Origin of the sequence: Gordonia aichiensis NBRC 108223 (assembly GCF_000332975.1) — a bacterium.
Taxonomy (GTDB): domain Bacteria; phylum Actinomycetota; class Actinomycetes; order Mycobacteriales; family Mycobacteriaceae; genus Gordonia; species Gordonia aichiensis.
Map to the genome: position 1 here is coordinate 1 of NZ_BANR01000013.1, position 57,671 is coordinate 57,671.

The following is a 57,671-nucleotide window of genomic DNA, read 5'->3' on the forward strand; positions in this document are numbered from 1 at the left end:
CCCCGGACCCCCGCGCAGAAACCCACGGAAGAAACCCTTCCCCCACTTCCCGACCCTTCCCCGCGACACATCCCGAGGAAAGGCACACAACCCACGGAAGAAACCCTTCCCCCACTTCCCGCGCTCCCGGGCCGCCTCCCCCGCGCCGCGGCCGCAGTCCTACCCGCTAATCGAGCCTGTCGAGATCACTCGGCCAGGACGCCTCGGCGCACAAGCTCGTCGACGACGCGGCCGGCGAGTTCGGCGATGTCGGCACCGGTGGTGTCGAAACGCAGATCCGGGTTCTCGGGTTTCTCGTAGGGGGCGTCGACTCCGGTGAGTCCCTTGAGTTCTCCGCGCCGCGCGCGTTCGTAGAGCCCCTTGGGGTCGCGTCGTTCACACTCCCCGACCGGCGTCGACACATGCACCTCGATGAAGTCGAGGTCGGCGGCGGCGTGCAGTTCGCGTGCGATCTCACGGTCGGACCGTAGCGGCGAGACCATCGACGCGATGGCGATCACCCCGGCGTCGGCGAACAGCCGCGCGAGATGCCCCACCCGCCTGATGTTTTCGGCACGGTCGCCGGGAGAAAAGCCGAGATCGTCGGAGATCCCGTGTCGGATGTTGTCGCCGTCGACGAGGTAGGCGACGCGGGCGCGGTTGACGAGTTCACGTTCGAGCGCCACTGCGACGGTCGACTTGCCGGAAGCAGGTAGGCCGGTGAGCCACACTGTCGCTCCGCGCTGCCCGGTCTTGGTCCACCTCTCGGTTCGACTCAGCGCGCTCGGGTGCCATTTGATGTCGTTGCGTGTCGCCTTGCCCGGAATCACCTCGCGTGGTTCGAGAATCGTTCCGGCGCCCACCGTGTCGTTGGAGGCCTCGTCGATCAGGATGAACGCACCGGTGTCGCGATTGGCCGCGTAAGGATCGGCTACGACCACCGACGATGTCCGCAGCGTCAGCGTCCCGATGTCGTTGAGCGCCAACTCCGATGGCCCCACCTGTTCGAGGAGGGTTTCGGGATCGAGCTTGCGCTCGAGAGCCTGGACCGTGGCACGTACCGTCGATGCCCCCTGCTTGAGCGCCACGCGGTCGCCGGCATGCAGCGGAGTCTCCGACAACCAGCACACCGTCGCGAGCAGTTCACGCGCCGCCACGGGCAGGTGCGCGTCGTCGAGTCCGCTCACGATCACGTCGCCTCGGCCGACGTCGATGTCGTCGGCGAGTTGAACCGACACCGACAGCGGCGCAACAGCAGTGGGCCGGTCAGGGTCGAGGGTGTCGAGCGCGGTCACAGTGGTGCGTGAGCCCGAAGGCAGCACGACGACCGGGTCTCCGACGTCGAGCGTTCCCGCGGCCACCCGCCCGGTATAGCTGCGTCTGCCGTCGGGCCCCGGCCGAGACACCCACTGGATGGGTACACGCAGCTCGCGCGCAACGGGATTGGGTGCGTGAAGCTCGATGGCCTCCAGATACTCGAGCAACGTGGGACCGGTGTACCACGGAGTGTTCGGCGACCGATCGACGACGTTGTCGCCGAGCTTGGCCGCGACCGGGATCGCGGTGATCTCCGCGGCGCCGACATTCGTCGCGAGCTCGTCGAGCTCTGCGGTCAGTTCGGCGAACCGCTCGGCCGAGAAGTCGACGAGGTCGATCTTGTTCACCGCTGCGACGATGTGCGGGACACCCACCAGCGTGGCGATACGCGCATGCCGACGAGTCTGCCGCAGCAGGCCTTTTCGGGCATCGACGAGTAGCACCGCGACGTGAGCATTCGACGCCCCGGTGAACGTGTTGCGGGTGTATCGCTCGTGCCCCGGGGTGTCGGCGAGCACGTAGCTGCGAGTCGGACTCGAGAAGAACCGATAGGCCACATCGATGGTGATGCCCTGCTCCCGCTCGGCCCGCAGGCCGTCGGAGAGTGCCGCCAGATCGATGTCGCCGTCGTCGGATGTGACTCCAGCAAGGTGGTCGGTGGGCAGCGAACCGGTGTCATGCAGGATACGACCGATCAGCGTCGACTTGCCGTCGTCGACGCTGCCCGCGGTCGCAAGGCGCAAGATCTGCCGCCGGGGCGTCACATCCGCTGCGGCCGAGGCCAACTTCGCGTGCGTCGACTCCTCGGAGGGTTCACGGGTCACGGTGTCGGTCATCAGAAGTAACCCTCTCGTTTGCGATCCTCCATGGCGGCGGACGATGTCCGGTCGTCGGCGCGCGTCTCCCCCCGTTCGGACACCGTTGCGGCACTGATCTCGTCGATGATCTCGGGGATGGTGCTCGCCTGCGACCGCACAGCCCCGGTGATCGTCAAATCACCGACGGTGCGGTAGCGGACCCACTCGGTACTCACGTCATCGGGGGAATCGGGCTGCGAGTAGGGCGACACCGTGAGCAGTATTCCGTCGCGGTTGAACACCTCACGCTGAGCGGCGAAGTAGATCGAAGGCAGCTCGAGACTCTCGAGTTCTATGTAGCGCCAGATGTCGGTCTCGGTCCAATTCGACAGCGGGAACACACGAACCGACTCGCCCCGCCGAATCCGGCCGTTGTAGAGCGACCACGGTTCGGGGCGTTGAGCACGTGGGTCCCACTGACCGAACTCGTCGCGGAAGCTGAATACTCGTTCCTTGGCGCGCGCCCGATCCTCGTCGCGTCGGGCACCGCCGAACGCGGCGTCGAATCGTCCCTCCTCGAGCGCATCGAGGAGCACACGTGTCTGCAGTCGATTTCGCGAACCCGACGGATCGGTAGATTCCGCGATGCGTCCCGCGGCGATGGCGTCGGGAACCGACGCCACGATGAGCTTGATCCCGTCGGGATTGTCGACGCTCGGAGCGACGCGACGATCGCGGAACTCGATCACCTCGTCGAAGTTGTGACCCGTATCGACGTGCAGCACCGGAAACGGGAGTGGGTGCGGACGAAATGCTTTCTCCGCCAGGCGCAGTAGTACGATCGAGTCTTTACCTCCGGAAAACAACAGCACCGGGCGTTCGAGTTCTGCGGCCACTTCGCGGATGATGTGCACGGCCTCGGACTCGAGCACCCGCAGCGCCGACACGTGGTCGATGTCGGCGCTGGTCTCGACATGTGTGGTCATTGGGGATATCCGTTCTGAACCGCGTCGTCGCGGTACCGCTCGACCCACTCCTTGGAACGGGCATTGGACTGTGGTTTCAGCGGAGGAGGTGGAGCAAGCGCAGGATCTTGACCCAACGCGGCGAGTACCCGTGACGTGGTGCCCGACGGATCCTTCGTGAGCTCCCCGAACTCGATGTCGAGTGGCTCGATTCCCTCGCTCACAAACCACTCGCGCCAGGATCGTTCCTGCTGCAACAGGATTCCCGCCAAATGCGCGATACCCTCCGCACGGTAGACCGCGGTGTCGGTGTCTTCTGCCCCGCCGTCGTGCCGCCACACACGCGTCTGTACCGCCCGCCACATCGAGACGGCCTGCGGCACAACGTCGTCGCGATAGACGTGCACGTAGAGCGGATCGGCTCCGAGGAGCACGCGGATGGCGGTGCGCAACGAACCGGAGCCGACGCGGGCTCGGGTGATCAGCAGCGGCACCTGGTTCCACATCAGCTTTCCGCCCCAGACCCCGTTCGCCGAGCGTCCCTCGGCGAGGACGTCCGCTCGCCACTGCGCGAAGCTCCGGGTGTCGACCACGCCGTCGTCGACCTCGGCGAGCAGGCCGAGGATCTCCGGGTCGTCGGTTTCGGCGAACCACTCTCGGGGCTGCGGCGAATGGCACGACGACGGGAACTCCTGGAAGAACTCCTCTGGGGTTCCCGCGACACCTGTTGCGGCGAGCGATTCGACGAGCAGCGTGCTCCCGCTGCGCTGACTGGCGCACACGAGATAGTTGTCGACTGGCGGCACCCGCTCAGTGTAACCAGGCAAAAACCGGCCGCAACCTGGGATTTTAGACGCCAGGAGACGGAAACCCTTTACAAAATCCCGGGCATGTGCGTCATCACCGCGCGCTCTGGGTTCCGGTGGCGTCGCGGGCGTCGCCGTCGAGCTCCCCGCGCCGCAACTCACCAGTGAGATCACGCTCCCGACCCAGCGGGCGCCGCGACGGAAGTGCCTGTTCATCCGCGGGTGTTCCGTCCGCTTGCTCGAAGTACCGGGTCATGAACTCATCGGCGATGGCGGTTCCCGTGGTCTCGTCGGGCAGGGCGTCGGCGGTGTCGGCACGCCATTGGGTCAGCCGCGCGGCGAGTTCGGCCCGTACCTGCGCATAACTCGGGTCGTCGGCAAGGTTGGTGCGCTCGAAGGGATCGTGCCCGAGATCGTAGAGTTCGACGGCCGGGCGGTCCGCGGTGATGACCGACGTGTCGAGTGAGCGCGCGGACGGACTGTCGGCGATGTCGAGCGGCAGCAGCAGAGCCGGACGATGGGCGTAGTTCTCGATGTAGCTGTACCGCTTCGTCCGAATCGCGCGGATCGGGTCGTAGGCGTCGTGATAGGTCTTCTCGGTGAAGACCGCACCGCGAATCGGGCCGTGCTCGTGGCGGGTGATCTCGGGCGCGTGCGACACGCCGTCGACCTCGGGCGGCGGGACGATACCGAGCAGATCGAGAACCGTGGGAGTGAGGTCGACGCCGGAGAAGAGGTCGTCGTAGATTCGGGGCTCGATCCCACGGCGGCTCGGCGGCCGGACGATCAGCGCAACGCCGGTGCCCTCCGCGTACAGCGTCGACTTCGCGCGGGGGAAGGCCAGTCCGTGGTCGGTGATGAACACGATCCAGGTGGTGTCGTCGAGACTTAGGTCGGAGACGGTGTCGAGCAGGCGACCCACTGCCGCGTCGGCCTTGGCGATGCTGCCGTGCAGCCCGGCGAGATCGTCCCGGACGTCGTCGGTGTCGGGAAGGAAGCCGGGCACCTCGATACCCGCGGTGTCCGGATGCTTGTACTCGTCGACGGGGTAGGGCCGGTGCGTCTCAAAGAAGCCTGCCGTCAGTAGGAAAGGTTGTGGCGCTTGTTCATTCGACGAGGTCTCGACATACCTGCGCAACCATCGCTGTGACTCCGCGACCACGTGGTCGCAGCGCGAGTCGGAGACGTCGACGGTGTCGAAGCCGAGCCGTTGCGGATCGGAACTCTCGTGCTGCATCCCGAAGAGCACCGTGCGGTAGCCGGCATCGCCGAGCAGCGACGGAAGCGTTCGTACACCATCGCGGTACTCGAATCCGTGATGAGCGAGACCGATGAGTCCGTTGTGGTGCGGATACTGGCCGGTGAACAGCGAGCCGCGCGCAGGCGAGCACAGTGGTGCCGTGGCGTGGGCGTCGGTGAACAGGATCCCCTCGGAGGCCAGTGCATCCATGTTCGGACTCTCGACACCGTCGGCCCCATAGCATGCGAGATGACGTCCGAGGTCGTGCCAGTGCACGAAGATGACGTTCTCCCGCGTCGGGTTCGAAGCGCCGCCGAGGCCGCCTGAGTTGTCGAAAGGCATCCATCCATGATGCACCCGACGTTTCCGCACGTGGTGAGGGGTCTGACCTCCTGGCGTCACCGCCGGGGCACGCCGCACCGGTGATCCGGGATGAAATCAGTGTGAGTGGAACCTGGGCGCCCTCAGTCACCGAGCACGGATGCCCATGCCGCGGGCGTGTCGAGTACGACGCCGTCGGCTTTGGCCTGCGCTTCGGCGGCGCGGACCTCCGCCATCAGGGCGAGGGTCCTGGCACGAGCAGCAGCTTCGACGCTGTCGTCGTTCGCCTCGACCGTGACGGTGAGCACGTTCGGGTCGATGGTCTCGGTCGGATAGTGCGCGGCCGTCAGCCGTTCGAGGACCTTCTGGGTCAGCGCGAGGGCGGGTGCAGTCGTCGCGATGCCGTCGAGCACCGAACCTCGCTGCTTCTCCGCGGCCTTGCGCTCCTCCCACTCGCGGATCTGCGTCTCGAGGTCGGCGTGCTCGCCGGACAGGACGCCAGGGGTACGCCCGCGCACCTTTTCGGTGAAGCTGCGGGCGACGTCGTCGATATCGAACGGGGCCACCGGATCGTCGGCCGCGATGCGCGCGTGGAATAACACCTGCAATAGCAGATCGCCCAGCTCCTCACGGAGATTCTCCTGATCGTCGCCGTCGATGGCATCGAGCAGTTCGTAGACCTCCTCCAGGAGGTACCGGCGCAGGGAGGCGTGTGTCTGCGTGGATTCCCACGGTCCGTTGCGACGCAGCGTATCCATCAATGCGACAGCGTCGAGCAACTCACTTCCGGATGCCGTGGACGCCTGAATAACCCTGTCACCCTGAGTGATCCGGGCGCGCACCAGTGAATGGGCGGGGTCGGTCGTGAGCAGGGTGAGCGCCGGATCTGAGTCCACGACGGCCGGCTCGAACGCGTCGAGTTCCCACAGGACCGATGCGGGTACGTCCTCGGTCACGAGCACCGTGCCCGCCAGCACCGGTCGCGCCGCGAGCGGGATCACGTCGGGTCTGCGGGGATCGATCACGACCACAGTCATCGTGGCTCCCGCTCTGTGGTCACACCGTAGAGCTTTTCGGCGTTGGTGCCGACGATCCCGAGTCCGCGCGTGCGCTCGGTGTAGTCGGGCATTGCGGACTTCCCGGGCAGGAACCCGTTGTTCTCGACGACGGGAAAAGCGTGATCGATGATGTGGAAATGCGCGTCGAACACCATGGCCGCACTCATTCCCCGACTCGCTCGACCGGCTTGATCGTACGCAGGAAGGTTGCGAGGTACTCGATGAGCTCGTCGTCGCGCAGCCGCGCTGATCCGACGCCGCCTGTCCTCGGAATCGGTAGCGTGACAACCGATGTCGTCGCGCGAAACGACGCCGACGAGTACAGGCGTTTGAGTCGGACCTGCTCGCTGTCGAGCAGCGGAAGCGGGGCGATCTTCACGCTCGTGCCGCTCGCACCGACCTCGGTGACTCCGCGCTCACGCGCGAGCAGGCGCAGCTTGGCGATGGACGCGAGCCGCCTCGTCTCTTCCGGGGGTTCACCATAGCGGTCGGTGAGTTCGGACATCACACCGTCGACCTCGTCGTCGGAGGTCGACGACGCCAGTTTGCGATATGCCTCGAGTCGCAGACGATCCGAATCGACGTACTCGACCGGAATGTGCGCGTCGACGGGTAGATCGATACGCACCTCGGTGGACTCCGACGACGAGACAGGCTGACCGTCGGCCGCGGCGCGGTAGGCCTCGACCGCCTCCCCGACGAGCCGCACATAGAGGTCGAATCCGACGCCGGCGACGTGTCCGGACTGTTCGGCGCCGAGAACGTTACCGGCGCCACGCAATTCGAGATCTTTGAGCGCCACGGCCATCCCCGCGCCGAGTTCGTTGTTCTGCGCGATGGTGGCCAGCCGGTCGTACGCCGTTTCGGTGAGCGGCTTCTCGGGACTGTAGAGCAGGTAGGCGTAACCGCGCTCCCGACTGCGGCCGACGCGACCACGCAACTGATGCAGCTGTGACAGGCCGAGATTCTCGGCGCGGTCGACGATCAGGGTATTCGCGTTGGAGATGTCGAGACCGGTCTCGATGATGGTGGTACACACCAGCACGTCGAAATCGCGATTCCAGAACCCCGCGACCGTGCGCTCGAGTTGGTCTTCGTTCATCTGTCCGTGTGCCACAGCGACTCTCGCCTCAGGCACCATGGCGGCGATGTCGCGGGCCGTCTTGTCGATCGTCGACACCCGGTTGTGGACGTAGAAGACCTGCCCGTCACGCAACAGTTCTCGACGGATCGCCGCGGCCACCTGTTTGGGCGAGTAGGCCCCCACGTAGGTGAGTACGGGATGACGCTCCTCGGGCGGAGTGAGGATCGTCGACATCTCTCGGATACCTGCCATCGACATTTCCAGCGTTCGCGGGATCGGCGTCGCCGACATCGTCAACACGTCGACATGCGTGCGCAGCGACTTGATGTGCTCCTTGTGTTCGACGCCGAACCGCTGCTCCTCGTCGACGATCACCAGGCCGAGGTCTTTCCAGGTCACACCGGTCTGCAACAGGCGGTGGGTCCCGATCACGATGTCGACTTCGCCCTGCGCCATCTCTTTGATGATCTCGCGGGACTCCTTGGCATCGGTGAAACGCGAGAGCCCGCGGATGCGCACCGGGAAACCGGCCATGCGCTCGGTGAAGGTCTGCAGATGTTGTTGCGCGAGAATGGTTGTCGGCACCAGGACCGCGACCTGCTTACCGTCCTGCACGGCTTTGAACGCCGCGCGCACCGCGATCTCGGTCTTGCCGTAGCCGACGTCGCCGACGATCACGCGGTCCATCGGGGCCGGCTTCTCCATGTCGTCCTTGACCTCACCGATGACCGTCATCTGGTCGACTGTCTCGGTGAAATCGAACGCGTCCTCCATCTCACGCTGCCACGGGGTATCGGGACTGAAGGCGTAGCCGGGCGCTGCGTGACGCGCCGCGTAGAGCTGAACCAGTTCACCGGCGATCTCGCGAACCGCTTTGCGCGCCTTGCGTTTCGTGTTCTGCCAATCGGAGCCGCCGAGCTTCGACAACGACGGCTGCTCGCCGCCGACGTAGCGCGACAACTGGTCGAGCGAGTCCATCGGTACGTAGAGACGGTCGCCGGGTTGGCCCCGCTTGGAGGCCGCATACTCGAGCACCAGATACTCACGGCGCGCGCCCGAGACGGTGCGTTCGATCATCTCGACGAACTTGCCGATGCCGTGCTGATCGTGGACGACGAGATCACCGGCCGTCAGTGCCAGCGGATCGACCTGGTTACGACGCTTGGCAGGTAACCGCTTGCCATCGCGCACTGTGGCGACGCGGTTGCCGGTGAGATCGGTTTCGGTGACGATCACGAGTCCCGCACTGGGACTGACGATCCCGTGGCGCAGCGTGCCGTTGAACACCGAGACGGTCCCCGGCTCGGGTCGCGCTCCCTCCTCGGCGAGCACATGCGGCACCTCGGCATCCGAGAGGCGCTCGCACACGCGCTGCGCGGTTCCCTTGCCCGCGACCACGATCGCTGCGGTATTGCCGCCGGTGACGTGTGCGCGCAACCCGGCAAACACGATCCGGATCTCCTCGTCGTCTCCGTGTGGCATCGGACCGGGAGTGATGTCGAGTTCGAATTCTTCACCGAAGCCCGCCGAGAGCGGACTCATCGTCCACCACGAGCGCCCCGCCGCCACCGTCGCCTTCTCGACGTCGTCGAGGGGCCGATAGGCGCTGGCCTGCAGGTCGATTCCCGTCGGACCCGACATCTCGCGGGTGTCGACGGGCGCCGTGGCTCCCATCGCGGCGGCGTTCCACGACGCCTCGAGGAACTCGGCTCCGGTCTGGGCGAGATCGGCTGCGCGCGTGCGTACTTTCTCGGGATCGAGCACGAGCACGCGGGTCCCGGCGGGAAGCACCTCGGTCAGCAACTGCATCTCGCCGTCGACGAGTGCGGGTGTCAGCGCCTCCATGCCGGCCACCGGAATGCCCTCTGCGAGTGAGGTGAGCATGTCGACCAGCGAGGGGTCGTCGGCGTTCTCGACGGCAAGTTCGGCCGCGCGTTCGCGAACGGGAGGGGTCAGCAGCAACTCGCGACAGGGGTGGACCATGACCACCGACGCGTCGACCTCGGGCTGGCTTCGCTGATCTGCCACCGAGAACGCCCGCATCTCGGTGATCTCGTCACCCCAGAACTCGACGCGCACCGGAAAATCGGCGGTGGTGGGGAAAACGTCGAGGATGCCGCCGCGGACGGCGAATTCGCCACGCCGACCGACCATGTCGACACGCTCATAGGCCATCTCGACGAGATCGGTGAGCAGGGCGTCGAAGTCGAGTTCGACGCCCTCGCGCAACGTGATCGTCCGTATCTCGCCGAGCCCCGGCGCCATCGGCTGCACCAGTGACCGGACTGTGGTCACCACCACGCGCAGCGGCGAGTCGCCCGGGTGCGCCAGACGATGCAGGACTTCGAGCCGCTGCCCGACGACCTCGGCACTCGGCGAGAGCCGCTCGTGCGGGAGCGTCTCCCACGACGGGAACTGTGCGACAGCAGATTCATCATCGAGGAGTTCGCGGAGTTCGGCACTCAGATCGTCGGCCTCGCGTCCGTTCGCGGAGACGACGAGCACCGGCGTGGCAGCGACCTCGGACAGACAGCTGACCACGAAAGGTCGGGCGGCGTCGGGAGCAGTGATCGCGAGCTGCGGATCGTCGCGATGGTTGCGCAGTGCCGCGATGCTCGTGTCCGCGCAGGCGAGGGATGCGAGTCCGTGAAGGGCGGGAGTTGACGACACTTCGGCAATTCTAGGGCACAGCTCAGACGCCGGTCCCGGGCCGACTGGACAGCGGAGGAGCTGATCGACCCGCTCCGTCGACCCGGTTCGTCCGCGGCGGGGCACCGCGTACCGAAGGTCGCGCCGACCAACCGCGGCCATCGGTCCCGAAACTTAACCGGACCACAGTCCGTTTGATACGATGATCGCATGTCAGCCCCCGATTCCACCCGCCAGCCGACGCTGTTCCTCAGCCACGGCGCACCACCGCTCGTCGACAGTGAACGCTGGGTCTCCCAGCTCACCGAGCTGTCCACCACACTCGACCGTCCGGCCGCGATCCTCATCGTGTCGGCGCACTGGGAGGCTGCACCCCTGACCATCGGGTCCACCGATCCGAACACTCCCCTGACCTACGACTTCTGGGGATTTCCCGAACGCTTCTACCGCACCACCTATTGGTCACCCGGCGCCCCCGACCTGGCGCACCGAGTCGCGGCGATGATGCCCGACGGAACGGCGATCGCCCGCGATGCACACCGCCGTCTCGATCACGGCGCCTACGTGCCGTTGACGGTCATGTATCCCGAGGCAGACATTCCGGTGCTCCAGATTTCGCTCCCCACCCTCGATCCCGCACAGTTGCTAAACCTCGGGCGTCGCCTCGCCCCGCTTCGCGACGAGGGCGTGCTCATCATCGGATCAGGGTTCACCACTCACGGGCTCCCCTATCTGACGGACCCCTCCCCCGATGCCACGCCCCCGAGCTGGTCCGAGGAGTTCGACGCGTGGGCACACGAACGCTTCGCCGCGGGTGACGTCGAGTCATTGATCGATTTCCGACGGACGGCCCCTGGAATGCCGTACGCGCACCCCACGGTCGAGCACTTCGCGCCACTGTTCGTCGCGCTCGGTGCCAGTGACGATCCTGAGCAACGAGCCGATCAGGTCATCGACGGCTTCTGGATGGGCCTGGCCAAGCGGTCGCTGGTGCTGACCTGAGCCCATCGCGTCAATTACAGCTGCAGCAGTCACCGCAATCACAACTGTCACAGCAGTCACCACAATCACAACATTCGTCGCAGTCACAACAGTCATCGCACTCGCATAGGGCGGGCTTCCACGTGTCCGAGCAGTGATTCCAGTGGTTGGCGAAACACGCGGGCCCGCAACAGGTGTTGCCCATGAACGGCAGAACACGCTCGTGGAACGGCCGATTCGGTCGAAAAGGCGGCGGAAAGGGCCAGTTCTCCGGGTAGTCCGACGGCGGTGACGGTTGCTGATCCGGTAGCGCTTGCTGAGCTGGGAGCGAGGACGAGCCGACACCCGACGACCGATGTTGCGCACAGGCGACACGGTGTGGCATACGGCGGCGCACCGCATGCCGCACCCCGTCGAGGAGCACGACGCGCAGCAGCCGGTCGTCGACCAATCTGAGAGCGCCGTAGCGCCGCGCGATCGCTCGAGCCAACAGTCGACATTCGGCGCGCGCGTCATCGACCGTGGTATCCGACGCGTCGAGCGGATTGAACGTCCCGCGCTCGCGGTCGTCGGCGAGGTCGTCGATCGCATCGATGAGGTGCGCGAGCCGCCCAAAATCGGCCCCCATCGCCGCGAGATGCTCGCGATTGCCGGGCACGCAAGCGATGTCGGCCGTCGCCGCGAACACACGCGACGCGGCCTCCGACGATGCGCGCGTCAGCTCGTCGAGGTCTCGCGACCGCGATTCGACCGTGGCCTGACCCGACAATTGCGCGAGCATGGAATCGACGTCGAGCAGCCGCGCGACGTCAGCATCGTCGACGGCGCGGGTGCGCAATGCCCCGGAGACCCCGCCCGCCACCATGCGTCGTGTCCGAGACACCGGAGCCAACCCGCATCGCTGTTCCTCGACGACGTCGGCCGCCTTGCCTGCCGCAAGGGTCAGCGAGACCCCGGTGGCCAGCCGCACTCCGGGCTCGTCGACGGCGACAACCTCGGCAGTCCGCATTCCCCGCAATGGGCAGCGACCTGCGCGCGTCGACGACGGCGGGGTGTCGCGCTGGGCGGCGACGAGAATCGAGAGCATCACCGCATCGGTGTTGGTGGTCAGCCGACTGGCGTGACCGTGATTGTCGCGCAACGACAGACACAGCCCGCACAGGTGCGCCCGCCACTGCGCGAGGAGTTCGTCGGGCATCGTGTGACGGCAAGGTGTGAGTAGTCCGAACACCCGCCGATTTCAACACAATCGACCGCTCACACCACAGCAGGGTCATTCGTGTGCGCGATGGTCTCCGAACGGACGGATCGGAGCGGGGTCGGCTGCTACTCCGGCTCGGCGGGAGTATCTCGCGCCGACTCGGGACGCGACGCCGCGTCGGCCACCGTGCGCTCCTTGGGTTCGACATAGTGCGGACCCACCAGTTCCGGATCCGGGTCGAGGCGGGTGAGTCCGTTCCAGCACAGATTGACCAGATGCGCCGCGACAACCTCTTTCGACGGTTCGCGGACGTCGAGCCACCACTGCGCCGTCACCGACACCATGCCGACGAGCGCCTGCGCGTACAGCGGAGCGAGCTTCGGATCGAACCCGCGCCCTTCGAAATCGCCTGCAAGGATGTGCTCGACCTGACTGATCGCGTCGTTGAGGAGGCTGCCATACGTCGCGTTCTCGCTTGACGACGCACTGTCTCCGCGCACAAGAATGCGGAATCCGTCGGTGCGTTCCTCCATGTAGGTCAGCAGCGCCAACGCCACCTGCTGGATGCGGTACAGCGAGCGGTTCTGGGACAACGACGCCGTGACCATCGCGAGCAGCGTTTCCATCTCACGGTCGACGACGACCGCATACAGGCCTTCCTTGCCGCCGAAGTGCTCGTAGACGATCGGCTTCGACACCCCTGCGCGTTGCGCGATCTCCTCGATGGACGTCCCCTCGAAGCCCCGCTCGGCGAACAGTCCGCGCGCGACCTCGATCAGTTGCAGCCGCCGCTGGGCGCCGGTCATTCGTGCGCGTGGCGCGCGCTTGACCTCACCTGTGCTCGAATTCGCCGGACGGCTGACAGCCATGAGGCCAGCCTACGAGACGGGGCCGCCATCTTCGACACCCACGGCTTGATCACGATGCTCAACCGCTGCGGGCGCCGCGACTTTCGCTCACCGTGACCGAAACGTGACTCGACGCGATCGTCGCACGTGACACGACACGTCCGGGGGCGCGCACCCGGCTCGACGAGGTGTGACGCGACGATGTGAATTCGCGGAATCCCACCGGAAACGCGGTTGCTTTGTAGGCTGAGTTCTCTGCCGAACGCTCGCCACAACGAGGGGATAGCTGTGGGTAGTTTGTGGAGCTACATCCACGCGCACGCCGAAAACCTGACGTTCCTGACCTATCAGCACGCGTCCCTCTCGTTCCAGACGGTCCTCGTCGGTACGGTGCTGGCCGTCGTCGTCGCGGTGCTGGTGTACCGACGTCCACTGGGCTCGGCCCTGACGCTGACGTCGAGCCGCGTGGCACTGACGATCCCCTCGCTCGCGCTGCTCGCGCTGCTGATCGTCCCGTTCGGACTCGGGGTCGTACCGTCGTTCATCATGCTGGCCTTCTTCGCCGCGCTTCCGGTGATCGGCAACGCGATTGTCGGTCTCCGGTCGGTTCCGGCGAGCGTGATCGAATCCGCGCGGGGAATCGGGCTCCCTCGCTGGCGAATACTGCTCACCGTCGAACTGCCGATCGCGTGGCCGGTGATCCTGACCGGAATCCGGGTCTCGACGCAAATGATCGTCGGAGTCGCGGCAATCGTCGCCTACGTTCTCGGTCCGGGACTCGGTTCGTTGATCTTCAACGGCCTCTCCCGGCTCGGAGGCGCCAACGCGCTCGAAATGGCTCTCACCGGAACGATTCTCATCGTCTTGATCGCGTTGGTCTTCGACGCCCTGCTCGTCATCCTCGGCCGCTTCACCATCTCCAAAGGATTGTCATGACCGACGTAGCCAACACGCCGGCCCCAGGGGCCGACAGCGCATCCGGCCCCACGGTGACGGGTGCCCCCATCCGACTCGACGATGTCGTCAAACGTTTTCGGGGCCAGGACAAGCCCGCAGTGGACCATCTCGACCTCGATATCGAAGCCGGGCACATCGTCGCCTTCGTCGGACCGTCCGGATGTGGCAAGACGACGACGCTCAAGATGATCAACAGGCTCATCGAGCCCACCGAGGGCCGGATCTTCATCGACGAACGCGACGTCACCAAGGAGAACCCAGACAAACTGCGTCAATCCATCGGATACGTCATCCAATCCGGCGGCCTGTTCCCGCACTGGACTGTCGAGAAGAACATCGGCGCCATCCCGCGGGTCCTCGGCTGGGACAAGAAGCGGATCGCTGAGCGTACGGAGTATCTCCTCGACCTCGTCGGTCTCGACCCCGCCCAATTCGCCAAGCGGTTACCCAAGGACATGTCCGGCGGCCAGCAGCAGCGCGTCGGCGTTGCGCGTGCACTCGCGGCCGATCCCCCGGTCCTGCTGATGGACGAGCCGTTCGGCGCAGTCGACCCGATCACGCGAGTCCGATTGCAGGACAGCCTCATCGCGATCCAGCACGAACTCGGAAAGACGATCGTGGTGGTGACCCACGATTTCGAGGAGGCCACGAAGCTCGGCGACAAGGTACTGATCTTGTCGCAGGGGGCGCATATCGAGCAGTACGCCGCGCCCGAGGAGATACTCGCCAATCCCGCTACGCCGTTCGTCGAGGAATTCATCGGTTCGGGCGCAACACTCGCTCAGCTCACGCTGTCGCGGGTGCGCGACGTCGAACAGGATTCCGTGGTGACAGCGAGAGTCGGAGAGGGCTCGGGCGAGGCAATCGCGCGGGCACGTGAGGCAGGCGAGAGCTGGGTCGTGGTGGTCGACAAGCAGGATCGGCCGCGCGCGTGGCCGTCGATCGAGGAAATCGCGTCCAAGCCGGAGATCTCCGACTACCTCGACCCACGCCTGCCCGTCGTCGCCGAGTCGTCGACGCTCAACGACGCGCTGGATTCGATGCTCGCGGCCAGCCAGGGCGGCACGCTGGTGACCGATCGCCACGGCGCCGTCGTCGGCATGCTGACGATCGCGTCAGTCATGGACATCATTCGCGGTCAGCTCGCCGAGTCACGACCCGAAGAAGACGACGCGTCCTACGAAAGTCACACGGAGGGAACCGGTCCGATCGAGACACCGGTGGTCGCGGCTGACGACCCCGAGCAGAACGCGGGCGCATGAAACGACGATTCCGCAACCTCCCGATCGACGTGTGGTTCGAGCCACTCGTCATCATCGTGCTCGCGGTCGGCTACTTCAGTTGGTATGCGACAACGACTCTCACCGAAACCGAGCAGGCGTCGCTGGGCTGGTCGACGCTGCGGACCACGATCATCGACCATATCGAACTGACACTCGTGGCCACGGTCATCGTCATCGTCATCGCGATCCCGTTGGGAATCCTGCTGACCAGGCCGTCGATGAAGTGGCTGAGTCCGATCGCGGTGAATATCGCGAACGTCGGCCAAGCGGCACCGGCCGTCGGTCTGCTCGTCTTGTTCACGTTCTGGCTCGGAACCGGATTCCGCACCGCTGTCATCGGTTTGGTGGTCTACGCGGTGCTGCCGATCCTGCAGAACACCATCGTCGGACTGCGGCAGGTCGATCAGCGGACGATCGAGGCGTCACGAGGGATCGGATACTCGGCATTTCGCACGCTCGTCCAGGTGGAGTTGCCGCTTGCGGTTCCGGTCATCCTCAACGGTGTGCGCACCGCGCTGGTGATCCTGGTGGGCACGGCGACGCTGAGCACCTTCATCGGCGCCACGAGCCTCGGGACGCTGATCACCACCGGTGTCACGCTGTTCTTACCGAAGTTGTTGATCTCGGGCGCAATCCTCGTCGCCCTTCTGGCCATGATCATCGACTGGCTCGGCAGGCTCTTCGAACTGATCGCAACCCCGAAGGGCGTCGCATGACCGCCACGCGAGCACGACTCGCCACCGTCGCAACGCTTCTCGTCGTGACCGTCCTCGCGCTCGCGGGCTGTGGACTCGTCAGTTCGTCGGGAACGTTCAAGGAAGCCGCACTCCCCGACGGCTCACGGCCGCTCGACGGAGCCAAGATCACCGTGACATCGAAGAGCTTCACCGAATCGGTGATCCTGGGAAAGATCACCGCGACCTATCTCGCCGCAGCGGGTGCCAAGGTCACCGATCTCACCGGCGCCCCCGGATCGGCGTCGTCGCGACAGGCGCAGCTCAACGGTGACGCCGACATCCTGTGGGAGTACACCGGAACCGCATGGGTCACCTACCACGGCGAAACCGAGACCATCCCCGACCCGCAGGAACTCTGGCGCAAGGTCCACGAGATCGAGTTGGAGCAGAACCAGCTCGTGTGGCTGCCGCCGGCGAACTTCAATGACACCTACGCCTTCGCGGCGTCGAGCAGCACCGCGAAGCGTCTGGGTGTGAAGTCCTTGTCCGACGTCGCCACACTGCCCGTGGCCGACCGCACGTTCTGCGTCGACGACGAATTCTTCTCGCGGCCAGACGGATTCAAGCCGATGCTCGCCAAGTACGGGATACCGCTGAACGCTCCGAACGGCGTCCCCCTCGGCAACGTGACCCGCATGGACGCCGGTGTGGTCTACACGTCGACGGCCAACAGCGCACCGTGCAACTTCGGCATGGTCTACACGACCGACGGGCGCATCAAGAACCTCGACCTGACCGTGCTCCAGGACGACAAGAAGTTCTTCCTGCCCTACAGCGGTACCACCGTGGTCCGCGAATCGGTACTGAAACAGCACCCGGAGATCGAGCAGTTGATGGGGACGATCTCGAAGCACCTCACCGACGACGTCATGCAGGACCTGAACGGACGCGTCGATATTGACGGACAGGATCCGGCCGACGTCGCCTACGACTGGCTGATCAGCGAAAAACTCGTCGTCCCGCCGAAGTAGTCCGGCGCGGGAGGTCTTGGGACGTCGGCGGCTTTCCTCGGGTTGGGGCGTGGTCCTTCCGCGGGTTTTCGACGCCGCGGCCGGGCTGGAAGTAGGGGAAGAGTCCGGGGCCCGGGATTTCCGCGGGTTTTCGACGGTTCCCCTGGAAACAACCAGCGGAAAGAACCAGAACTAGCGGAAGCGTTCCTTCCCCCACTTTCCGCACCCACGCCCGGGCGCCAGCCCCAGCAACACCACCGCCGGGCCGAAACTAGCGGAAGAGCCCGCGGCCCGGGCTTTCCGCGGGTTTTCGACGCCGCGGCCGGGCTGGAAGTAGCGGAAGAGCCCGCGGCCCGGGCTTTCCGCGGGTTTTCGACGCTCCCCCTGGAAACAACCAGCGGAAACGACCAGAACCAGCGGAAGAGCTCCTTCCCCCACTTTCCGCACCCACGCCCGGGCCCTTTCCCTACTTTCCGCACCGCGCCGGACCTCCCTCCCCCACTTTCTGCGCCCGCGCTAAACCCTTCCCCCACTTTCGGCGCTCAGCCAGGCGGCGTCCCGGCCACCCGCCAGCGCACAGTCCTCCACTCTGCCATTGATGGATGTTACGGTTACACCAAGCAATGTAATCGTTGGAGGAGGCTCCTGTGTCGGTAGAGGTCGTCGACAGCTCGACACCGCAGATCAGCACGCTCGACCGTGGCACCGACGAGGTGTCGGCACGCCTGGTCGACTCGGCTGCGCGCTCATCCCGCAATGCTCTGGTCGAGATCGACTGGGACGAGCCGATGGACCCGACGCTCTACGGGTGCAGTCCCGAATGGTCGACGCTGTACGGCACCCCGTACTGGGCGGAGATGACCGAGGAGCAGCGTGTGCGGCTCACCAGGCACGAGGCGTCGTCAGTGATGTCGATAGGCATCTGGTTCGAGATGCTGCTGCAGCAACTCGTACTCCGCGACCAATACCTCACCGACCGTCACCGCCCCGAGTACTGGTTCGCCATGACCGAAATCGCCGACGAGTGCAGGCACTCACTGATGTTTGCCAAGGCGTCGGAGAAGCTGTGCGGAACGTCGTATGTGCCGCATCCTCGAATCGGCAAGGCGGCCAAAATCTTTGCGGCAACCACCGGCGGTGAGATCGCGTACGGCGGTATCCTCGCGGCCGAAGAGATCCTCGACGTGTTCCAGCGCGGATGCACGCGCGACGAACGCGTCCTTCCGTTCATCCGAACAGTCAACGAGATCCATGTGCTCGAGGAATCGCGGCACATGCGCTTCGCGCGGGAACAGATTCGGGAGTCGATGGCCGACGTCGGACCGCTACGACGACATGCCAGCGCCTTCTACACCGCACTCGCGGCGTCGTACATCTTCACGAGTCTGGTTCGGCCGCAGGCCTACGCCGACGCCGGACTCGACAAGTACCGGGCTGTGTCGGAGATGCGTCGAAACCATCACTTCCAGGCGATGGTCCGCACGAGCTGCGCACACCTGATGGCCTTTCTCGACGAGGTCGGTCTGCTGACGCCGGCCGCCGCGTCGATCTATCGCAAGGTGCACATGCTCTGACCGCTGGAGCGTCCCGATCTGTGCGGACGCACCGACAGCCGTTCTGCGACGGCCCGCACCCCGATCCCTGCCACGTGGATCCCTGCACCTGGAATCCTGCCACCCGAGCACAGCTCACAGGTCTGCAATCATGGCGTGAATGACCGTGACCACCGGCTCGATTGCCGAATGGCTGACAGCCTGCAGTTGGGTCGCCATCGGACTCGGCCTGCTCTGCGCGCTGGTGTTGGCCGTCGACATCGCGCGTCACCCGCAGCCGATGGCAGTCATGAACCTGGTCTGGCCGATCTGCGCGCTGTTCGGTTCGGTGATCTGGGTGGTCGCCTACGTGGCATGGGGAAGGGCTGCACCGAGAACCGCGTCGCACCCTGCCTCGACGGGTGACGACACCGAGATGGACATGACGACGGGTCGGGCACCGACACCACGTCCCATGGCGAGTTCGGTCTTCGTGGGAACCAGCCACTGCGGCGCCGGTTGCACCCTCGCCGATCTCGCCGTCGAATGGCTGTTGTTCGCCGCGCCTGGCATCGCCGTTGTCGGCGGGCTCGGCTGGGCATTCTCCGACGAACTGTTCGCCGGCTGGGTACTCGCCTTCGTTGCCGCGCTGGTGATCGGCATAGCGTTCCAGTACTTCGCGATCGCGCCGATGAATCGCGAACGCGGTCGCGTGCAGAATCTCCGTGCGGCCGCGCGCCGACATCCTGTCGCTGACAGCGTGGCAGGTCGGGATGTACGGCGCGATGGCCGTCGCGCAGTTGGTTGTGTTTCCGCACTGGCTGGGTGGACGCGTCGCGATCGACACCGCAGCGTTCTGGGCAGTGATGCAACTGGCCATGCTCGCCGGGTTCGTCACCGCGTTCCCGGTCAACTGGTGGCTGATCAGCACAGGGGTCAAAGAACGCATGTGAGCCTCCGGGTCCGGGAATGTGCTTACGCACTCCCCCGCCGAAAAGCCATCTGGCAAGCCTGAACCTCGTGGAGCTGCTCTTCGGTCAGCGGCGGGGTGCGCAGCGGCCCACTCGGCGGTGCGGCATGGATGGCATCGAGCATCAGCTGCAGGTACCGACGCCATGTGCCCGGAACCGTGGCCTCGGTGATCTCTGCGTACGCCGACACCATGGAGAAAATCGAGAACAAGTCGGTCTGGACGACGTCGGGCCTCAGCACACCCGCGGCATGAGCACGGTCGAAGACCTCCCGCATCCGCTCGGTCATCCGTGACTTCACCGTCGCGATGGCCGGATCGGTGTGGTCGATCTGCATGATGATGGCGGCCAGGCCACGATCCTCGGCCATGGCTGTGCACACCGTCGTCACCATCGTCACCACCGATTCCCACGGATCAGTCCCTGAAGCGAGGACTCTCTCGGTCTCCTCGGCCACTTCCTCGAGATGAGCCGCGAACACACCGACGATCAGCTCGTCCCGGTTCGCGAAGCGCCGGTAGACCGTTCCGACGCCCACCCCGGCAGCGGCGGCGACGTCGTCGAGCGAGACGTCCAGACCACGCTCTGCGAACAGCTCATGAGCAGCCGCGATGATTCGACGTCGATTGCGCTCGGCGTCGGCGCGCAGCGGGCGTCCCGTTACCGTCGCCTCACTCGGGTGTGTGGTCATGGTCACATTCTCCCAACCGGAGGAATCATCTCCGGATTTGCCTCGTTGCCACCCTCGTAAACGGAGGAGTCTTCTCCACTATTCCGCTCATTGGAGGACCGATGACCACAACCTACGACACAGCCGACGGATTGTCGGCGAACGGGGAGTCCCGGGAGGAACGCCATCACAGGCTGCGGTGGGTCGTGCTCGCCGTGCTCGGGCTCGCGCAGTTGATGGTCGTGCTCGACGCGACCATCGTGAACATCGCGCTACCGCACGCACAGGAGTCACTCGGCTTCGGCGACGCCGACCGGCAGTGGATCGTCACCGCGTACTCCCTCGCCTTCGGCAGCCTGCTCCTCCTCGGTGGCCGACTGTCGGATCTCCTCGGCCGCAAGACCACCTTCGTCGTAGGGCTCGTCGGCTTCGCGGTGACGTCCGCGATCGGGGGCGCCTCAGTCAATTTCGACATGCTCGTCGTCGCTCGGGCCGGCCAGGGCATCTTCGGTGCGCTGCTCGCACCCGCTGCACTGTCGCTGCTCACCACCACATTCACCGATCCCGCCGAGCGAGGTAAGGCATTCGGCATCTTCGGCGCCATCGCCGGTGGCGGCGGTGCGCTCGGGCTCCTCCTCGGCGGGATGCTTACCGAATGGGCTGACTGGCGCTGGTGCTTGTACGTCAATCTCGTGATCGCAGCCATCGCACTCGTCGGCGCGGTGTTGTTCATCGGCGCACATAAGACCGAACATCGCCCGAAGCTCGACCTTCCCGGGGTGATCACCGTGTCGATCGCACTGTTCTCGGTTGTCTACGGGTTCTCCAACGCCGAGACCAACGGCTGGGCCGACTGGGCGACCATCACCTGGCTTGTCGTGGGGGCCGCGCTGCTCGCAGTGTTCGCATGGTGGCAGTCGCGTACCCCGCATGCCCTGCTACCCCTGCGGGTCATCCTCGATCGCACGCGTGGGGGTTCGTACCTCGCGGTGTTCATCGTCGGTATCGGGATGTTCGGCATCTTCTTGTTCCTGACCTACTACCTGCAGGTCAATCTGCACTTCACTCCGATCAGGACCGGGCTCGCATTCCTGCCGATGATTGCGATGCTGATCGTCACCGCGACGACGGCAACGGGGGTATTGCTGCCTCGATTCGGGCCGCGCTGGTTGATGGCAGGCGGCATGATGATCGCCGCACTGGGCATGGTGCTGCTCACCCAACTGACCGACACCAGTACATATGCGGCACATGTGCTGCCCGCACTCCTGATCATGGGCGTCGGACTCGGCGCGTCGATGGCTCCAGCCATGCAGGGAGCGGTTTCGGGTGTCCTGCCCGAGGACGCGGGTGTCGCGTCGGCAACGGTCAACACCATGCAGCAGGTCGGCGGTTCCGTCGGTACCGCGCTGCTGAGCACGATCGCCGCCAGCGCCGCGGCGTCGTACGCCACGTCACACGCGGGGCAGGTCACCAATCCGGCTGCGCTGCAACAACTGGCAGCGGTGCACTCGTACACCACGGCCTTCTGGGTGGCGGCCGCTGTGTTCGCCGCAGGTGCGGTGATCTCCGCGCTCCTCATCCCGAACGGCCCACTCCCCGTCACCGAGGGCGACGAGGCGCCCGCGATGGCTCACTGATCGCGCACAGATGCGAACGGCCCGGCCACCGATGAACTCGGTGACCGGGCCGTCGTCGTCCAATCAGCTCAGGCGTGTGCCTTGTCGCGGTGCGGCAGAACCCAATCCGGCCGCGGCCAGTGGCAGGTGTAGCCGTTCGGATAACGCACGAGGTAGTCCTGATGCTCGGGCTCGGCCTCCCAGAATGGACCCGCAGGCTCGATCGTGGTGACGGCCTTGCCCGGCCACAGCCCTGAGGCGTCGACGTCGGCGATCGTCTCCCGCGCGACGCGCTCCTGCTCGGGTGACTGAGGGAAGATCGCCGACCGGTAGCTGCTACCGACGTCGTTGCCCTGGCGGTTCTTCGTTGTCGGATCGTGGATCTGGAAGAAGAACGCGAGGATGTCCCGATAACTTGTCTGCGTCGGGTCGAAGACGATCTCCACAGCCTCAGCATGGCCGGGGTGGTTCCGGTAGGTCGGGTGGTCGTTGTCGCCACCGGTGTACCCGACGCGGGTCGAGACCACTCCTGGCTGACGTCGGATCAGATCTTCCACACCCCAGAAACATCCGCCCGCGAGTACCGCGGTTTCGGTGCCGTGTTGTGAGGTGACGCGTCCGTCGTCGTTGCTTCCACTGGTCATGATGCGTTCTCCTGCCTGTTGTCTACATGGTCGGTGGTCTCGAACAGGTGCCGGAACTCGCCGTATCCCTGCTCGTCGAGCTCGTCGGCGGGGATGAATCGCAGCGATGCCGAGTTCATGCAGTACCTGCGTCCGCCTTCCGCGCGCGGACCGTCGTCGAAGACATGACCGAGGTGGCTGTCGGCATACGCCGAACGCACCTCGGTGCGCTTCATCCACAGCGTGCGGTCGGTGCGCGTCGAGACGGCGTCGTCGCTGATGGGACGGGTGAAGCTGGGCCAACCCGTTCCGCTGTCGTACTTGTCGAGCGAGGTGAACAGCGGCTCGCCGGAGACGACGTCGACGTAGATGCCTGGCTCGTGGTTGTCCCAGTACTCGTTGTGGAACGCGGGCTCGGTTCCCTCCTGCTGTGTGACGCGGTACTGGTCGGGCGTCAGGCGCTCGAGCGCCTCCGGGGTCTTGCGGTAGTCGTGGGACATTTCTCCTCCTTGCCACCGCTGGCTGCGGTGTCACATACAAGAACAGCGGCGTCGTCGAATTTGGTCCCGTGAGTCTGTGAATCCGGTGAGAGTCGATATACCCTCCACCCGAGCGTAGCGTCGGGACATGGCAGACAACTCGCTCGATCCCACGGTTCCCGCGTCCGGCACAGGCTGCGTCGAGTGCCTCGCCAGCCCCGACGGCTGGTGGTTTCATCTACGACGCTGCGCCGCATGTGGGCACGTCGGATGCTGCGACAGCTCGCCGTCGCAGCACGCGTCTCACCATGCCTCCGACACCGGACATCCCTACGTCCAGAGCTTCGAGCCCGGCGAGGACTGGTTCTGGAGTTACCCCGACTCGCAGTTCGCCGAGGGTCCGCAACTCGCGGAGCCGACCAGCCACCCGGCAGATCAGGCGGTTCCGGGACCCGCCGACCGCGTGCCGTCGAACTGGCAGGAACTGCTGAACTGACAGAACGCGCGGTCACGCTCGCGCAGGCGTCTCCGGTGGGATGGCGTCCAGGAGCGTGCGGGTGTACTCGTTCTCGGGCTCGTGCAGGATTTTCGACGCCTCGCCGTATTCGACGACGCTCCCGTTCTGCATGACCGCGACCGTGTCGCTGGTCTGCTCGACGACGGCGAGGTCGTGTGCGATGAACAGGTACGTCAGGCCCCGATCACGCTGCAGTTCGCCGAGCAGATCCAGCACCGACGCCTGCACGGTCACATCGAGCGAGGCTGTCGACTCGTCGAGGATGAGCAGGTCGGGATCGGACGCGAGTGCGCGGGCGAGACACACGCGTTGACGCTGACCGCCGGACAGTTCGTGCGGGTAGCGGTCGAGGAAGGTGCTGTCGAGACTGACGTCGTCGAGCAATTCCGTTGCACGACTGCGCAACGCAGACTTCCCGGATACCAGCCCGTGTGCCCGCAGCGCCTCACCGATCGACGAGACCACGGTCATGCGCGGGTCGAGTGAGGCCCCCGGGTCCTGGAAGACCATCGCAACTCGACGACGCAGAGCCTTCTCGTCTGCTCCGTGGACTCCGACTGCGTCGATCTCCTTGCCCTCGACCATGATTCGCGCGCTGCCACGGACCACCGTGCCGTGGCCGGTGGTCGTCAGCCCGGTCAGGACCCCGGCGATGGTCGACTTGCCCGACCCGGACTCACCCACGATACCGAGTGTGGTTCCGCGCATGATCTGTAGATCGACGTTGCTGACCGCGTGGACGGTGTCACGACCAGTCGAAGTCCGCACTGCGAAATCGACGCTGAGGTCGGAGATCGTCACGAGAGCTGTTGTGGCGTCGGACTTTTGGTCAATGGTCGCGTCGCGGTCATCAACCTTCGACAGGAGCGGCCGAGACGCGAGGAGCTCGCGAGTGTATTCGTGCTGCGGATCGGCGAAGATCTCTGCGACGTCACCGGTTTCGACGACCTCCCCTTGTCGGAGAACGACGACCCTGTCGGCGATTCGCCCGATCACCCCGAGATCGTGGCTGATCCATACGACGGCCATGCCGCGTTCACGCTGCAGGCGGGCAACGAGATCGATGATCTGGGCCTGTGTCGTGACGTCGAGTGCTGTCGTTGCCTCGTCCGCGACGAGGACGTCGGGGTCGCAGGACAACGCGATGGCGATCATCACCCGTTGCCGCTGACCACCTGACAGTTGGTGCGGGTAGGCACGCAGACGACTCTCGGGGTCGGGAAGGTTGACGTCGGTCAACAACTGAACCGCGCGCTCACGGGCCTGCGAGTGGCTCAGTCCGAGGTGTCGACGCGGACCCTCGGTGAGTTGCTGCTCGATGGTCAGCAGCGGATTCAGACTCGACGACGGGTCCTGGAATACGAAGCCGACTCGGGCACCGTGCAGTGATTGCAGCACTGCACGCGAGGCGCCGATCACCTGGGTGTCGCCGAGTAGCGACGAGCCGTCGATGTACGAGCTCGGCGCGTGGAACAACCCGGTTGCCGACAGCACCGACAGCGATTTACCCGAGCCACTCTCGCCGACGATGCCGAGGGTTTCCCCTTTCGCCACAGAGAAGTCGATGCCGTGCACGATCTCTCGCGGACCGACGCCGACGACGAGCTGCGACACGGAGAACACGGGATCGGCTTGAGTCGGATCCTCGCGGGGCGCATCAGATCTCGTCTGCACAGCGGCACCGATCGAGGTCGCCTTGGGTCTGCGTGCGGGTCGTCGGCCGGCCTTGCCTCGATTGCGCAGCAGAGTGCGCTGGCGGGGATCGAGGACGTCGCGCACGCCGTCGCCGAGGAGGTTGAACGCGAACACCGTCACGAGGATCGCGAGGCCGGGGAAAACGCCCATCCACCATGCGCTGGTGAGGAATCCCTGGGCGTCGTAGAGCATGCGGCCCCAGGAGGGTTCTGGCGGCTGCACTCCAAGCCCGAGGAACGACAGCGCAGCCTCGGACAGGATCGCGAACGCCAACGAGATCGAGGTCTGCACCACGACCGGGCCCGAGATGTTCGGCAGCACATGGCCGAACAGGATGCGGGGTGTCGACACCCCCATGGTCCGGGCAGCCTGCACGAACTGCGTCTCCCGCACGCGCAGCGTGTCGGCTCTGGCGACACGGGCGAAGATCGGAATGTACACGATGCCGATCGCGATGGTCGCCGAGTTCACGCCAGGCCCCAGAATCGCCACGATCGCCAGTGCGAGCAGCATGACGGGGAACGAGAACACGACGTCGATGATGCGCATCAACACGGTGTCGGTGATTCCGCCCGCGAAGCCCGACACCATGCCGATGATGACGCCGGCGACCAACGAGATCACCACTGCGATCACCGCGACCCGCATACTCACCGCAGCGGCGAGGACCACCCGGGAGAAGACGTCCCGGCCGAGGTCGTCGGTGCCGAACAGATGTGACAGACCGGGTGCCTGTAGGGCGTTGGGGACGTCGATGTCGTTGGCGCCGTACGGGGCGATGAAGGAACCGAAGATCGCCAGGACGACCATCACAAGGATGACGACGATACCGACCACCGACGCCTTGTTGCGCAACAGAAGCCGCCACGCCGAGTCGGTGTTCCCGGTACCCGCGGGTGTCGGTTCGCCGACGTCGTCGAGTGCGGCCTCGGCGTCGCGTGCCGGTTCGGGTAGCTCGCTCATGACAGCCGAATCCTCGGATCGATGACCGCGTAGAGGATGTCCACGATCAGGTTGACGATGAGGAAGATCGCAGCGATGAGCAGTATCGCACCCTGCAGCATCGGATAGTCGCGTGCGGCAACCGAGTCGTAGACGAGGCGCCCGAGCCCCGGCCATGCGAACACCACTTCGACGACGATCACGCCGCCGAGCAGACCTGCGAGCTGAATCCCCGAGATGGTGAGGACGGGCACCAGGGCGTTGCGGCCGATGTGCGAGAGCATGATTCGCTTGCGCCCGAGCCCCTTGGACTCCGCTGTGGTCACGTACGGCGCGTTGGCTACCTCGAGCACTGCGGCGCGGACGTATCGGGTCATGATGGCGCCGGTGACCACGCCCACGGTGATCGCCGGCAGCACCAGGTGCGAGATCCACGGCACGAATCCGTCTGCGGGCGAACGATACCCCGACGACGGAAGCCAGCCGAGGTAGGTGGAGAACAGCGCGATCAGCAGGATACCCATCCAGAAGTCGGGTACCGAGATGCCGAACTGTGAGACGACGCGAATCGTGTTGTCCGCGGCCCGCCCTTCACGCAGTGCGGCCCAGGTACCAAAGGGTATGGCGATCACCAGGGCCACGAGGATGGCGGCAACGGCCAACGCGATCGTGGCGGGAAGTCGGTCGATCAACATGTGGGTGACGGGCTCGTTGTTGCGGAAGCTGACCCCGAGGTCACCGGTCGCCGCGTTGCCGAGATAGTTGACGAGTTGGGTGAACAGCGGTTTGTCGAGACCCGATGCGCTGCGCAGAGCCTCATATGACTCTGGTGTGTAGCGGGTACCCAGGGCGATCTTGACCGGGTCACCCGGCACGATCTGCATGAGGAAGAACACCGCGATGGTCACGCCGATCAGCACGAGGACGGTGTAGAGCAGTCGGATCAGGATGAATCTGACCAGAGGCCAACCGAAGTCGCTCATGACTCACCTCCTCGGTCGAGTCGGGCATCACGGAATCGGACGGCTTTGTCTGCTCGCACGGTGTAATCGCGCACCGACGTCGAGAACGCCTGCGTGGTCGACGGGTTGTACAGGTACAGGTAGCTGACATCGTCGGCGATCCGCGACGCGACGTCGGTGTAGATCTGCTTGCGTGTGCCGACATCGAGTTCGGTCCGTCCGGCATCGAGGAGGCGATCGACTTCCGGATTGGAGTACTTCTGGGAATTCGACGTTCCGCCCGTGTGGTGCTGCGCATAGTAGAAGTCGTCGGGGTCGATGTTGCCCAGCCACCCCATCAGCAGCGAGTCGAATTGGCCGGCAGACTGACGGTCGAGCCAGACACCGAAGTCGAGTTGCTCGATGGTCACCTTGATTCCGGCGTCGGCGAGATTCGACGCGATGACCTGTGCGGCCGTAATGGTTTCGGGATACTCGGTGGAGACCATCAAGCCCATGGACAGTGACGAATGCCCGGCGTCGCGCAGCAGTGATCGCGCCTTGTCCACTGCTGCTGCCCTGTCGAGACCGGCCGTGAACCTGTCGTAGGGCGTGAACCACGGGCTGGTTTTCGGGATGGCCAACTGATTGGGTGTCGCGGTTCCATAGCCGACCACCTGCGCGATCGACTTCCGGTCGATCGCGTACGCGACAGCCTGCCTGACCCGCCGATCGTCGAACGGCTTTCGCGCGAAGTTCATCGCCACATACCAGTAGTCATTGGCGGTGACCGTGCCGACGGTGATCTCGTTCTCGCTGTCGAGGATGCGCAACTGCTGAGTGGGTATCGCATCCGTCCAGTCGACCTCGCCCGAGCGCAGCGCCGAGACCGCCGTCGTTCCCTGCGAAATGAAACTGAACGCGACACCGCCGACATGCGGCCCGCCCGACCAGTGGCCCGGATTGGCCTTCAATACAATCGACGTTGCGGGTGAACGGGATTCGAACGAGAACGGCCCGGTGCCGATGGGTCGCGACAGGATCTGCCCCGATTCGACGTTGCGTTTGTTGACGATCGCGAGCCCCTTGAATCCGCCGATGCTGCTGAGCAGGTTGGGACTCGGCGCGTGCGTGGTGATCACGACGTGCGCGTCGTCCGGTGCCTCGATGCTCGCGACATTGTCGAATCGCCACGACGCCGACAACTCTCCGTCGATGATTCGACGGTATGAGTAGACGACGTCGGCCGCGGTGAATGGTTCGCCGTTGTGCCAGCGAACGTCGGGGCGCAAGGTGAAAGTGTATTGCGTCTCATCCGGATTCACCTGCCAGCTCTGTGCGAGGGCGGGCACCATCTCCAGCTTCTCGTTCGGCTCGACCAGGGTGTCGAAGACGTTCTCGAGCACCTCGAAGGAGAAGTACGCGGTGGTCTTGTGCGGATCGAGTTGGTCGGGCTCGCCACCGATGGCGGCACGAATGGTGTTGGCGGAGCCTGCCAGACCCGATCCCGACCCGGGAGCGCAGGCGCTGAGCGTGGACACACCGACGGCGCCGACTCCTGCGGCAGCGGTCAGGGAGAAAAGTCGTCGCCGGCTCAGCGGGATCGACAGAGGCGACGATGCGCGCTGCTGGTCCTCATCGGCCATGGCGTCGTGACCCCTCCCGCGCCGCGGAGACGCTGCGATCCGTGGGATGGAGTCTGCCTCGCTTGCGGAAGGTTCGCAAGCGTAAGGGGGTTCTCAGCGTGTCCCGACGCCGCGCCCGCCGGACAGCACGGCTGTTTAGCCGAGCGCCTCGAGCGGTGATCGAATTCGCCGAGAGCCCCCTCGGATCTCACTTCTTCTCGAGGTTCACCAGGAATTCGATGGTGCCGGTGTCCTGAACGTCGACGAATCCGAGCGACGGAGGCGTGACGCCGTAATCGGTCCACGTGACCGGTACCGATCCCTGCACGATCACCGACGCACCCGATCGCTGGATGTTGAGCGTCGTGGTGACGGTCTTCGACACCCCCTTGATCGTCATCTCGCCGGTGGCCTCGACGCCGCGCGGCTCCCCCGACTCCGGCACCGACGAAATATCGACCGGCTCAGACAGTTTCCACGTTGCCGTCGGGAATCTGTCCGTATCCATGATCATCGAACTCCGGAAGCGGTTGTCGCGCATAGATTCGGGGCTGGTGATGGACGCGACGTCGACCGTGATGTCGGCGCTTTCGAGTTTCGACGCTGCCACCGTGGCCGAGCCGGTCACCGATGTAGTGCGGCCGTTGACCGTAACCGGTTGCCCGCGCAGGGTTTCGTCGACGCGATAGCCCGCTTGGGTCCGTGTTGTCTCGGCAGATGGCCCGGGGACGATGGCCCACGTTCCGTCGACGCTCTCCGACGCCGCCTGGGTCGACGACGGCAGAGCCAGCTCGTCGTCGGCGTCTCCGGCGATCCACTTCGAGTACGCCCACGGCCCTGCTGCGACGACGACGATCACGACCACCACCAACGTACCGAGACCCCACCAGAGATACTTTCGTTTCATCGCGCCACCTCCGCGATCGAGGTCATGCAGGTCCTGGCGCGAGGCGTCGTTGGAGGTGTCATGGATTTCACCTCACCATCGGTTTCTGATCGTTCCCTGAAAATTCGGACAAAACTCCGTTGCAAAACGGACCCCGGTCCGAATAGTTCACCCGGCTAATCGAATCGTCAGCGCTGTCAACGGCGTTCGGTTGTCAGCAGCGCGACGTGTAGCGAGGTGACCGTCTCGCCGTCGGACAGGTCGACACCGAGGATCTCTTCGATGCGAGAGAGCTTCGCGTACAACGACGGACGGCTCATATGCAGGTGTGCCGCCAATGCCGACTTGTTTCCGACGAACCGCACGTAGCCGCGCAGCACGTCGACGAGGCCGTTCCCCGTCGTGATGTCGTCGAGGACGAGTTCACGCAGTTGCGACTCGGCGAATCGGTGCAGTCGCGGATCGTCGTGGAGCAGCGAGATGAGGCCTCGGATGCCGATGTCGTTGACGTCGAACACAATTCGCTCGGACACCGGCATCCCGGAAGCAACCTCGGCCGTCTGTGACGCCTGCGGCAGCAAGTGGATCGTCGACATGATCTGCGCCGAGGATCCACCCACACCGACGACGGCGCCACCGTGCCCGGTGGTCCGCCCTATGTCTCGGCGGATCGTCGACGCCACACTGATGAGCGACTGGTGCCGGGTGCGTCCGCGTGCGTTCCTCACCGACAGCACAACGAGAATCTCGCCGTCGTCGCGCACCGCGAACACAGCACTGTGTCCCTCGGAGCCCACTGCCTGCACCACCACATCGAGGAGCTGCCCGGTCCGACGACGCGTGTCGACGGGGTCGTCGGCGACAGGCCAGCGTGGAATTCGCACCGAAAGCGCAAGGTACTCAACCCCTTCACGCAACCCGAGTGCGAAAGCGCGCGCCTCGACCTCCACGGCATCCCGGATGCGTTCCTGTAGAACATCGTCGATGAGTCCCGCCTGCGCCTGCCGCTCGAGATCCGCGCGGCCCTGTTCGGCCATGCGGTGCATGACGAGCGCCTGAGCAGCACGTTCGAGCACCATGTCGACCCGACGGCGGTCGACCTGGTGTTCCGGGACGATCAAGCGGGCCCAGTGGTCGGCACCTCGTCCCACGTCGACCGTCGTCCACGGCTCAGACGGCCCAACGGAATCCGACGCATGCAGACGAGAGCGCCGTTCCCAGTCACGAAGTAGCGATGCCGCAGGAGCGCCCGCGGATGCGACCGCGTGGTGAGAGAGGTTCTCCAGCACCACCGGCGAATCGAGGAGGACCGCAGCGCTGTCGGTGATCTCGGCGGGCGACGCGCGTCGCATGGTGAGTTGGGTGAAGGTCTCGTGGGTGCGGTGCGCGAACTCGACCTCCGCGTACTGTTCCGCGACGATGCTGCGATGCACCTGTTCGGTCACCTCGACGAACTTGATCTCCCTGTGCAGTGCGACGGCCGTAAGCCCCAACTGTGCAGCTGACGTTCCGATCTCGCTCGGTATCGGTGACGCGTCGTCGAACTCGGCAATCACCCCGATAGCCCCAGCCCGTGCCAGCCCTTCGAGGTAGGGGCGGGGTGCACTACGCAATGCGCCGCCGGTGGTGAGGACCAGTTCACCGCCCTCGAGGAGCCGACCGACATCCTTGACGTCGCTGACATGTATCCAGCGCACTATGCGATCAGCTCCAACGCTGCTCAGGACCTCAGGACTTCCCGTCTGGATCACAGGTAACGCGATGACGTCACCCACTGTGAGGCTCACGCCTCAGCAACCGTGCCGGACATTACGAACTGTAAATCTACGAAGCCAATCACTGACGTAGTGTAGCGCGCGTCATCGGCCGTCATGCCTGACACTGGGGACCGAGAGCACTGTGCTTCGGCGCAGTCGACAATCCACTTCCCGTGTAGGAGACACAATGACCCCGATCGTGCAGCACTGGTGTGACGGCAAGGCGTTCGCCGGGGATTCGACGGCGACCGCCCCGGTCACCAATCCGGCAACCGGCGTCGTGACCGGTGAGGTCGCATTGGCATCGGAGGGCGACGCGCGCACGGTGATCGCTGCAGCAGCCGACGCCTTTCCGGCGTGGCGGGATACGTCGTTGGCCAAGCGCACGGCGGTGTTGTTCCGGTTCCGTGAACTGCTCAACGAGCGCAAGCAGGAGTTGGCGGCGATCATCACCGCCGAGCACGGCAAGGTGCTCTCCGACGCCCTCGGTGAGATCAGCCGCGGGCAGGAGGTCGTCGAGTTCGCCTGCGGTATCCCGCATCTGCTCAAGGGCGGCTATACCGAGAACGCCTCGACCAATGTCGACATCCACTCGGTACATCAACCACTCGGCCCGGTCGGCATCATCTCGCCGTTCAACTTCCCCGCCATGGTCCCGATGTGGTTCTTCCCCATCGCCATCGCCGCGGGAAACACCGTCGTGGTCAAGCCGAGCGAGAAGGACCCGTCGGCATCGATCTGGCTGGCCGAACTCTGGAAGGAAGCCGGACTACCCGACGGCGTGTTCAACGTGCTCCAGGGCGACAAGACCGCCGTCGACGAACTGCTGACCAACAAGGCCATCAAGGCGATCAGCTTCGTCGGGTCCACCCCGATCGCCCAGTACGTCTACGCCACGGCCACCGCGGCAGGCAAACGCGTCCAGGCTCTCGGCGGCGCGAAGAACCACGCGATCATCCTGCCCGACGCCGACCTCGATCTCGCCGCGGACGCCATGGTCAACGCCGGCTTCGGTTCTGCCGGTGAACGCTGCATGGCGATCTCGGTGGCCGTGGCAGTCGGCGACATCGCCGACGAGTTGGTCGCCAAGATCACCGAGCGTGCCCGGACGATCGTCACCGGCGACGGCACCCACAACTCCGACATGGGACCGCTGGTCACCAAAGCCCACCGCGACAGGGTCGCGGGCTACGTCGACGCCGGTGAAAAGGCCGGTGCCACCGTCGTTCTCGACGGCCGCGACGTCGACGCCGATGGTGGGGCCGACGGCTTCTGGCTCGGGCCCACCCTCTTCGACCATGTCACCCCGGACATGTCCATCTACACCGACGAGATCTTCGGCCCCGTCCTGTCGGTGGTGCGCGTCGAGTCCTACGACCAGGCGCTCGCGTTGATCAACGACAACCCCTACGGCAACGGCACCGCGATCTTCACCAACGACGGCGGCGCAGCCCGACGCTTCGGCAACGAGGTCGAGGTCGGCATGGTCGGCATCAACGTCCCGATCCCCGTGCCCATGGCCTACTACAGCTTCGGCGGCTGGAAGGCGTCGCTGTTCGGCGACAGCCACGCCCACGGCACCGAGGGAATACACTTCTTCACACGCACGAAAGCCATCACCACCCGCTGGCTCGACCCGAGCCACGGAGGGTTGAACCTCGGCTTCCCCCAGAACGCCTGAGCACTAACGATTTCGAAACGGATTGCTGCACATGACCATTCAATCTGAGCGAACCAGCCCCGCCATCGATCTCGATGCCGCCAAGCGGGCGTACGAGCTCGATCGCAAGCACGTCTTCCATTCGTGGTCGGCGCAGGCGAAACTCACCCCGATGACGATCACCGCCAGCGAGGGTTGCTACGTCTGGGACGGCGAGGGCAACCGACTGCTCGACTTCTCCTCACAGATGGTCAACACCAACATCGGCCACCAGCACCCGAAGGTCGTCGCCGCCATCGCCGAGCAGGCCGCGAAGCTGTGCACGGTAGCCCCGGCACACGTCAACGACGCCCGTTCGGAGGCTGCGCGACTGATCGCCGAACGCACCCCGGGCGAGTTGAACAAGGTGTTCTTCACCAATGGCGGTGCAGACGCCGTCGAGCACGCGGTGCGTATGGCGCGGTTGCACACGGGTCGTCGAAAAGTGTTGTCGCGTTACCGTTCCTATCACGGCGGGACCGACACCGCGGTCAACCTGACCGGCGATCCTCGGCGCTGGCCCAACGATTACGGCGACGCGGGCGTCGTACACTTCTTCGGACCGTTCCTCTACCGGTCACGCTTCCACGCAACCACCGAAGCGCAGGAGTGCGAGCGCGCGCTCGATCATCTCGAGGAGACCATCCGCATGGAGGGTCCGTCGCAGATCGCGGCGATCATCCTCGAGTCCATCCCCGGCACCGCAGGAATCATGGTCCCGCCACCCGGTTACCTTCGCGGCGTGCGCGAGATCTGCGACCGATACGGCATCGTCTTCATCGCCGACGAGGTGATGGCCGGCTTCGGACGGTCGGGCAAGTGGTTCGCCATCGAACACGGCGCCGACGAGCAGGGTCCGGTCGTTCCCGATCTCATGACGTTCGCCAAGGGCGTCAACTCCGGCTACGTCCCGCTCGGGGGCGTCGCCATCAGCCCCGAGATCGCCGACACGTTCGCCGAGCGGGTCTACCCGGGCGGACTGACCTACTCGGGCCACCCGCTGGCCACCGCAGCCGCGGTCGCCACGATCAACGCCATGGCCGACGAGGGCATGGTCGAGAACGCCGCACGCGTCGGCGCCGAGGTCATCGGGCCGGAGCTCGCCCGGATCGCCGAGCGACATCCCAGCGTCGGCGAGGTGCGCGGTACCGGGGTATTCTGGGCCGTCGAACTGGTGCGCGACAAGCAAACTCGTGAACCGCTGGCGCCCTACGGCGGCAGCAGCGACGCCATGAACGCGGTGATCGGCGAATGCAAGAAGCGCGGAATGCTCCCGTTCGCGAACTTCAACCGCATCCACGTCGTCCCGCCGTGCATCGTGACCGACGACGAAGCACGCGAAGGACTCGCCATCCTCGACGCCGCCCTGGAGGTGGCCGACCGATCGCTGTGAGCGCGTGAGCGCCCGGACTCACGACAGTCGTGACACACGCCCGGAGTCGACGAATCCGTCGCCTCCGGGCCTGTGTCGCATCCTGAGCGGTGCGTCGATGCGGCGCCGGGGAGCTCATAGTGTCCGATGATTTCACCCTCACGCAGCTGAGATACTTCATGGCGGTCGCCGAGGCCGGCAGTATGACGGCCGCTGCACAATCACTCTCGGTCACGCAGTCGACGGTGTCGGCCGCTATCGCTCAACTTGAACACGAGGTCGGACAACCACTGTTTATCCGGCTGGCACGCCGAGGACTCGAACTCACTCCTGCGGGTCGACGACTGCGGTCGCACACGATCGGTTTTCTGGAGGACGCCGGGGCGCTTCTCTCAGCGGCGCGGGACGAGGAGGCCGAACTCGACGGTGAGATGACGGTGGGCATATTCGCGCCGCTCGCGCCGTTCCGGGCACCGATATTGCTACAGGCATTCGAACGCAGATATCCACGAGTGCATGTGACCTTCTACGAGGCCGATCAGGAAGGGCTTCGACGCGCGTTGGAGCAGGGTCGGTGCGAGGTAGCGCTCATGTACGACCTAGGCGTCGCTGTAGCTGCTGACGCGCAAGTCGTCGAAACCGTTGCTCCGCATGTCATCGTTGCGTCGAATCATCCTGCGACGCAGAATCCGTACGCGGAGGTCTCCCTGCGGGATCTCGCCGACCAACCGTTCGTCTTGTACGACGTTCCTCACTCCCGTGACTATTTCCTCGCACTGTTCCGGCAATTGGGAATCAGCCCGCGAATCCGTCACCGTGCCAGTGGCTACGAAACTGTTCGCTCCTTCGTGGCACGGGGCCACGGCTACTCGATCCTCAATCAGCGCCTGCACCACGACATCACATATTCGGGGGGATCCGTTTTTCCCCTGCGTATCGTCGAAGACCTGCCGCCGATCAAGGTGGTACTCCTGTTTCCCAGCCTCGGAGCTCCAACACGCCGTGCAACGGCGTTCGCCGATGTGTGCAGGGAGTTGTACGGAGTCAATTCGGCTCAACCGCCCAGCAACTGACCAGTGCCGCCGTTCGCATCGATTCTGCCGATGGCAGCCAGCGAAAAGATTCGTTTGAATTAGGTGATGTGGATCACGCAATCTGTCAGACGAGGTACTCGCTGAGCACCCTCCGCCTGGCAGGTCCACTGCAGGCGCCTGAAAGAAAGGCCAGGCCGATGACCATCGTGTTACCTACCCGCCGAGGCGAGGTACTCAGCCGCACAGCTGAAACACATCCTGTGCGCGCGCTGCAACATTCGTGCCAACATTCGGCAATGGTGCGTCTCTAGCGTGACCGATATGACTTCCACCCAGTCCCCCACCAGCGACGTAGCGACGAACAACGCCGCACATTCGGTCAGCCCTATGCAGCGGCGCGTGCTCGCGGGCGGCGCAATCGGTCAGTTCATCGAGTTCTACGACTTCGCGCTCTACGGCCTGTCCGCAGTCGTGTTGGCGCATCACTTCTTTCCCTCGTCGAGCGACCTGACCGGACTCCTCGCAACATTCGCGACGTTCGCGGCCGCGTTCGTGATCCGGCCGCTCGGCGGCCTGTTCTTCGGCGCACTCGGCGACCGCGTCGGACGCCGCAACGTCTTGTTTGTGACACTCCTGACAATCGGCGGGGCGACCGCGCTGATCGGTTGCCTCCCTACCTACGACACCATCGGTGTCGCCGCCCCGATCCTGCTGGTGTTGTGCCGTCTACTGCAGGGGTTCTCCGCAGGAGGTGAATCCGTAGGGGCCCCGACATTTACCTACGAACACGCGCCCGTCGACCGTCGTGGCCGGTGGCTCAACACCACCATCGCGGCGACCGCCCTTCCCTCCGTAGTCGGCGGCGGACTGATACTCGTGCTCACGGAGATCATGGGAACCGACGCCTTCGAATCGTGGGGATGGCGTATCCCCTTCATCCTCGCCGCTCCCCTCGCCATTTTCGGATTGTGGATTCGCCTGCGAACCGAGGAATCGCCTGCGTTCAAGGAGGTCCTCGACACCGTCGAGCATCACGAATCGACGCCCGTCCGCGACGCCTTCCGTGAGCCAGGCAATGTACGGCGCATGGTGCAGGTCATCTTCGTGATGGGCCTGACCGCGATGGGCTTCTATTTCCTCACCGGCTTCTTCGTGACCTATGTCAAGACAACCGGCGGACTGACGTCACAGCAGTCGTTGATCGCCAACGGAGCTGCGATGCTGCTCTACACCCTGCTGCTCCCGGTCATGGGCATGATCGGCGACCGAGTCGGGCGCCGCCCTATGCTCATCGCGGGCACCATCGCGATAGCCGTTCTCGCGGTCCCCTGCTTCTCGCTCGTGACCAGCGGCTCGCTAGCACTGGCAATCGCCGGACAAATGCTGTTCGTGGTCCCGATCACGCTCTATGGCGGTGGCTGCTACACCTTCTTCGTAGAGGTCTTCAAGACCCGGACACGCTTCACGAGCGCGGCGATCAGCTACAACACGGGATACGCATTGTTCGGCGGCACAGCACCATTCGTCGGCACGTGGCTCGTCGGCACGACCGGGGTCAACGCTTCGCCCGGCTACTACATGGCGGGCGCCGCTCTCGTGGTGCTGCTCGTGATGTTCGTGACGCGAGTTCCGGAAACCCGTCACGCCACCCTGTGACCCATGCCCTTCGGCAACCATCCTTCCGCACACTTCTCGACAGGAAAGCGCTATGACTTCCGACAATTCCAGTCCCGAAACGTTCCTCGACGATTTCCACCACGTCGCAACTATCGGCGCGACCCCGGGGGGCGGAGTCGATCGTCAGGCGGGTACGGCCGAAGACCAACGAGTTCGCGCGTGGTTCACCGACTTCGCGGAACGTCGCGGCTGGCAGGTGCGGCGCGACGGCATCGGAAATCTCTTTGCCCTCGTCGAATTGGTACCCGACGCTCCGTACGTCCTGGTCGGATCGCACCTGGATTCGCAGCCTCTCGGCGGTCGATTCGACGGCGCGTATGGCGTCATCGCGGCACTGCATGCGGCGCAACGACTTCACGATGAGGTCGTTGCCGGGGCAACGGTTCCGAAATACAACGTCGCGGTGGTGGACTGGTTCAACGAGGAGGGCGGTCGATTCGCGCCGTCGATCATGGGCAGTTCGGTGTTCGCCGGATTGATGGACCAGGAGCAGATGCTCTCAGTGACCGACCTCGCAGGAGTCACCGTCCAGGAGGCGATGAGCAAAATCGGCGCGATCGGCAACGATCCGCGCCCGGATATCGTCGCCTATGCGGAGATACACATCGAGCAAGGTCGCATCCTCGAACGCGAGCAGATATCGATCGGAGCGGTCGATTTCAGTTGGCACACACAGAAACTCGACATTACGGTGATCGGCGAGCAATCACACACCGGCGCAACAGCCATGGCGGATCGCCGGGACGCGCTCGTCGCCGCCAGTGAAGTCGTGCTGCTGGTACACAACGTGACGGGCGTGGCGGAGCCGGAGTCGTTGGTGTCGTCGGTGGGGCAATTGACGCTGGAACCTAACTCGCCCATCGTCGTGCCGCGACTGGTCAGGCTCGTTGCCGATCTTCGTGCGGAGCGCAAATCTGACGTGCTTGCCGCACGGGAAAGCCTTCTCCGGAACATCGAGTCGGTGGCGAAGCGCTACAACGTTCGCATCGAGGTGACAGACGTCGACATCAGAGAGATCCAGTACTACCCGGAAGCGGGGCTCCAGCTCGCGGAGAAGGTGGGCGCAGACGCCGGCCTCGGTGTCCGACGCCTACGCACGATGGCAGGCCACGACTCGGTGGCGATGAATCGGATCGTGCCCACAGTCATGATGTTCGTGCCATCCGTCGACGGCGTCTCACACTGCGAACGCGAACTCACCATGGATGCAGACATGGTGGCGGGAGTCAACGCTCTCACGGGCGTCGTACGACGGTTGTGCGAGGGCGAACTCGACGGTGTCGAGGCTGGAATGTCGGACACCGGCCAGGCACGGTCATGAGCACGACGATTGCCGCGTCGCAGCTATGTGATAAGTCGGCAACAGAACTGCGTGCCGGGTATCTCGACGGTGAGTTCACACCGATCGAGGTGATCGAGTCGACACTGCAACGCATCCGTGATGCCAACGGTGACAGGGAAACCGGGATCAACGCGTTCACCGAGGTTCTCGACGACGAAGCACGAACCGCAGCGGCCGCCGCCACCGAATGGCTGGCGAATGCGCGGCACCACGATGATCCGCTTCCGCCACTGTTCGCAATCCCACTCGCCACCAAAGAGAAGCACGCGTTGCAGGGACGCACCCTCGAGCAGGGTCTCGCCGCGCACCGTGGCCGTATCGCCGATCACGATCATCCAATCGTCACGCGCGTTAAGGCGGCCGGAGCGATCATTCACGCACGCACCACATCGCCCGAATTCAGTTGCGCGACGGTCACTCATTCGCCGATGTGGGGGATCACGCGCAACCCGTTCAATCTCGCGGCATCTCCTGGCGGGTCATCGGGCGGGGCGGGAGCGGCACTCGCTGCGGGGATGGCCACGCTGGGCACCGCGAGCGATATAGCGGGATCGACAAGAATTCCCGCAGGGTTCACCGGCACCGTTGGTTACAAGGCTCCGTACGGGCGCGTCCCCGGGGCTCCGCCGCTGTGCGCCGACACTTACCGTGGTGACGGCCCGATGGCTCGCACGGTTGCCGACGCCGCACTGCTGGCCGATGTGATGTCTGGCCGCCATCCCAGTGATCACTCCAGCTGGGGCGGCCCCGGCAATCTCGGTCGCAGGCTGGCTCATGCTCCGGACTCACTCGCCGGAATCCGAGTCGGCATCAGCATCTCACTGGGCGACTTCGTTGTTCACCCCGACATCGCCGCGGCGACCACGAGGGCCGCCGACGCGCTTGCACAGCGCGGAGCCGAGGTCGTCGAAGTGACTCTGTCATGGACCACCACACAGATCCGCGACGCCATCTTCGCCCACTTCGGACATCTACTCGGGCCGGCAATGCGAGCCGAGACAGCCGGCGGACCGCCCGTCGCCGCCTACACGGAACAGTTCATGCGCGACGCCGAGAGCGCCGCCCATAGGTTTTCCCACTTGGATTCCATCGTCGCCGACGCCCGTGTGCAGAGTGAGCTGGCCGCAGCAATGTCCGATGTCGACGCACTCCTGTGCCCAGTCTCGGCCGTGACGTCACTGGCCGCAGACGGTGACTATCTGGATGGCATCGACGTCGCAAGCTGTCCTGAAACGGTGCATCTCGAACACTATTGGGAGGCACACTTGACGAGCCCGTTCAACGTCGCCAACCGATGTCCTGTCCTCGCCGTCCCTGCAGGTGTCGCAAGCGACGGGGTGCCGATCGGCGTGCAACTGGTCAGCCATCCCTTCGATGAACTGACTCCGTTTCGGCTGGGCGCTGCACTGGAACAGGAGTTGCCTCAGCCTCGGTGGCGTTCACACTCGTCGTGATTCAGCTAATCGCGACTGTGCGTCCTGCCGCGTGCGACGCGCGCCTCGACGCCACGTACGCGAGTACGAGCGCGACGATACCGACCACGCCGATCACCACGACCGGAGTCGACGACGACCACGCGTTCACCACGATGGCGACCAAGGCCCACGCCAGGGTGATCGGGAGTGCGGGCAGCGCGGCGCCGTACAGATAGGTGACCGCGATCCCGACGAGCGCGGCAAGGATCAGCACGACGAGTTGCCACCCGACCGACGACTCGTCGGCGATACCGCTGCGCGCGATGTCGGACGCCCAGTTGACGAACACCGCGGCCGTCGCCCACCCCGCATAGATGCCGATCGTGATGCGTACAAGCGTTGTGGTCGACGAGGATTCGTCGACCGGCATTGCCGCGATACGCGCGGCGTCGAGAAGCACGATCGCCATGACTGTGAGCAGGATCGACGGCAGCCAGTCGATCGACGCCGCCGACACGATCAGCCAGAGCGTGGCTGCACCGCATGCGATGGCGAGGTCGACGGCGAGGCGTTGCCCGAACTGCCGTTCGCGAACGAAGACGACACCGGTGATGATCGCCAGCACATAGATGACGCTCCAGATCGCGAACGCGTAGCCGGCGGGACTGATGAACAAGTCGACGCCGTCGTCGTTGGGCTGGCCGTCGAAGAGTGCGAGCGGGACGAACACCGCGAGTGCTTGCGTGATGGACAGAATCAGGACAGCCCATGCGGCGGGTGTCGAGATGTGGGAGGACTGTCGGACGTCGGGAGTCATATGTCCGAGTTTACGGATCAAAGAAGCTCCCCAACCGCGTCATTGAGCCGCGTTCCGGTTGCGATTCGTCTCGCCCTGCGTGACATATCGCAACCGCAACTAATGAGCACCACGACCACGAGCCCAGCGACAATCAGGGGCGAAGAACCTCGCACTCCCGTCAACGGAGGAAGTCACTCACGCCGCAACCGCATCGTCGAAAGACGCTTCCTGGCAACCGAATAGACGAACGGTGCTCAAGGGAATATGAATCGGCGCGCTGGGCATCGTCGCTGTAAGTGGTGCGGTGGTCACGGTCCGCGCTCTAGGCAACGGCGTCTTCGACGCGGACGAGGGTTCGCCGTACGAGCTGTGGTCGTCCTGGAAAGTCAGAGAAAGGGGGTGCGTGGGATCGTCGCGGCGGGCACCTCGTCTCGTTTCGCCTCGGATATCCCGCACGCGATGCCTCGAAATCGCCACGGCGTCGACTGAACGAGGTGGTTCGAGCGGAGTGAGCAGCGACGGCGATCAGACGACGTGCAATCGTTCCCGTTGGGACGGTCATCGTTGCTCCCCCACCAGGACTCGAACCTGGAATGCCTGAACCAAAATCAGAAGTGTTGCCGATTACACCATGGGGGATTACTCGCCTAGAAGTGTGCCACAGGCACGGCTGACGATTGTGCCACGGGTGGCCGCGGCGATCTCAACCAGCGAAGTCACGCGGACCCGACGAAAGACGCGGGCCGAATTGGCAGACGCGGCTGGTACACCAGCCGCGTTCTCCAGAACGGCCCGCGTTTGCGGGACGAGACCGGCCCGCGCCCGACCGACCCTCAGTCCTTCGGGCCGCCGGCGACGTAGATGACCTGGCCGGAGACGAAGCCCGCGCCCTCGGAGACGAAGAACGACGCGGTGTGCGCGATGTCCTCGGGCTTGCCGGTGCGGGCGACAGGGATCGCCGAGGCGTTGAGCTTCTTGAACTCCTCGAAGTCCATGCCGACGCGGGCGGCGGTGGCTGCTGTCATGTCGGTCTCGATGAAACCGGGGGCGATGGCGTTGGCGGTCACGCCGAACTTGCCCAGCTCGATGGCGAGCGTCTTGGTGAAGCCCTGCATGCCTGCCTTGGCGGCCGAGTAGTTGGCCTGACCGCGGTTGCCCAGAGCCGACGTCGACGACAGGTTGACGATGCGACCCCACCCGGCGTCGACCATGTACTTCTGGCAGGCGCGGCTCATCAGGAAGGCGCCGCGCAGGTGCACGCCCATGACGGCGTTCCAGTCGTCGACGCTCATCTTGAAGAGCAGGTTGTCGCGCAGGATGCCCGCGTTGTTCACCAGCACGGTCGGCGCGCCGAGTTCGGCGGCCACCTTCTCGACGGCAGCGGTGACCGACGCCTCGTCGGACACGTCGGCCCCGACGGCGATCGCCTTGCCGCCCGCATCGTTGATGGCCTTCGCGGTCTCGGTGGCGGCCTCCTCGGTGATGTCGAGAACGGCGACGGCCAGACCGTCGTCGGCGAGGCGCTTGGCCACCGCCGCGCCGATGCCGCGTCCCGAACCGGTCACGATTGCTGTCTTCTGCGCGCTCATCCGAACTCCTTCATTACGTGTGCGCCTACTGTGACGTGCGTCCCTTCGGTTCTATCAGTCGACACACGCGGCACCTCCACCACCTGCACCGAAGTCAGCGACGCGCGGGCTACTCAGTAGTATCGGGCCGTCGCGCGTCGAGACGGTGGTCTGAGGCGGATGCGGCCGCATGATCCCGACCCTCGGAAGAGGTGGATATGACAGAGAAGTCAGCAGCGACAGCCGTGATCGTCCTCGCCGCAGGCGCGGGCACTCGGATGAAGTCCAAGACCCCGAAGATCCTGCACGCCATCGGCGGACGCTCACTCGTCGGCCATGTGCTGCACGGTGCGGCAGCCGCATCCCCTGATCGTCTCGTCGCCGTCGTGGGCCACGAGCGCGAACGCGTCACTGCGGCCGTCAACGAGATCGCCGACGAGCTCGGCACCGACGTCGTTGTGGCCGTGCAGGATTCGCCCGCCGGGACAGGCGATGCAGCGCGTGCAGGTCTGACCGCACTCCCCGACGACTTCGTCGGCACCGTGATCGTCACCGCCGCCGACATCCCACTCCTCGACGGCCGGACGATCGAGGATCTCGTCGCCACACACACAGCAGGCGAGGGCGCAGCAGTCACGCTGACCGGGTTCATCGCCGACGAGCCGACCGGTTACGGGCGCATCATCCGCACCAACGACGGATCGGTGCAGGCCATCGTCGAGGAGAAGGACGCGACCGACGCGCAGCGCGCGATCACCGAGGTCAACGCGGGCATCTACGCCTTTGACGCCGACGCGCTGCGCACTGCGCTGCAACAGCTTTCCACCGACAACGCGCAGGGGGAGTTCTACCTGACCGACGTCATCGAGATCGCACGTACGGGGGGCAAGACCGTCCGCGCACACATCGTCGATGACCCGCTCGTCGTCGCGGGCTGCAACGACCGTGCACAACTGTCCGCACTCGGCTCCGCGCTCAACGCGACGATCGTCCGACGTCACCAGCTCGCGGGCGTCACCGTGGTCGATCCGGCAAGCACGTGGATCGACGTCGACGTGGAGATCGAGTCCGACGTCCGGATCGAACCCGGTACCCAGCTGCACGGTCGCACCCGCATCGCCGAGGACGCCGTCGTCGGCCCCGACACCACCCTCACCGACGTGGTGGTCGGGCGCGGGGCGTCGGTGATCCGTACCCACGGCTCCGAGGCGGTCGTCGGCGACGACGCTTCCGTCGGCCCGTTCGCCTACCTGCGCCCGGGCACCGACTTGGGTGCGCGAGGCAAGATCGGCACCTTCGTCGAGACCAAGAAGGCCAGCATCGGCGCAGGTAGCAAAGTCCCGCACCTCACCTATGTCGGCGACGCGACGATCGGCGAGGAGTCCAACATCGGGGCGTCGAGCGTCTTCGTCAACTACGACGGCGTCAACAAGCACCAGACGGTGATCGGGTCGCATTGTCGGACGGGCTCGGACAACATGTTCGTCGCTCCGGTGCAGGTCGGTGACGGCGCCTATACCGGGGCAGGTACGGTCATTCGGGACGATGTCCCGCCCGGCGCCCTCGCGGTCTCGTCGGGTCCACAACGCAACATCGACGGTTGGGTACCCCGCAAACGCCCCGACACGGCAGCCGCGCGCGCCGCGATCGAGGCGGGCGCGACCGATACCCGGCCCGAACAGCCCGGCTCCTAGCCACGCCACCCACCGGCGGAGCCACCCACCGGCCGACGATCGAGTAGAAGAGTTTCCATGACCTGGACCACGGACAACCAGAAGAACCTGATGCTGTTCTCGGGGCGCGCCCACCCCGATCTGGCACAGGCTGTCGCCGACGAACTCGGCATCACGCTGACCCCGCAGACCGCGCGGAACTTCGCCAACGGCGAGATCTTCGTCCGCTACGAGGAGTCGGTCCGCGGTTCGGACGCCTTCGTGATCCAGAGCTGCCCCGCCCCGCTCAACGAGTGGGTCATGGAGGCGCTGATCATGATCGACGCCCTCAAGCGCGGTTCAGCCAAGCGCATCAGCGTGATCCTGCCGTTCTACCCGTACGCACGCCAGGACAAGAAGGCCCGCGGCCGTGAGCCGATCTCGGCCCGCCTGATCGCCGACCTGATGAAGACCGCGGGCGCCGACCGCATCATCTCCGTCGACCTGCACACCGACCAGATCCAGGGCTTCTTCGACGGCCCCGTCGACCACATGCACGCCCAGGGCCAGCTGTCGGACTACGTGCGCGGCAAGTACGGCATCGACAACCTCGTCGTCGTGTCGCCGGATTCGGGTCGTGTGCGCGTGGCGGAGAAGTGGTCGGACGCTCTCGGCGGCGCGCCGGTCGCGTTCATCCACAAGACGCGTGACCCGATGGTCGCCAACCAGATCGTCGCGCACCGCGTCGTCGGTGAGGTCGAGGGACGTACCTGTGTGGTCATCGACGACATGATCGACACCGGCGGCACCATCGTCGGTGCTGTGTCGAAGCTGAAGGAAGCGGGCGCGGGCGACGTCATCATCGCCACCACGCACGCCGTCTTCTCCGATCCCGCCGCCGAGCGCCTCGCCAACTCCGAGGCCGACGAGGTGATCGTCACCGACACCCTGCCGATTCCGCAAGAGAAGCGTTTCGAGAAACTGACCGTGATCTCGATCGCCCCGCTGCTGGCCCAGACCATCCGCGAGGTCTTCGAACACGGCTCGGTGACAAGCCTTTTCGACGGCAACGCCTGACACTCCCATGACAACCACCGCCGCCCGACGCGATTGGGCGGCGGTGGTGTCGCTTGGGCTCGGTGTGTTCACCATCACCACCACCGAGATCATGCCGATCGGGTTGCTGCGGCCGATGGCCGACGACCTCGCCGTGTCGGAGGGCACCATCGGACTGACCGTCACCTTCTTCGCCTTCGTCGCGGCGCTGAGCGCACCGACGCTGTCCACCGCGACGCGACTGCTCGACCGTCGGCCGATCCTGCTCGCGGTGATGGCTGCCTTCGTCGTCGGGAACACGCTCACCGCACTCGCGGTCAACTACGTGATGCTCGTCGTCGTCCGGATGGCGATCGGCATGGCATTGGGACTGATGTGGGCGATCGTCGCGGCAACCGCGGTACGCCTGGTGCCGCCGAACGCTGCCGTGCGTGCCACCACCATCGCGTTCTCCGGGGTCTCGCTGGCGTCGGTGCTGGGCATGCCGGTCGGCACCGTCATCGGCCAGGCCTTCGGCTGGCGCGCCGCCTACTGGACACTCGCCGGGCTGAGCGCGGTGACCCTCACGGCGCTGGCTCTACTGCTGAGATCGGTGCCCGGTGACAGCAACACCATCGGTCTGCGTGGCCTGCCCGGGTTACTGCGCATGCGCGATCTACGCACCACACTCATCGTCACCGCACTGGTCATCACCGGCGCCTACGCCGCCTACACCTACGTCACCCCGTTCATCGTGGAGATCCTCGGCATCGACGCCGAGCTGGTCGGCGTCGTCCTGCTCGTGATGGGTGTGGCCGGGGTGACCGGCAACTTCGCGGCCGGTGCCTTCCTCAACCGCACGCCGTCGGTGCGGTGGTCGCTGGCGACGATCATCGCGGTTCTCGCGGGCGCACTCATCCTCACCCCCGTCGCCAGTCTGTGGCTGCCTGCCGCGTTGGTCGGCCTCCTCGTGTGGGCGGCCGGATACGCTGCAGCACCGATCGGCTTGCAGACGACGGTGTTCCGCGTCGCGCCCGCCTACAGGGAATCGGCGACGACGCTGTACTCCACGACATTCAACCTCTCCATTGGTGTCGGAGCTCTGCTCGGAGCCCTCGCGATCGAGCGCGGCGGAGCGCTCGCACCCGTCATCGTCGGAGCCGTGTGCGCGACGGTCGCGCTTGCCGTCGCGCTCACCCTCCCCACGCGCGTGCGGCCCGACGATCCGGCCGCGGTGCCTGGGTAAGGTTGCGGCCATGAACACTGGGCGCGACGCGACTGACGGCACCGAGACCGCGACGATCTACCACAACCCGAAGTGCTCGACTTCGCGCAAAGCCCTGCAACGACTGCGCGACGAGGGCATCGAGCCGACGATCGTGAAGTACCTCGACGAGCCGTACACCCGTGCACAATTGGAGACGATGTTCGCCGACGCAGGACTCACCGTCCGTCAGGCCGCCCGCAAGCGCGAAGCGCTCTACAAAGAACTCGAGCTCGATGCCGCGTCGGACGAGAAGCTGCTCGACGAGATGGTCGCGCACCCGATCCTCGTGGAGCGCCCGTTCGTGGTGACCGACAAGGGAACCCGTCTCGCACGACCGCTCGACAAACTCGACGAGATCCTCTGATCGCTCAGAACAGCAGCGGTCCGACGGTATTCGCCAGCCCGCGCGCGGCGTCGGTGAGTGAGCAGATCGCCTCCAGCCTGCTCGACACCCCGCCGATCATCACCGCACCGCGAACCGCACCGTTGACGTCGTAGATCGGCACGGCGAGATGGGCGTGGTGCACCACCAGTTCACCGTCGTCGACCGCGACGTCGGTGCGTCGTATCTCGACGATCTGCTCTTCGAGTCGGGCAGGATCGATGATCGTTGCGGGCGTGACAGGGACGAGCGGCAGCTCCAGCACGTCACGCCACTGCGACAACGACGCCAACAGCAGCTTGCCCGCTGCCGACGCGTGGAGATATCGCATGAGTTCGCCGACACCGTCGAGCGGATGGTCGGGGTCGGCGTCGAGGACACGCACCGAGGCGGGCCTGAAGTAGAGCAGATGAACGGCGAAGCGTACCGAGCCCCGGAAGTCGTCGAGGCGCTCGGCCGCGCGAGCAGGGACCGGTGGCGTGGCGACCCCGTCGACGAAGGAAGCGAGACGGGCGCCGATCGCGAAACCGCGCAAATCGGCTGTCCGCACCAGGAATTCGTCGGCGACGAGACTGTTGAGCAGGCGGTAGGTGCTGGCGGACGGGAGGTCGAGACGCTCGGCGATGTCGCGGGCCGTCGTACCGATCCCGAGGTCTGCGACGGTCTCGATGATCTGCAGCGCGCGCACCACCGAATCCGACTTCGGCGCACGACCTATCGCCATCTCGCCCCCTCACCCCGGTTCGACGACCGACTCCCTCCCCTGCTCACCGCAGCGTCGCCGTGGTGAGGATGTCGGCGCTCGTCGTTGCGTCGAAGACGCCGACACCGGCGAGGAGTCGAGGACTACGCCGTGCGACGAGCAGCACGATCGCAGTCACCACGATCATCGACGCGACGTAGACGACGCCGAGAACACGACCGTGTCCGACGCCTGTGCCGAAGGCGGTCACCAACAACACGCCGAGAATGACCGCTGTGACCACACCGAGCGCCATGATGCGCTTGCTGGGTTCCCCGATTCGGCCGAGCAGCACTGGAGAGGCGAGACACGCTGTGAGGTAACTGCCCATGTAGCCCAGTGCGCTGAGTGTCAGGAAGTCGCGGATGCCGTCCTGCGGGTTGCCGCCGCACCAGAGGAACACGAGCGGACCGAGCGTCACGATCGCCATCGCCCAGACCGTCGCGACGGCAGGCGTATGGAAGCGGCGATGAGTGCGTCCGAACGCCTCGGGGACCACGCGTTCACGTCCCAATGTGAACAGCACCCGCACGAGTGCGTTGACCGACGCGAGCGCGCAGGCGAAGAACGACGTCGCGATCCCGACGTCGAGAATGACCGCCGTGACGCGTGTTCCGTCGGATAGGAACAGTGCGGCCAGCGGTGTGGAGCTCTCGCGCACGCCCGCCGGGGCGTCGAACATCGCGAGCGACTGTGTCGTCACAGCGAGCAGATAGATGACGCCTGCGGCGATCGGCGTCCACCTCAGCGTGCGCGGGACGCTCCGGAACGGTCGGTGCGCTTCGGCGGAGAGCGTTGTCGCACTCTCGAATCCGACGAAGGCACTGACAGCGACCACGATCATCAGACCCATCGAGCCGACGTCGACCTGCGGGGCGAACACCTGCGACCAATCGGCCGAATGATGGGTGATCCCGAGCCACACCATCAGTCCGACCAGGATCACTACCGCGACCACCTCGATGACGAGAGTCGCCGTGGCCGAGACCTTGATCCCGCGCACCATCAGGACTGTCATCAGCGCCGCGGCGACCACCACGATCGCACAGACGACAGGCAGCCACACCGACGTCGACACCCCGACACTGACCGCAATGTGGTTGAGGTACAAGCCGACTGCAAGCAGACCCGCCATGCTCACCGAGCCGTATCCGACAATGGCCGACCACGCGGTCGGGAGCGCAACCCGCGACCCGAGCCCCTGCGCCACGTACGAGTAGAGACCACCGACGACCGCAAGGCGTTGTGCCATGGGCCGGATACACGCCGAGATCATCATGACGACGACCATCGCCACCGCGAACGAGATGACACCGCCCGCGCCGCTCATCGCGGCGATCACGAACAGCGGAGTCACCGCCGACGTCCCGGCCGGCGCGATGGCCGCCACCGACTGCGCGAACACGGGTATGAAGGGAAGCTGACGCCGCGTCAGTCCACTCACCGGCGACTCGTCGGCGACCAGCGGGGACGCTGCGGCGGGCGCCGACGAGACGGCAGCAGAGGATGTGGACGGCATAGCGCTCTCTACCGTGACGGAGCGCTCGTTGCGACGCATCGTTTTCGTGTTTCCAGCGCGTTAACGCGCGTGAGAAATCTCGACTCTCGGTTTCCCACACTCCCTTACATCGACGCCACTGTGAGGTGACACACATTCCGTACCGTCATGCCGGAATCGAGTAATCAGCGAGACCGACGGTGATCTCGCCACCGCACGAAAGGTCCGTTCATGAGCACAATCGACTCCGGGAGCAGCAGCCCGACGACAGCGTCGTCGACCGGCGGCTCTGCCGATTACCTCGACAAACGCCGCCTCAAAACCGGCACGGCCGGATGGGTGCTGCTCGCCGGCCTCGGTGTCAGTTACGTCATCAGCGGCGACTACTCGGGGTGGAACTTCGGCCTCGAGCAGGGCGGCTTCGGCGGTCTCGCGATCGCCGCGGTCATCATCGCCGCGATGTACTTCGCCATGGTGCTGGGCATGGCCGAGATGAGTTCGGCGCTGCCCGCCGCCGGTGGCGGCTACACCTTCGCCCGTCGTGCGCTCGGTACGTGGGGCGGAATGGCCACGGGCACCGCGGTCCTGATCGAGTACGCGATCGCACCCGCGGCCATCGCCACCTTCATCGGCGTACACCTCGCAGGTGTCGGTGAGGCGCTCAAAGTGATGTTCGTGATCACCGCGATCGCACTCGCCGGACTGATCGTGTTCGCGATCGCGGCGATCGGCGACTTCTCGTGGTCGAACCTCACCGACATCGCGCCCTCCGATGCAACGGGCGCGAGTTCGTTCCTGCCGCACGGATATCTGGGCATCTGGGCCGCCATCCCGTTCGCGATCTGGTTCTTCCTCGCCGTCGAGGGTGTGCCGTTGGCCGCCGAGGAAGCCAAGAACCCGGCCCGCAACGTGCCGCGCGGGATCATCGCTGCCATGTGTGCGCTGATCTGCACGTGCGCGCTGGTGCTGTTCCTGGTGCCCGGCGCGGGTGGGGCGTCGGCGATGCAGAGTTCGGGCAACCCGTTGGTCGAGGCGCTGGGCAGCGGCACCGCGCACACCGTCGTCAACTACATCGGTCTCGCAGGCCTGGTGGCGAGCTTCTTCTCGATCATCTACGCCTACTCGCGCCAGCTCTTCGCACTCTCGCGCGCGGGCTACCTGCCGAAGTCGTTGTCGGTGACCAACTCCCGCAAGTCCCCGACGCTGGCGCTCATCGTGCCCGGCATCGTCGGCTTCCTCCTGTCGCTGACCGGGCAGGGCGCCATGCTGCTGAACATGGCCGTCTTCGGTGCGGCGCTGAGCTACGTGCTGATGATGATCAGCCACATCGTGCTGCGCATCCGGGAGCCCGAACTCGCACGCCCGTACCGGACGCCGGGCGGCATCGTGACGACGGCGTTCGCGCTCGTCATCGCAGTGCTCGCGCTCGTGGCCACCTTCCTCGTCGACATCAAGGCGGCAACCGGCTGTCTCATCGTGTTCGCCCTCTTCATGGCGTATTTTGGCCTCTACAGCCGCAAGCGGCTGGTCTTCGCCAGTGCCGACGAAGAGTTCGAGGCCATTGCCGACGCCGAAGAGGGACTCTCGTGACCTACAGCCATTCACTTCGCGGACACACCTATCAGTTCGCCGATCTCATCGACGTGATGGCCAAAGCCACACCGGCACGTTCGGGCGACGAATTGGCCGGGTGCGCAGCACAATCCGACGCCGAGCGCGCGGCAGCGGCATGGGTGCTCGCCGACCTCCCGCTCACCGTGTTTCTTGAAGACATGCTCGTCCCGTACGAGTCCGACGAGGTGACGCGCCTGATCATCGACACCCACGACCGCGAGGCATTCGCACCCATCTCGCACCTGACGGTCGGCGGCCTGCGTGACTGGCTGCTCGAACAGGTCGTTGCGCCCGGGGGGACGCAGCGGCTGCAGGCGGTGTCGCCGGGATTGACCCCGGAAATGGTTGCCGCTGTCAGCAAGCTGATGCGCAATCAGGATCTGATCGCGGTCGCGCGGCGAATGGAGGTCACCGCGGGATTCCGCACCACCATCGGGCTGCCGGGACGCCTGGCCACCCGACTGCAGCCCAACCACCCGACCGACGATCCGAGGGGTATCGCCGCCGGTCTGCTCGATGGGCTACTACTGGGCTGCGGCGACGCGGTCGTCGGGATCAATCCGGCCACCGACTCGCCGCAGGCGACGTCGACATTGCTGGAACTGCTCGACGATGTGCGCCAGCGTTTCGAGATCCCGATGCAGTCGTGCGTGCTCTCCCACGTGACCACGACCATCGGCCTCGTGGAGGCAGGCGCGCCGGTCGACCTGGTGTTCCAGTCCATCGCGGGCACCGAGGGCGCCAACCGGGGATTCGGCGTCGACCTCGCGGTACTCAACGAGGGCAACGAGGCGGGGCGGTCACTGCACCGCGGGACCGTCGGCGACAACGTGATGTATCTGGAAACCGGTCAGGGGTCGGCGCTGTCGGCCGGTGCTCACCTGGGGACCGGAGGGCGCCCCGTCGACCAGCAGACGCTCGAGGCGCGCGCCTACGCGGTGGCACGGTCGTTGGAACCGTTACTGGTCAACACCGTCGTAGGGTTCATCGGCCCTGAGTACCTGTTCGACGGAAAGCAGATCATCCGTGCGGGACTCGAGGACCACTTCTGCGGCAAGCTGCTCGGTCTGCCGATGGGCGTCGACGTCTGCTACACCAACCACGCCGAAGCCGATCAGAACGACATGGACACCCTGCTGAGCCTGCTCGGCATGGCAGGCGTCGGATTCGTCATCACCGTGCCGGGTGCCGACGACATCATGCTCGGCTACCAGAGCCTGTCGTTCCACGACGTGCTCTACCTGCGCGACGTCCTCGGACTGCGCGCAGCGCCCGAGTTCGAGGCCTGGATGCAGACGATCGGTATGGCCGACGCCGGCGGCCATGTGGTGCCACTCGACCCGGGTACCTCACCCCTGCGCGGATTGGCGGCGTCGTGAGCACCCACAGCATCCGGCCGGGGTCGTCTGCAGCGACTCCCGCCGACGATCCGTGGACCGCCATGCGCGGTCTGACCCAGGCCCGAATCGGATTGCAGCGCAGCGGAAATGCGCTGTCGAGTGCCGACGTCCTGCAGTTCCAGGCCGACCACGCCGCCGCTCGCGACGCCGTGCACACCCCGATGGATGCCGATGGCGTCGTCGAGGGTCTCCGGGCTCTGGGGTTGGGCGACCCGGTGGTCGTCACCAGCCAGGCGTCGTCGCGGGCTGAGTATCTGCGTCGCCCCGACCTCGGACGGGTACCGGAGGATCTGGAAGCCATCGAGCATTCGGGCGCCGACATCGGGTTCGTGATCGCCGACGGATTGTCGGCGACGGCTGTCGACACACACGCCGTCACGCTCGTCGAGACGATCGCCGCGGAACTGTCGCCGCGGTTCTCGATCGCACCGCCGGTCGTCGCCACGCAGGCCCGCGTCGCACTCGGCGATCACATCGGCGAGGCACTCGGGGTGGACGTCCTGCTCGTCATCATCGGCGAGCGCCCAGGACTGTCGGTGGCCGACAGCCTCGGCATCTATCTGACGTATCGACCCGAACGCGGTCGTCGCGACTCCGAACGCAATTGCATCTCCAACATCCACCCACCCGACGGACTCGGTTACCGCGACGCGGCGCGAATCGTCGGGGCGCTGGTGGTGGGCGCGCGGGCACTCGACGCCTCGGGCGTCGCGCTCAAGGACACGTCGTCGGACGATCCAGCAGTCGCAGAGGCGGCGGCGCAGGGCGAGCTCGGCTGAGGCGCCGCTCGGCGGCAGTTCTACTCGGGTTCTACTCTGTAGAAGCCTTACTCGACGGCTCCGCCACGGCTGAGACCACTCGCTCTCGGCGCGGCGGCAGCGCACGCACCGCGGAGGGAACGACCACGCCGATCAGTCCCCGCGCGGTGGCCTTGGTGCAGTCGAGGAAGTCGAAGTAGTCGCGCCACACCACGATCGCGCCGTCGACCACCTCGAACCGCCCGCACACCCAGAAGCGGATGCGTACGCGTCCGAGCCGGATCTCGTCGATCCGTTCGGTCAGTACGACCGTGTCGTCGGTGGCGATGTTGATCATCCGGTAGTCGAAGCCGGCGTACGACGCCGAGTCCATCGCACCGAAAATCTTGGCGACACCTCGCTTGCCGCGGATCGTCGGCAATCCGACATTGCTGTAGACGATGTTCTCGGCGACGTCGGCCATCGCAGCGGCGCTGTCGCCACGGGCGAGGGCGTCAAGGAAGTCGGTGACGATGCGTTCAGGTGTGCGAGAGGTCATGGTGTTCCAGTATGCCGACGGCAGTGGGGCCGCCGAGGTCGGATCGCGCGATCAACAACAGCGCGATCCGACCTGGGTAACTCAGGACATGACGCCCACTCAGGGCATGACGACCGTGAACGGGGCAGGCGGGAACTGCAGGGGACGATCGGCCGTGAGAGTGAACCGCACCGGACCCGACCCGACGAACACATCCGCCGAGGCGACCCCCTGCTGCCACATCGATCGGTAGGTCAGCGGTCCGCCCACGACTCCGCTGCGGTGGGTGTTGAGGTTGTACCAGCGGACCGTCGCTCGCTCGGTGCACGGACTGAACGGGGTCTGACCGATCCAGTACACGTCGATGTTCGCGTGACCCCTGGCCGGCTGAACCAGCACATTGCCGGTTGCCCGACCCACGCAGGAGCTACCGAGCGCAAGCTCCTGACCGATGGTGAAACTCTGGAACGGCTTCGCGGGGGCAGCGTTCGCGGTACCCGCCCCGAGACCGACTGCTGCTGTCACTGCGAGGCCGAGGCCGACGAGAGTGGACGAAACACGGGAAAGCTTCATGGCATGGTCCTTTGGTTGATGGTGACCGTGTAGTTGATGTGACCGTGTAGCTGGTGTAACCGTGACGAACGTTCCCCCTGTCATGTTCAGCGTTTCGGCGGCCTGAAGTGTTACGCCTGTCAAATCAATGAACGACCCCGACTCGAGGATCCGTCCGCGTCTCGACCACGACCCGACGGTGCCTGCGACTCCTCGCGATGTGACTTCACCGCAGGTCGTCGGCTATTCTTGACGGGTTGTCTCGGCGAGGGTGACTTGTCACCGTGATCGGCGCGACCATCGCACATCTCCTGGTGGAACCCTCTTTCCGCAGGTGGTCGTGGATTGTCGGCCCGCGAAATCAGCGCCACGCCGAGCACCGACCACCCGGCCACCCCGTGGCCGAACCACGAAGGAGATTCACATGGCAACCCAGGCAAACGCACTGGCCGTCACCACCCGCACGGAGAAGGGCAAGGGCGCCGCTCGTCGCGCCCGCCGCGAGGGCAACGTGCCCGCCGTGCTCTACGGTCACGGCACCGACCCGCAACACCTCAACCTCCCGGCACGCGACTTCGCCGCGATCCTGCGTAACAACGGCACCAACGCCGTCGTCGACCTCGACATCGAGGGCACCAAGCAGCTCGCGCTGACCAAGCAGGTCGACGTCCACCCGATCCGCAACTACATCGAGCACGTCGACCTCCTCGTCATCAAGCGCGGCGAGAAGGTCACCGTCGAGGTCACCATCGTCGTCGAGGGTGACGCAGCGCCGGGCACCCTGGTCACCCAGGACGCCAACACCGTCGAGATCGAGGCCGACGCGCTGTCGATTCCCGAGCAGATCACCGTCGACGTCGAGGGCTCCGAAGTGGGCACCTCGATCTACGCATCGGATCTCGCGCTGCCCGAGGGCGTCGACCTGATCACCGACCCGGAGACGCTGATTGTGGCCGTCAACGAGGCGACCACCGCCGCCGAGCTCGAGGAAGAGACCGACGAGGAGCAGGCAGAAGCCGACGCCGCCGCTGCGGAGGCCGAGGCCGAGTAATCCGGCTTCTGCGACGCCCCGCTCCCCTCCAACAAACAGGACCCATGAAACTCGTTGTCGGATTAGGCAATCCGGGCCCCAAGTACGAGCGGACGCGTCACAACATCGGCGCGATGGTCGCAGACCATCTCGTCACGACGGCCGGCGAACGGTGGAAGGTGCACAAGCGCTCAGGCGCGATGGTCGCACCGATCACCCTCGCCGGCCAGTCGGTGTTGGTGGCACGTGCGCGCACGTACATGAACACCACGGGCCGCGAGATCGGCCCACTCGCGAAGTTTTATTCGATCGGGCCGTCGGACCTCATCGTGCTGCACGACGAACTCGACATCGACTTCGGATCCGTCCGACTCAAGCTCGGCGGCGGCGAAGGCGGGCACAACGGGCTGCGCTCGATCAGCCAGGCGGTCGGATCGCGTGACTACTACCGCGTGCGATTGGGCATCGGCCGACCACCCGGCCGTCAGGATCCCGCCGACTACGTCCTCAAACCCTTCCCGTCGGCTGCACGAGCCGACGTCGAATTACTGATCCAGCACGGCGCCGACGCCACGGAGTCTCTGATTTCCTCTGGTCTCGAAGCCGCGCAGAACGTCGTCCATACCTGGTGACACGGGTCGTCGACGGCGTCGGGTCCCCAGCGTGAGCGTCCCGTCACAGGCCTGACGCATACCGCCCGCGTTCTCGACCCGCAGCGCGCGAGCCGCCTCGGTGCGACGATGGGCAGATGTCGGACGCCACGCTGAGCCTGATCGTCCTCGGCGTGACGGTTGTGCTTTTCGTCGTCAACAGGCTGCCGGTCGGACTCGTCGCGATCGGTTCCGCGCTCGCCCTGTACTTTCTCGGACTCGTCGATGTCGAGGGTCTGACCTCGGGACTCGGTCAGAGTGTCATCGCCTTCATCGCCGCGCTGTTCGTGATCAGCGAGGGACTCGACGCCTCGGGAATCACAGCCTGGCTGGGCGGAGTACTGGCGCGCGTGGCGGGCCGGACGCGAACTCGGGTCGTTCTGGCCATCATGGTGTTGGCCGCGGTACTCAGTCCGCTGATCACGATCAACGGGGCGGCCGCAGCGTTGGTCCCGGTCAGCGTCGCCGTCGCCCGACGCGCGTCTCTGTCGCCTTCCCGAGTCCTGCTGCCTCTCGCATTCGCTGCCAGCGCCGGTTCGCTGCTTACCCTCAGCGGAAGTCCGGTGAACGTCATCATCGACGAGACCGCCACCGAGCAAACAGGCTCCCCCATCGGCTATTTCGGCTTCTCGCTCATCGGCGTACCACTCGTCGTGGTGACGCTGGTCGTCATCGCGCTCGTGGGCGACCGGCTGATTCCGCGACGAGAATCGCAGTCACTACCCGAGGATTTCAGCAGATACCAGCACGACGTCGTCGACCATTACGAACTGTCCGGGCTCGCGACGACCGGTGTGCGTACGTTTCGCCTCCACGTCGGTCCCGCGTCGCCACTCGTCGGCAAGACAGTCCGCGCTGCGATCACCGACGACGCGATCGATACAGTCGCCGGCCAGTCCGCACGCGGTCGGGTACTGAGTTCGACGCACCGCCTCGAACCGTCGGACGTCCTCGTCGTCTCGGGTGTGGGGACCGCGGTTCAGACGCTCGCACGCGAGGCCGACCTCACCGTCGAGGACACCATCGGCAGGCGCACGGGTCTCATCAACCGCGACAACGGAATCTGCGAATTGGTGATCCCGCCACGCTCGTCGTGGATTGGGCGACCCGCGTTCGGCGGCATGGTACGCGCGGAGGACGGCCTGCTCGTGTTGTCGGTACGCCGACGCAACGACGACGTCACCTCGCGGGAGAACGCACTGCACGAGGGCGATGCGCTACTGGTGTACGGCCCGTGGGCTGCTCTCGACGCCCTGGCCGACGACCGCGACGTCCTGGTGGTTGCATCGTCGGAAACCGTTCGGCGCCAAACCGTTCCGCTCGGCCGGAGCGCTCCGCGCGCGGCGATCATCCTGATCGCGACGATCGCACTGCTCGCCAGCGGAGCCGTACCACCGGTCGTCGCAGGGTTGCTCGGCGCGGGGGCGATGGTGTTGTTCCGCGTGCTCTCGAGTGAACAGGCCTACCGCGCGGTCCCGTGGGCGACACTCGTGCTGATCGCCGCGCTGATCCCGATGTCGTCGGCGATCACCAGCAGCGGTGGTGCCGAACTGATCGCACGACCGATCGTCGACCTCGTCTCCGGGCACAGCGCGTACCTCCTTCTCGCGATGCTCTTCGTGTTGACTGCCGTGCTCGGGCAGTTCATCTCGAACGTGGCCACAGCGCTGATCGTCATTCCCATCGCGCTCGTCGCGGCGGCCGATGTCGGAGTCGACGCCCGCACCGTACTCATGGTGGTGTGTGTCGCCGCGGCAGCGTCGCTGCTCACACCCATCGCTACCCCGGCGAACATGATCGTGATGAATCCGGGTGGTTATCGGTTCGGTGATTACTGGCGGCTCGGGATCGTGCTGATGGTCTGCTGGCTGATCGTCGCGGTGACGCTGGTCCCGGTGTTCTGGCCGATCGACGGCTGACTGGTCGAGCCGCCGAGCCCGCCGCTCGACGCGGCGATTCCAGGTGTCCTTCCGGACGCGTGGTCGGCGCGCCTACACTTTCTGCCGAGGGTCGGCGCCGGGCTGCGACCACGTACTTGTCAAAAGGGAGTTTCTTGTGAGCGTCATCGCCGCCAACACGGGCCATCAGAACGTCGCGATGTTGGGCATCGGCGCATACCGACCACAGCGTCTGGTCAGCAATGACGAGGTATGCGAGGTCCTCGACAGCTCCGATGAGTGGATCTTCGAGCGCAGCGGTGTCCGCAATCGACGCTGGATCAGCGGCGACGAGTCGGCG

At 65.4% G+C, this 57,671-nt stretch carries 49 protein-coding genes and 1 tRNA gene (1 of these 50 running past the window's edge); 26 read left to right on the forward strand and 24 right to left on the reverse strand.

What is annotated here, in order from left to right:
• Positions 1 to 185 precede the first annotated feature (185 nt).
• The 7 genes from cysC to mfd form a co-directional block, all read right to left on the reverse strand.
• A complete protein-coding gene (cysC, locus tag GOACH_RS13615) occupies positions 186 to 2,132 on the reverse strand; it encodes an adenylyl-sulfate kinase (RefSeq protein WP_005175577.1) in 1,947 nt (648 codons plus the stop codon).
• Positions 2,132 to 3,079 carry a sulfate adenylyltransferase subunit CysD gene (gene cysD, locus GOACH_RS13620; RefSeq protein WP_005175578.1) on the reverse strand — a complete coding sequence of 316 codons (948 nt, stop codon included), beginning with the start codon at positions 3,077 to 3,079 and terminating at the stop codon, positions 2,132 to 2,134. Before cysD ends, cysC begins: the two co-directional genes overlap by 1 nt.
• Positions 3,076 to 3,864: a trehalose 2-sulfotransferase gene (stf0, locus tag GOACH_RS13625; RefSeq protein WP_005175581.1), complete on the reverse strand. Its 789-nt coding sequence runs from the start codon at positions 3,862 to 3,864 to the stop codon at positions 3,076 to 3,078. The genes cysD and stf0 overlap by 4 nt, the downstream gene beginning before the upstream one ends.
• Positions 3,865 to 3,958: 94 nt before the next feature.
• Positions 3,959 to 5,446: a sulfatase family protein gene (locus GOACH_RS13630; protein WP_005175584.1), complete on the reverse strand. Its 1,488-nt coding sequence runs from the start codon at positions 5,444 to 5,446 to the stop codon at positions 3,959 to 3,961.
• Positions 5,447 to 5,568: 122 nt separating this feature from the next.
• Positions 5,569 to 6,462 (reverse strand): nucleoside triphosphate pyrophosphohydrolase, encoded by an 894-nt coding sequence (locus GOACH_RS13635; protein ID WP_005175586.1) that lies wholly within the window; start codon positions 6,460 to 6,462, stop codon positions 5,569 to 5,571.
• Entirely contained in the window at positions 6,459 to 6,650 is a 192-nt protein-coding gene (locus GOACH_RS13640; RefSeq protein ID WP_005175590.1) for a hypothetical protein, read from the reverse strand. Before GOACH_RS13640 ends, GOACH_RS13635 begins: the two co-directional genes overlap by 4 nt.
• On the reverse strand, positions 6,647 to 10,237 hold the full coding sequence (mfd, locus tag GOACH_RS13645; RefSeq protein ID WP_005175592.1) for a transcription-repair coupling factor: 3,591 nt from the start codon (positions 10,235 to 10,237) through the stop codon (positions 6,647 to 6,649). The genes GOACH_RS13640 and mfd overlap by 4 nt, the downstream gene beginning before the upstream one ends.
• A gap of 189 nt (positions 10,238 to 10,426) precedes the next feature.
• Between mfd and GOACH_RS13650 the strand changes: the two genes are divergently transcribed.
• Positions 10,427 to 11,218, forward strand: a complete 792-nt coding sequence (locus GOACH_RS13650; RefSeq protein WP_005175594.1) for a dioxygenase family protein — start codon at positions 10,427 to 10,429, stop codon at positions 11,216 to 11,218.
• 10 nt (positions 11,219 to 11,228) lie between these two features.
• Here the strand turns inward: GOACH_RS13650 and GOACH_RS13655 are convergent, their stop codons facing one another.
• Both GOACH_RS13655 and GOACH_RS13660 read right to left on the reverse strand, forming a co-directional pair.
• Positions 11,229 to 12,428, reverse strand: a complete 1,200-nt coding sequence (locus GOACH_RS13655) for a DUF5685 family protein (RefSeq protein ID WP_040518704.1) — start codon at positions 12,426 to 12,428, stop codon at positions 11,229 to 11,231.
• 95 nt (positions 12,429 to 12,523) lie between these two features.
• On the reverse strand, positions 12,524 to 13,267 hold the full coding sequence (locus GOACH_RS13660) for a TetR/AcrR family transcriptional regulator (protein WP_005175597.1): 744 nt from the start codon (positions 13,265 to 13,267) through the stop codon (positions 12,524 to 12,526).
• 267 nt (positions 13,268 to 13,534) lie between these two features.
• Between GOACH_RS13660 and GOACH_RS13665 the strand changes: the two genes are divergently transcribed.
• The 6 genes from GOACH_RS13665 (at position 13,535) to GOACH_RS24710 (ending at position 19,720) form a co-directional block, all read left to right on the forward strand.
• Positions 13,535 to 14,182: an ABC transporter permease gene (locus GOACH_RS13665; protein ID WP_005175598.1), complete on the forward strand. Its 648-nt coding sequence runs from the start codon at positions 13,535 to 13,537 to the stop codon at positions 14,180 to 14,182.
• Entirely contained in the window at positions 14,179 to 15,465 is a 1,287-nt protein-coding gene (locus GOACH_RS13670; RefSeq protein WP_005175600.1) for an ABC transporter ATP-binding protein, read from the forward strand. The genes GOACH_RS13665 and GOACH_RS13670 overlap by 4 nt, the downstream gene beginning before the upstream one ends.
• Positions 15,462 to 16,202, forward strand: coding sequence for an ABC transporter permease (locus GOACH_RS13675; RefSeq protein WP_005175602.1), 741 nt, complete (start codon positions 15,462 to 15,464; stop codon positions 16,200 to 16,202). The genes GOACH_RS13670 and GOACH_RS13675 overlap by 4 nt, the downstream gene beginning before the upstream one ends.
• Positions 16,199 to 17,194 (forward strand): glycine betaine ABC transporter substrate-binding protein, encoded by a 996-nt coding sequence (locus GOACH_RS13680; RefSeq protein WP_005175604.1) that lies wholly within the window; start codon positions 16,199 to 16,201, stop codon positions 17,192 to 17,194. The genes GOACH_RS13675 and GOACH_RS13680 overlap by 4 nt, the downstream gene beginning before the upstream one ends.
• Before the next feature lie 626 nt (positions 17,195 to 17,820).
• Positions 17,821 to 18,747 carry an AurF N-oxygenase family protein gene (locus GOACH_RS13685; protein WP_005175608.1) on the forward strand — a complete coding sequence of 309 codons (927 nt, stop codon included), beginning with the start codon at positions 17,821 to 17,823 and terminating at the stop codon, positions 18,745 to 18,747.
• A 139-nt stretch (positions 18,748 to 18,886) separates the two neighbouring features.
• Complete coding sequence (locus tag GOACH_RS24710) at positions 18,887 to 19,720, forward strand: DUF4396 domain-containing protein (protein ID WP_217999518.1); 834 nt, start codon at positions 18,887 to 18,889, stop codon at positions 19,718 to 19,720.
• On the opposite strand, the gene GOACH_RS13695 is transcribed toward GOACH_RS24710, so the two are convergent.
• Positions 19,681 to 20,367: a TetR/AcrR family transcriptional regulator gene (locus GOACH_RS13695; RefSeq protein ID WP_005175612.1), complete on the reverse strand. Its 687-nt coding sequence runs from the start codon at positions 20,365 to 20,367 to the stop codon at positions 19,681 to 19,683. The two genes, GOACH_RS24710 and GOACH_RS13695, sit on opposite strands and share 40 nt — an antisense overlap.
• Positions 20,368 to 20,468: 101 nt before the next feature.
• Here GOACH_RS13695 and GOACH_RS13700 point away from each other — a divergent pair, with 101 nt between their 5' ends.
• Positions 20,469 to 21,986 carry a DHA2 family efflux MFS transporter permease subunit gene (locus tag GOACH_RS13700; protein WP_005175614.1) on the forward strand — a complete coding sequence of 506 codons (1,518 nt, stop codon included), beginning with the start codon at positions 20,469 to 20,471 and terminating at the stop codon, positions 21,984 to 21,986.
• A 68-nt stretch (positions 21,987 to 22,054) separates the two neighbouring features.
• On the opposite strand, the gene msrA is transcribed toward GOACH_RS13700, so the two are convergent.
• Positions 22,055 to 22,609 carry a peptide-methionine (S)-S-oxide reductase MsrA gene (gene msrA, locus GOACH_RS13705; RefSeq protein ID WP_005175616.1) on the reverse strand — a complete coding sequence of 185 codons (555 nt, stop codon included), beginning with the start codon at positions 22,607 to 22,609 and terminating at the stop codon, positions 22,055 to 22,057.
• Positions 22,606 to 23,088 (reverse strand): peptide-methionine (R)-S-oxide reductase MsrB, encoded by a 483-nt coding sequence (gene msrB / locus GOACH_RS13710; protein WP_005175618.1) that lies wholly within the window; start codon positions 23,086 to 23,088, stop codon positions 22,606 to 22,608. Before msrB ends, msrA begins: the two co-directional genes overlap by 4 nt.
• A gap of 127 nt (positions 23,089 to 23,215) precedes the next feature.
• On the opposite strand from msrB, the gene GOACH_RS13715 reads away from it, so the two are divergent.
• On the forward strand, positions 23,216 to 23,563 hold the full coding sequence (locus GOACH_RS13715) for a UBP-type zinc finger domain-containing protein (protein ID WP_005175620.1): 348 nt from the start codon (positions 23,216 to 23,218) through the stop codon (positions 23,561 to 23,563).
• A 12-nt stretch (positions 23,564 to 23,575) separates the two neighbouring features.
• Here GOACH_RS13715 and GOACH_RS13720 read toward each other — a convergent pair whose 3' ends face one another.
• From GOACH_RS13720 to GOACH_RS13740, 5 genes are all read right to left on the reverse strand, one after another.
• A complete protein-coding gene (locus GOACH_RS13720) occupies positions 23,576 to 26,242 on the reverse strand; it encodes an ABC transporter ATP-binding protein/permease (protein WP_005175622.1) in 2,667 nt (888 codons plus the stop codon).
• Positions 26,239 to 27,204, reverse strand: coding sequence for an ABC transporter permease (locus GOACH_RS13725; protein WP_005175624.1), 966 nt, complete (start codon positions 27,202 to 27,204; stop codon positions 26,239 to 26,241). The genes GOACH_RS13720 and GOACH_RS13725 overlap by 4 nt, the downstream gene beginning before the upstream one ends.
• Positions 27,201 to 28,808: an ABC transporter substrate-binding protein gene (locus tag GOACH_RS13730; RefSeq protein WP_005175627.1), complete on the reverse strand. Its 1,608-nt coding sequence runs from the start codon at positions 28,806 to 28,808 to the stop codon at positions 27,201 to 27,203. Before GOACH_RS13730 ends, GOACH_RS13725 begins: the two co-directional genes overlap by 4 nt.
• Positions 28,809 to 28,995: 187 nt before the next feature.
• A complete protein-coding gene (locus GOACH_RS13735; RefSeq protein WP_005175628.1) occupies positions 28,996 to 29,694 on the reverse strand; it encodes a YceI family protein in 699 nt (232 codons plus the stop codon).
• Between the two features lie 176 nt (positions 29,695 to 29,870).
• Positions 29,871 to 31,460 carry a PucR family transcriptional regulator gene (locus GOACH_RS13740; protein ID WP_040518705.1) on the reverse strand — a complete coding sequence of 530 codons (1,590 nt, stop codon included), beginning with the start codon at positions 31,458 to 31,460 and terminating at the stop codon, positions 29,871 to 29,873.
• A 157-nt stretch (positions 31,461 to 31,617) separates the two neighbouring features.
• Between GOACH_RS13740 and GOACH_RS13745 the strand changes: the two genes are divergently transcribed.
• The 6 genes from GOACH_RS13745 to GOACH_RS13770 all read left to right on the forward strand — a co-directional run bounded on the left by GOACH_RS13745 (position 31,618) and on the right by GOACH_RS13770 (position 40,008).
• On the forward strand, positions 31,618 to 33,111 hold the full coding sequence (locus GOACH_RS13745; protein WP_005175631.1) for a CoA-acylating methylmalonate-semialdehyde dehydrogenase: 1,494 nt from the start codon (positions 31,618 to 31,620) through the stop codon (positions 33,109 to 33,111).
• A 31-nt stretch (positions 33,112 to 33,142) separates the two neighbouring features.
• The gene (locus tag GOACH_RS13750; protein WP_005175632.1) at positions 33,143 to 34,522 is read left to right on the forward strand and encodes an aspartate aminotransferase family protein; all 1,380 of its coding nucleotides are present in this window, start codon (positions 33,143 to 33,145) and stop codon (positions 34,520 to 34,522) included.
• 119 nt (positions 34,523 to 34,641) lie between these two features.
• The gene (locus GOACH_RS13755; RefSeq protein ID WP_005175633.1) at positions 34,642 to 35,574 is read left to right on the forward strand and encodes a LysR family transcriptional regulator; all 933 of its coding nucleotides are present in this window, start codon (positions 34,642 to 34,644) and stop codon (positions 35,572 to 35,574) included.
• A 282-nt stretch (positions 35,575 to 35,856) separates the two neighbouring features.
• Positions 35,857 to 37,191, forward strand: coding sequence for an MFS transporter (locus tag GOACH_RS13760; protein WP_169330870.1), 1,335 nt, complete (start codon positions 35,857 to 35,859; stop codon positions 37,189 to 37,191).
• Between the two features lie 52 nt (positions 37,192 to 37,243).
• Positions 37,244 to 38,533: a M20 family metallo-hydrolase gene (locus tag GOACH_RS13765; protein ID WP_005175635.1), complete on the forward strand. Its 1,290-nt coding sequence runs from the start codon at positions 37,244 to 37,246 to the stop codon at positions 38,531 to 38,533.
• Complete coding sequence (locus GOACH_RS13770) at positions 38,530 to 40,008, forward strand: amidase (protein WP_005175636.1); 1,479 nt, start codon at positions 38,530 to 38,532, stop codon at positions 40,006 to 40,008. Before GOACH_RS13765 ends, GOACH_RS13770 begins: the two co-directional genes overlap by 4 nt.
• A 1-nt stretch (position 40,009) precedes the next feature.
• Here GOACH_RS13770 and GOACH_RS13775 read toward each other — a convergent pair whose 3' ends face one another.
• The 3 genes from GOACH_RS13775 to fabG form a co-directional block, all read right to left on the reverse strand.
• On the reverse strand, positions 40,010 to 40,786 hold the full coding sequence (locus tag GOACH_RS13775) for a TspO-related membrane protein (RefSeq protein ID WP_040518707.1): 777 nt from the start codon (positions 40,784 to 40,786) through the stop codon (positions 40,010 to 40,012).
• A gap of 549 nt (positions 40,787 to 41,335) precedes the next feature.
• Positions 41,336 to 41,407: transfer RNA gene (locus tag GOACH_RS13780), tRNA-Gln, on the reverse strand.
• Positions 41,408 to 41,601: 194 nt separating this feature from the next.
• A complete protein-coding gene (fabG, locus tag GOACH_RS13785; RefSeq protein WP_005175638.1) occupies positions 41,602 to 42,357 on the reverse strand; it encodes a 3-oxoacyl-ACP reductase FabG in 756 nt (251 codons plus the stop codon).
• A 197-nt stretch (positions 42,358 to 42,554) separates the two neighbouring features.
• On the opposite strand from fabG, the gene glmU reads away from it, so the two are divergent.
• Genes glmU through arsC form a run of 4 tightly spaced genes read left to right on the forward strand, consistent with a single transcriptional unit; the run spans position 42,555 to position 46,654 of the window.
• Entirely contained in the window at positions 42,555 to 44,030 is a 1,476-nt protein-coding gene (glmU, locus tag GOACH_RS13790) for a bifunctional UDP-N-acetylglucosamine diphosphorylase/glucosamine-1-phosphate N-acetyltransferase GlmU (RefSeq protein ID WP_005175639.1), read from the forward strand.
• Positions 44,031 to 44,087: 57 nt separating this feature from the next.
• The gene (locus tag GOACH_RS13795; protein WP_005175641.1) at positions 44,088 to 45,065 is read left to right on the forward strand and encodes a ribose-phosphate diphosphokinase; all 978 of its coding nucleotides are present in this window, start codon (positions 44,088 to 44,090) and stop codon (positions 45,063 to 45,065) included.
• Positions 45,066 to 45,072: 7 nt separating this feature from the next.
• Positions 45,073 to 46,269, forward strand: coding sequence for an MFS transporter (locus tag GOACH_RS13800; protein WP_005175644.1), 1,197 nt, complete (start codon positions 45,073 to 45,075; stop codon positions 46,267 to 46,269).
• A 10-nt stretch (positions 46,270 to 46,279) separates the two neighbouring features.
• Positions 46,280 to 46,654 (forward strand): arsenate reductase (glutaredoxin), encoded by a 375-nt coding sequence (arsC, locus tag GOACH_RS13805; protein WP_005175645.1) that lies wholly within the window; start codon positions 46,280 to 46,282, stop codon positions 46,652 to 46,654.
• Between the two features lie 4 nt (positions 46,655 to 46,658).
• Here the strand turns inward: arsC and GOACH_RS13810 are convergent, their stop codons facing one another.
• Together GOACH_RS13810 and GOACH_RS13815 are read right to left on the reverse strand one after the other, a co-directional pair.
• A complete protein-coding gene (locus GOACH_RS13810; RefSeq protein ID WP_005175647.1) occupies positions 46,659 to 47,396 on the reverse strand; it encodes an IclR family transcriptional regulator in 738 nt (245 codons plus the stop codon).
• Between the two features lie 43 nt (positions 47,397 to 47,439).
• Positions 47,440 to 48,933 (reverse strand): APC family permease, encoded by a 1,494-nt coding sequence (locus tag GOACH_RS13815; RefSeq protein ID WP_005175649.1) that lies wholly within the window; start codon positions 48,931 to 48,933, stop codon positions 47,440 to 47,442.
• Between the two features lie 210 nt (positions 48,934 to 49,143).
• On the opposite strand from GOACH_RS13815, the gene GOACH_RS13820 reads away from it, so the two are divergent.
• From GOACH_RS13820 to eutC, 3 genes are read left to right on the forward strand one after another with little or no spacing between them, the layout of a single operon-like run.
• Positions 49,144 to 50,502, forward strand: coding sequence for an amino acid permease (locus GOACH_RS13820; protein ID WP_005175650.1), 1,359 nt, complete (start codon positions 49,144 to 49,146; stop codon positions 50,500 to 50,502).
• Positions 50,499 to 51,905, forward strand: coding sequence for an ethanolamine ammonia-lyase subunit EutB (locus GOACH_RS13825; protein ID WP_005175652.1), 1,407 nt, complete (start codon positions 50,499 to 50,501; stop codon positions 51,903 to 51,905). Before GOACH_RS13820 ends, GOACH_RS13825 begins: the two co-directional genes overlap by 4 nt.
• Complete coding sequence (gene eutC / locus GOACH_RS13830; protein ID WP_005175654.1) at positions 51,902 to 52,705, forward strand: ethanolamine ammonia-lyase subunit EutC; 804 nt, start codon at positions 51,902 to 51,904, stop codon at positions 52,703 to 52,705. Before GOACH_RS13825 ends, eutC begins: the two co-directional genes overlap by 4 nt.
• 31 nt (positions 52,706 to 52,736) lie before the next feature.
• On the opposite strand, the gene GOACH_RS13835 is transcribed toward eutC, so the two are convergent.
• A complete protein-coding gene (locus GOACH_RS13835; RefSeq protein WP_005175655.1) occupies positions 52,737 to 53,222 on the reverse strand; it encodes a limonene-1,2-epoxide hydrolase family protein in 486 nt (161 codons plus the stop codon).
• 99 nt (positions 53,223 to 53,321) lie between these two features.
• On the reverse strand, positions 53,322 to 53,774 hold the full coding sequence (locus tag GOACH_RS13840; protein WP_005175656.1) for a hypothetical protein: 453 nt from the start codon (positions 53,772 to 53,774) through the stop codon (positions 53,322 to 53,324).
• 403 nt (positions 53,775 to 54,177) lie between these two features.
• Between GOACH_RS13840 and GOACH_RS13845 the strand changes: the two genes are divergently transcribed.
• The 4 genes from GOACH_RS13845 to GOACH_RS13860 all read left to right on the forward strand — a co-directional run.
• Entirely contained in the window at positions 54,178 to 54,804 is a 627-nt protein-coding gene (locus GOACH_RS13845) for a 50S ribosomal protein L25/general stress protein Ctc (protein WP_005175657.1), read from the forward strand.
• 44 nt (positions 54,805 to 54,848) lie between these two features.
• Positions 54,849 to 55,415 (forward strand): aminoacyl-tRNA hydrolase, encoded by a 567-nt coding sequence (gene pth / locus GOACH_RS13850; RefSeq protein ID WP_005175658.1) that lies wholly within the window; start codon positions 54,849 to 54,851, stop codon positions 55,413 to 55,415.
• Positions 55,416 to 55,531: 116 nt separating this feature from the next.
• Positions 55,532 to 57,352, forward strand: a complete 1,821-nt coding sequence (locus GOACH_RS13855) for an SLC13 family permease (protein ID WP_005175659.1) — start codon at positions 55,532 to 55,534, stop codon at positions 57,350 to 57,352.
• Positions 57,353 to 57,488: 136 nt separating this feature from the next.
• A protein-coding gene (locus GOACH_RS13860) for a beta-ketoacyl-ACP synthase 3 (RefSeq protein WP_005175660.1) crosses the window boundary here: on the forward strand, positions 57,489 to 57,671 show its 5' end (the start). Its footprint extends 888 nt past the window's final position; the window shows 183 of its 1,071 coding nt (coding positions 1-183); its start codon is at positions 57,489 to 57,491; the stop codon falls past the right edge of the window.

Coding starts and splice junctions, on each gene's coding strand:
- cysC (WP_005175577.1), bottom strand. CDS start 2,132: ATGACCGACACCGTGACCCGTGAACCCTCCGAGGAGTCGACGCACGCG.
- cysD (WP_005175578.1), bottom strand. CDS start 3,079: ATGACCACACATGTCGAGACCAGCGCCGACATCGACCACGTGTCGGCG.
- GOACH_RS13630 (WP_005175584.1), bottom strand. CDS start 5,446: ATGCCTTTCGACAACTCAGGCGGCCTCGGCGGCGCTTCGAACCCGACG.
- GOACH_RS13635 (WP_005175586.1), bottom strand. CDS start 6,462: ATGACTGTGGTCGTGATCGATCCCCGCAGACCCGACGTGATCCCGCTC.
- GOACH_RS13640 (WP_005175590.1), bottom strand. CDS start 6,650: ATGAGTGCGGCCATGGTGTTCGACGCGCATTTCCACATCATCGATCAC.
- GOACH_RS13650 (WP_005175594.1), top strand. CDS start 10,427: ATGTCAGCCCCCGATTCCACCCGCCAGCCGACGCTGTTCCTCAGCCAC.
- GOACH_RS13660 (WP_005175597.1), bottom strand. CDS start 13,267: ATGGCTGTCAGCCGTCCGGCGAATTCGAGCACAGGTGAGGTCAAGCGC.
- GOACH_RS13670 (WP_005175600.1), top strand. CDS start 14,179: ATGACCGACGTAGCCAACACGCCGGCCCCAGGGGCCGACAGCGCATCC.
- GOACH_RS13675 (WP_005175602.1), top strand. CDS start 15,462: ATGAAACGACGATTCCGCAACCTCCCGATCGACGTGTGGTTCGAGCCA.
- GOACH_RS13680 (WP_005175604.1), top strand. CDS start 16,199: ATGACCGCCACGCGAGCACGACTCGCCACCGTCGCAACGCTTCTCGTC.
- GOACH_RS24710 (WP_217999518.1), top strand. CDS start 18,887: ATGACCGTGACCACCGGCTCGATTGCCGAATGGCTGACAGCCTGCAGT.
- GOACH_RS13695 (WP_005175612.1), bottom strand. CDS start 20,367: ATGACCACACACCCGAGTGAGGCGACGGTAACGGGACGCCCGCTGCGC.
- GOACH_RS13700 (WP_005175614.1), top strand. CDS start 20,469: ATGACCACAACCTACGACACAGCCGACGGATTGTCGGCGAACGGGGAG.
- msrA (WP_005175616.1), bottom strand. CDS start 22,609: ATGACCAGTGGAAGCAACGACGACGGACGCGTCACCTCACAACACGGC.
- msrB (WP_005175618.1), bottom strand. CDS start 23,088: ATGTCCCACGACTACCGCAAGACCCCGGAGGCGCTCGAGCGCCTGACG.
- GOACH_RS13715 (WP_005175620.1), top strand. CDS start 23,216: ATGGCAGACAACTCGCTCGATCCCACGGTTCCCGCGTCCGGCACAGGC.
- GOACH_RS13720 (WP_005175622.1), bottom strand. CDS start 26,242: ATGAGCGAGCTACCCGAACCGGCACGCGACGCCGAGGCCGCACTCGAC.
- GOACH_RS13725 (WP_005175624.1), bottom strand. CDS start 27,204: ATGAGCGACTTCGGTTGGCCTCTGGTCAGATTCATCCTGATCCGACTG.
- GOACH_RS13730 (WP_005175627.1), bottom strand. CDS start 28,808: ATGGCCGATGAGGACCAGCAGCGCGCATCGTCGCCTCTGTCGATCCCG.
- GOACH_RS13735 (WP_005175628.1), bottom strand. CDS start 29,694: ATGAAACGAAAGTATCTCTGGTGGGGTCTCGGTACGTTGGTGGTGGTC.
- GOACH_RS13745 (WP_005175631.1), top strand. CDS start 31,618: ATGACCCCGATCGTGCAGCACTGGTGTGACGGCAAGGCGTTCGCCGGG.
- GOACH_RS13750 (WP_005175632.1), top strand. CDS start 33,143: ATGACCATTCAATCTGAGCGAACCAGCCCCGCCATCGATCTCGATGCC.
- GOACH_RS13760 (WP_169330870.1), top strand. CDS start 35,857: ATGACTTCCACCCAGTCCCCCACCAGCGACGTAGCGACGAACAACGCC.
- GOACH_RS13765 (WP_005175635.1), top strand. CDS start 37,244: ATGACTTCCGACAATTCCAGTCCCGAAACGTTCCTCGACGATTTCCAC.
- GOACH_RS13770 (WP_005175636.1), top strand. CDS start 38,530: ATGAGCACGACGATTGCCGCGTCGCAGCTATGTGATAAGTCGGCAACA.
- GOACH_RS13775 (WP_040518707.1), bottom strand. CDS start 40,786: ATGACTCCCGACGTCCGACAGTCCTCCCACATCTCGACACCCGCCGCA.
- fabG (WP_005175638.1), bottom strand. CDS start 42,357: ATGAGCGCGCAGAAGACAGCAATCGTGACCGGTTCGGGACGCGGCATC.
- glmU (WP_005175639.1), top strand. CDS start 42,555: ATGACAGAGAAGTCAGCAGCGACAGCCGTGATCGTCCTCGCCGCAGGC.
- GOACH_RS13795 (WP_005175641.1), top strand. CDS start 44,088: ATGACCTGGACCACGGACAACCAGAAGAACCTGATGCTGTTCTCGGGG.
- GOACH_RS13800 (WP_005175644.1), top strand. CDS start 45,073: ATGACAACCACCGCCGCCCGACGCGATTGGGCGGCGGTGGTGTCGCTT.
- arsC (WP_005175645.1), top strand. CDS start 46,280: ATGAACACTGGGCGCGACGCGACTGACGGCACCGAGACCGCGACGATC.
- GOACH_RS13810 (WP_005175647.1), bottom strand. CDS start 47,396: ATGGCGATAGGTCGTGCGCCGAAGTCGGATTCGGTGGTGCGCGCGCTG.
- GOACH_RS13815 (WP_005175649.1), bottom strand. CDS start 48,933: ATGCCGTCCACATCCTCTGCTGCCGTCTCGTCGGCGCCCGCCGCAGCG.
- GOACH_RS13820 (WP_005175650.1), top strand. CDS start 49,144: ATGAGCACAATCGACTCCGGGAGCAGCAGCCCGACGACAGCGTCGTCG.
- GOACH_RS13835 (WP_005175655.1), bottom strand. CDS start 53,222: ATGACCTCTCGCACACCTGAACGCATCGTCACCGACTTCCTTGACGCC.
- GOACH_RS13840 (WP_005175656.1), bottom strand. CDS start 53,774: ATGAAGCTTTCCCGTGTTTCGTCCACTCTCGTCGGCCTCGGCCTCGCA.
- GOACH_RS13845 (WP_005175657.1), top strand. CDS start 54,178: ATGGCAACCCAGGCAAACGCACTGGCCGTCACCACCCGCACGGAGAAG.
- pth (WP_005175658.1), top strand. CDS start 54,849: ATGAAACTCGTTGTCGGATTAGGCAATCCGGGCCCCAAGTACGAGCGG.
- GOACH_RS13855 (WP_005175659.1), top strand. CDS start 55,532: ATGTCGGACGCCACGCTGAGCCTGATCGTCCTCGGCGTGACGGTTGTG.